The organism is Ligilactobacillus sp. 110_WCHN, assembly GCF_030518115.1.
GTDB classification, from domain to species: Bacteria; Bacillota; Bacilli; order Lactobacillales; family Lactobacillaceae; genus Ligilactobacillus; species Ligilactobacillus aviarius_C.
Genome location: NZ_JAULLI010000006.1, coordinates 1 through 56,685 on the forward strand (window position 1 = coordinate 1; position 56,685 = coordinate 56,685).

The 56,685-nt window shown below is 40.7% G+C and carries 70 protein-coding genes (1 of these 70 only partly in view); 60 read left to right on the plus strand and 10 right to left on the minus strand.

Annotated features, from left to right (window positions below):
• The coding region (locus Q3C15_RS03165; protein ID WP_289554869.1) for a TMEM175 family protein at positions 1–214 on the minus strand (214 nt) is incomplete at its 3' end.
• 297 nt (positions 215–511) lie between these two features.
• Here Q3C15_RS03165 and Q3C15_RS03170 point away from each other — a divergent pair.
• Both Q3C15_RS03170 and rpoC read left to right on the plus strand, forming a co-directional pair.
• Positions 512–4,120: a DNA-directed RNA polymerase subunit beta gene (locus tag Q3C15_RS03170; RefSeq protein WP_086427370.1), complete on the plus strand. Its 3,609-nt coding sequence runs from the start codon at positions 512–514 to the stop codon at positions 4,118–4,120.
• A gap of 50 nt (positions 4,121–4,170) precedes the next feature.
• A complete protein-coding gene (gene rpoC, locus Q3C15_RS03175; protein WP_057826622.1) occupies positions 4,171–7,839 on the plus strand; it encodes a DNA-directed RNA polymerase subunit beta' in 3,669 nt (1,222 codons plus the stop codon).
• Between the two features lie 60 nt (positions 7,840–7,899).
• On the opposite strand, the gene Q3C15_RS03180 is transcribed toward rpoC, so the two are convergent.
• Entirely contained in the window at positions 7,900–8,583 is a 684-nt protein-coding gene (locus Q3C15_RS03180; RefSeq protein WP_289554870.1) for an A24 family peptidase, read from the minus strand.
• A gap of 208 nt (positions 8,584–8,791) precedes the next feature.
• On the opposite strand from Q3C15_RS03180, the gene rpsL reads away from it, so the two are divergent.
• From rpsL to Q3C15_RS03390, 42 genes are all read left to right on the plus strand, one after another.
• A complete protein-coding gene (rpsL, locus tag Q3C15_RS03185) occupies positions 8,792–9,208 on the plus strand; it encodes a 30S ribosomal protein S12 (protein WP_057826624.1) in 417 nt (138 codons plus the stop codon).
• A gap of 28 nt (positions 9,209–9,236) precedes the next feature.
• Positions 9,237–9,707 carry a 30S ribosomal protein S7 gene (rpsG, locus tag Q3C15_RS03190; protein ID WP_057826625.1) on the plus strand — a complete coding sequence of 157 codons (471 nt, stop codon included), beginning with the start codon at positions 9,237–9,239 and terminating at the stop codon, positions 9,705–9,707.
• A 97-nt stretch (positions 9,708–9,804) separates the two neighbouring features.
• A complete protein-coding gene (gene fusA / locus Q3C15_RS03195; protein WP_057826626.1) occupies positions 9,805–11,898 on the plus strand; it encodes an elongation factor G in 2,094 nt (697 codons plus the stop codon).
• Positions 11,899–12,182: 284 nt separating this feature from the next.
• Positions 12,183–12,491, plus strand: coding sequence for a 30S ribosomal protein S10 (gene rpsJ / locus Q3C15_RS03200; protein ID WP_057826627.1), 309 nt, complete (start codon positions 12,183–12,185; stop codon positions 12,489–12,491).
• A 30-nt stretch (positions 12,492–12,521) separates the two neighbouring features.
• On the plus strand, positions 12,522–13,145 hold the full coding sequence (rplC, locus tag Q3C15_RS03205; protein WP_057826628.1) for a 50S ribosomal protein L3: 624 nt from the start codon (positions 12,522–12,524) through the stop codon (positions 13,143–13,145).
• 23 nt (positions 13,146–13,168) lie between these two features.
• The gene (gene rplD, locus Q3C15_RS03210) at positions 13,169–13,792 is read left to right on the plus strand and encodes a 50S ribosomal protein L4 (protein WP_057826629.1); all 624 of its coding nucleotides are present in this window, start codon (positions 13,169–13,171) and stop codon (positions 13,790–13,792) included.
• Positions 13,792–14,079, plus strand: a complete 288-nt coding sequence (rplW, locus tag Q3C15_RS03215) for a 50S ribosomal protein L23 (protein WP_057826630.1) — start codon at positions 13,792–13,794, stop codon at positions 14,077–14,079. The genes rplD and rplW overlap by 1 nt, the downstream gene beginning before the upstream one ends.
• A gap of 28 nt (positions 14,080–14,107) precedes the next feature.
• The gene (gene rplB / locus Q3C15_RS03220) at positions 14,108–14,941 is read left to right on the plus strand and encodes a 50S ribosomal protein L2 (protein WP_204779355.1); all 834 of its coding nucleotides are present in this window, start codon (positions 14,108–14,110) and stop codon (positions 14,939–14,941) included.
• A gap of 37 nt (positions 14,942–14,978) precedes the next feature.
• Positions 14,979–15,260 carry a 30S ribosomal protein S19 gene (gene rpsS, locus Q3C15_RS03225; RefSeq protein ID WP_057826632.1) on the plus strand — a complete coding sequence of 94 codons (282 nt, stop codon included), beginning with the start codon at positions 14,979–14,981 and terminating at the stop codon, positions 15,258–15,260.
• Between the two features lie 16 nt (positions 15,261–15,276).
• Positions 15,277–15,624, plus strand: a complete 348-nt coding sequence (gene rplV, locus Q3C15_RS03230) for a 50S ribosomal protein L22 (protein WP_057826633.1) — start codon at positions 15,277–15,279, stop codon at positions 15,622–15,624.
• Positions 15,625–15,637: 13 nt separating this feature from the next.
• Entirely contained in the window at positions 15,638–16,294 is a 657-nt protein-coding gene (gene rpsC, locus Q3C15_RS03235) for a 30S ribosomal protein S3 (RefSeq protein ID WP_204779354.1), read from the plus strand.
• A 3-nt stretch (positions 16,295–16,297) separates the two neighbouring features.
• Positions 16,298–16,732 (plus strand): 50S ribosomal protein L16, encoded by a 435-nt coding sequence (gene rplP / locus Q3C15_RS03240; protein WP_057826635.1) that lies wholly within the window; start codon positions 16,298–16,300, stop codon positions 16,730–16,732.
• Positions 16,722–16,916: a 50S ribosomal protein L29 gene (gene rpmC, locus Q3C15_RS03245; RefSeq protein WP_057826636.1), complete on the plus strand. Its 195-nt coding sequence runs from the start codon at positions 16,722–16,724 to the stop codon at positions 16,914–16,916. Before rplP ends, rpmC begins: the two co-directional genes overlap by 11 nt.
• Positions 16,917–16,942: 26 nt before the next feature.
• Positions 16,943–17,209 (plus strand): 30S ribosomal protein S17, encoded by a 267-nt coding sequence (gene rpsQ, locus Q3C15_RS03250; protein WP_057826637.1) that lies wholly within the window; start codon positions 16,943–16,945, stop codon positions 17,207–17,209.
• A gap of 65 nt (positions 17,210–17,274) precedes the next feature.
• Positions 17,275–17,643, plus strand: coding sequence for a 50S ribosomal protein L14 (rplN, locus tag Q3C15_RS03255; RefSeq protein ID WP_057826638.1), 369 nt, complete (start codon positions 17,275–17,277; stop codon positions 17,641–17,643).
• Between the two features lie 35 nt (positions 17,644–17,678).
• The gene (gene rplX / locus Q3C15_RS03260) at positions 17,679–17,984 is read left to right on the plus strand and encodes a 50S ribosomal protein L24 (protein ID WP_057826639.1); all 306 of its coding nucleotides are present in this window, start codon (positions 17,679–17,681) and stop codon (positions 17,982–17,984) included.
• Between the two features lie 24 nt (positions 17,985–18,008).
• Positions 18,009–18,551 carry a 50S ribosomal protein L5 gene (gene rplE, locus Q3C15_RS03265; protein WP_204779353.1) on the plus strand — a complete coding sequence of 181 codons (543 nt, stop codon included), beginning with the start codon at positions 18,009–18,011 and terminating at the stop codon, positions 18,549–18,551.
• A 15-nt stretch (positions 18,552–18,566) separates the two neighbouring features.
• On the plus strand, positions 18,567–18,752 hold the full coding sequence (locus Q3C15_RS03270; protein ID WP_302704056.1) for a type Z 30S ribosomal protein S14: 186 nt from the start codon (positions 18,567–18,569) through the stop codon (positions 18,750–18,752).
• Positions 18,753–18,785: 33 nt separating this feature from the next.
• Positions 18,786–19,184, plus strand: coding sequence for a 30S ribosomal protein S8 (gene rpsH / locus Q3C15_RS03275; RefSeq protein ID WP_057826641.1), 399 nt, complete (start codon positions 18,786–18,788; stop codon positions 19,182–19,184).
• A 30-nt stretch (positions 19,185–19,214) separates the two neighbouring features.
• On the plus strand, positions 19,215–19,751 hold the full coding sequence (gene rplF, locus Q3C15_RS03280; RefSeq protein WP_302704057.1) for a 50S ribosomal protein L6: 537 nt from the start codon (positions 19,215–19,217) through the stop codon (positions 19,749–19,751).
• Between the two features lie 31 nt (positions 19,752–19,782).
• Positions 19,783–20,148 (plus strand): 50S ribosomal protein L18, encoded by a 366-nt coding sequence (rplR, locus tag Q3C15_RS03285; RefSeq protein WP_057826643.1) that lies wholly within the window; start codon positions 19,783–19,785, stop codon positions 20,146–20,148.
• A gap of 21 nt (positions 20,149–20,169) precedes the next feature.
• Positions 20,170–20,670, plus strand: coding sequence for a 30S ribosomal protein S5 (gene rpsE, locus Q3C15_RS03290; RefSeq protein ID WP_057826644.1), 501 nt, complete (start codon positions 20,170–20,172; stop codon positions 20,668–20,670).
• Positions 20,671–20,684: 14 nt separating this feature from the next.
• On the plus strand, positions 20,685–20,867 hold the full coding sequence (gene rpmD / locus Q3C15_RS03295) for a 50S ribosomal protein L30 (RefSeq protein WP_302704059.1): 183 nt from the start codon (positions 20,685–20,687) through the stop codon (positions 20,865–20,867).
• A gap of 33 nt (positions 20,868–20,900) precedes the next feature.
• On the plus strand, positions 20,901–21,335 hold the full coding sequence (gene rplO, locus Q3C15_RS03300) for a 50S ribosomal protein L15 (protein ID WP_064208341.1): 435 nt from the start codon (positions 20,901–20,903) through the stop codon (positions 21,333–21,335).
• Positions 21,336–21,338: 3 nt separating this feature from the next.
• Complete coding sequence (gene secY, locus Q3C15_RS03305; RefSeq protein WP_302704060.1) at positions 21,339–22,637, plus strand: preprotein translocase subunit SecY; 1,299 nt, start codon at positions 21,339–21,341, stop codon at positions 22,635–22,637.
• 144 nt (positions 22,638–22,781) lie between these two features.
• Positions 22,782–23,441 carry an adenylate kinase gene (locus tag Q3C15_RS03310; RefSeq protein WP_057826648.1) on the plus strand — a complete coding sequence of 220 codons (660 nt, stop codon included), beginning with the start codon at positions 22,782–22,784 and terminating at the stop codon, positions 23,439–23,441.
• A gap of 174 nt (positions 23,442–23,615) precedes the next feature.
• Complete coding sequence (infA, locus tag Q3C15_RS03315) at positions 23,616–23,834, plus strand: translation initiation factor IF-1 (RefSeq protein WP_003692975.1); 219 nt, start codon at positions 23,616–23,618, stop codon at positions 23,832–23,834.
• Between the two features lie 34 nt (positions 23,835–23,868).
• Positions 23,869–23,982, plus strand: a complete 114-nt coding sequence (gene rpmJ / locus Q3C15_RS03320; RefSeq protein WP_003689393.1) for a 50S ribosomal protein L36 — start codon at positions 23,869–23,871, stop codon at positions 23,980–23,982.
• Positions 23,983–24,004: 22 nt separating this feature from the next.
• Positions 24,005–24,370, plus strand: coding sequence for a 30S ribosomal protein S13 (gene rpsM / locus Q3C15_RS03325; RefSeq protein WP_057826649.1), 366 nt, complete (start codon positions 24,005–24,007; stop codon positions 24,368–24,370).
• A gap of 24 nt (positions 24,371–24,394) precedes the next feature.
• Positions 24,395–24,781, plus strand: a complete 387-nt coding sequence (gene rpsK, locus Q3C15_RS03330; RefSeq protein ID WP_057826650.1) for a 30S ribosomal protein S11 — start codon at positions 24,395–24,397, stop codon at positions 24,779–24,781.
• Between the two features lie 85 nt (positions 24,782–24,866).
• Positions 24,867–25,811 (plus strand): DNA-directed RNA polymerase subunit alpha, encoded by a 945-nt coding sequence (locus Q3C15_RS03335; protein ID WP_057826651.1) that lies wholly within the window; start codon positions 24,867–24,869, stop codon positions 25,809–25,811.
• A 26-nt stretch (positions 25,812–25,837) separates the two neighbouring features.
• A complete protein-coding gene (gene rplQ, locus Q3C15_RS03340) occupies positions 25,838–26,221 on the plus strand; it encodes a 50S ribosomal protein L17 (protein WP_057826652.1) in 384 nt (127 codons plus the stop codon).
• 246 nt (positions 26,222–26,467) lie between these two features.
• Positions 26,468–27,298 (plus strand): energy-coupling factor transporter ATPase, encoded by an 831-nt coding sequence (locus Q3C15_RS03345; protein ID WP_204779349.1) that lies wholly within the window; start codon positions 26,468–26,470, stop codon positions 27,296–27,298.
• Positions 27,274–28,125, plus strand: coding sequence for an energy-coupling factor transporter ATPase (locus Q3C15_RS03350; RefSeq protein ID WP_302704094.1), 852 nt, complete (start codon positions 27,274–27,276; stop codon positions 28,123–28,125). Before Q3C15_RS03345 ends, Q3C15_RS03350 begins: the two co-directional genes overlap by 25 nt.
• Before the next feature lie 22 nt (positions 28,126–28,147).
• Positions 28,148–28,942, plus strand: a complete 795-nt coding sequence (locus Q3C15_RS03355) for an energy-coupling factor transporter transmembrane protein EcfT (protein WP_302704096.1) — start codon at positions 28,148–28,150, stop codon at positions 28,940–28,942.
• 1 nt (position 28,943) lies between these two features.
• On the plus strand, positions 28,944–29,696 hold the full coding sequence (gene truA, locus Q3C15_RS03360; protein WP_302704098.1) for a tRNA pseudouridine(38-40) synthase TruA: 753 nt from the start codon (positions 28,944–28,946) through the stop codon (positions 29,694–29,696).
• A 133-nt stretch (positions 29,697–29,829) separates the two neighbouring features.
• Positions 29,830–30,273, plus strand: coding sequence for a 50S ribosomal protein L13 (gene rplM / locus Q3C15_RS03365; RefSeq protein ID WP_057826657.1), 444 nt, complete (start codon positions 29,830–29,832; stop codon positions 30,271–30,273).
• Between the two features lie 16 nt (positions 30,274–30,289).
• A complete protein-coding gene (rpsI, locus tag Q3C15_RS03370) occupies positions 30,290–30,682 on the plus strand; it encodes a 30S ribosomal protein S9 (RefSeq protein WP_057826658.1) in 393 nt (130 codons plus the stop codon).
• 179 nt (positions 30,683–30,861) lie between these two features.
• Positions 30,862–32,001 (plus strand): toxic anion resistance protein, encoded by a 1,140-nt coding sequence (locus Q3C15_RS03375; RefSeq protein WP_302704100.1) that lies wholly within the window; start codon positions 30,862–30,864, stop codon positions 31,999–32,001.
• A gap of 4 nt (positions 32,002–32,005) precedes the next feature.
• Complete coding sequence (locus tag Q3C15_RS03380; protein WP_283577283.1) at positions 32,006–33,202, plus strand: hypothetical protein; 1,197 nt, start codon at positions 32,006–32,008, stop codon at positions 33,200–33,202.
• Positions 33,202–33,798, plus strand: a complete 597-nt coding sequence (locus Q3C15_RS03385) for a hypothetical protein (RefSeq protein ID WP_283580413.1) — start codon at positions 33,202–33,204, stop codon at positions 33,796–33,798. The genes Q3C15_RS03380 and Q3C15_RS03385 overlap by 1 nt, the downstream gene beginning before the upstream one ends.
• The gene (locus Q3C15_RS03390; RefSeq protein WP_283601292.1) at positions 33,799–34,584 is read left to right on the plus strand and encodes a 5-bromo-4-chloroindolyl phosphate hydrolysis family protein; all 786 of its coding nucleotides are present in this window, start codon (positions 33,799–33,801) and stop codon (positions 34,582–34,584) included.
• A 154-nt stretch (positions 34,585–34,738) separates the two neighbouring features.
• Here Q3C15_RS03390 and Q3C15_RS03395 read toward each other — a convergent pair whose 3' ends face one another.
• A complete protein-coding gene (locus Q3C15_RS03395; protein ID WP_064207981.1) occupies positions 34,739–34,975 on the minus strand; it encodes a hypothetical protein in 237 nt (78 codons plus the stop codon).
• Positions 34,976–35,154: 179 nt separating this feature from the next.
• On the opposite strand from Q3C15_RS03395, the gene Q3C15_RS03400 reads away from it, so the two are divergent.
• The 3 genes from Q3C15_RS03400 to Q3C15_RS03410 all read left to right on the plus strand — a co-directional run bounded on the left by Q3C15_RS03400 (position 35,155) and on the right by Q3C15_RS03410 (position 37,903).
• A complete protein-coding gene (locus Q3C15_RS03400; RefSeq protein WP_057826665.1) occupies positions 35,155–35,874 on the plus strand; it encodes a glucosamine-6-phosphate deaminase in 720 nt (239 codons plus the stop codon).
• Positions 35,875–36,008: 134 nt separating this feature from the next.
• Positions 36,009–37,109 (plus strand): YibE/F family protein, encoded by a 1,101-nt coding sequence (locus tag Q3C15_RS03405; protein WP_302704104.1) that lies wholly within the window; start codon positions 36,009–36,011, stop codon positions 37,107–37,109.
• On the plus strand, positions 37,109–37,903 hold the full coding sequence (locus tag Q3C15_RS03410) for a YibE/F family protein (RefSeq protein ID WP_302704105.1): 795 nt from the start codon (positions 37,109–37,111) through the stop codon (positions 37,901–37,903). Before Q3C15_RS03405 ends, Q3C15_RS03410 begins: the two co-directional genes overlap by 1 nt.
• A gap of 49 nt (positions 37,904–37,952) precedes the next feature.
• On the opposite strand, the gene Q3C15_RS03415 is transcribed toward Q3C15_RS03410, so the two are convergent.
• Both Q3C15_RS03415 and Q3C15_RS03420 read right to left on the minus strand, forming a co-directional pair.
• The gene (locus Q3C15_RS03415) at positions 37,953–38,363 is read right to left on the minus strand and encodes a peptide deformylase (protein WP_302704107.1); all 411 of its coding nucleotides are present in this window, start codon (positions 38,361–38,363) and stop codon (positions 37,953–37,955) included.
• A gap of 12 nt (positions 38,364–38,375) precedes the next feature.
• Positions 38,376–39,464 carry a DHHA1 domain-containing protein gene (locus tag Q3C15_RS03420; protein WP_204779395.1) on the minus strand — a complete coding sequence of 363 codons (1,089 nt, stop codon included), beginning with the start codon at positions 39,462–39,464 and terminating at the stop codon, positions 38,376–38,378.
• A 143-nt stretch (positions 39,465–39,607) separates the two neighbouring features.
• Between Q3C15_RS03420 and Q3C15_RS03425 the strand changes: the two genes are divergently transcribed.
• Genes Q3C15_RS03425 through Q3C15_RS03445 form a run of 5 tightly spaced genes read left to right on the plus strand, consistent with a single transcriptional unit; the run spans position 39,608 to position 43,794 of the window.
• Positions 39,608–40,381 carry a 1-acyl-sn-glycerol-3-phosphate acyltransferase gene (locus tag Q3C15_RS03425; protein ID WP_283577286.1) on the plus strand — a complete coding sequence of 258 codons (774 nt, stop codon included), beginning with the start codon at positions 39,608–39,610 and terminating at the stop codon, positions 40,379–40,381.
• 10 nt (positions 40,382–40,391) lie between these two features.
• A complete protein-coding gene (locus Q3C15_RS03430; RefSeq protein WP_302704146.1) occupies positions 40,392–41,219 on the plus strand; it encodes a glycosyltransferase in 828 nt (275 codons plus the stop codon).
• Between the two features lie 14 nt (positions 41,220–41,233).
• A complete protein-coding gene (locus Q3C15_RS03435; protein ID WP_302704108.1) occupies positions 41,234–42,202 on the plus strand; it encodes a glycosyltransferase family 8 protein in 969 nt (322 codons plus the stop codon).
• Positions 42,196–43,077: a lysophospholipid acyltransferase family protein gene (locus tag Q3C15_RS03440; protein ID WP_302704110.1), complete on the plus strand. Its 882-nt coding sequence runs from the start codon at positions 42,196–42,198 to the stop codon at positions 43,075–43,077. The genes Q3C15_RS03435 and Q3C15_RS03440 overlap by 7 nt, the downstream gene beginning before the upstream one ends.
• Positions 43,078–43,092: 15 nt before the next feature.
• A complete protein-coding gene (locus Q3C15_RS03445; RefSeq protein ID WP_302704112.1) occupies positions 43,093–43,794 on the plus strand; it encodes a zinc-ribbon domain-containing protein in 702 nt (233 codons plus the stop codon).
• 60 nt (positions 43,795–43,854) lie between these two features.
• On the opposite strand, the gene Q3C15_RS03450 is transcribed toward Q3C15_RS03445, so the two are convergent.
• The 4 genes from Q3C15_RS03450 to Q3C15_RS03465 all read right to left on the minus strand — a co-directional run bounded on the left by Q3C15_RS03450 (position 43,855) and on the right by Q3C15_RS03465 (position 48,831).
• Positions 43,855–45,876, minus strand: coding sequence for a KUP/HAK/KT family potassium transporter (locus Q3C15_RS03450; RefSeq protein WP_283573396.1), 2,022 nt, complete (start codon positions 45,874–45,876; stop codon positions 43,855–43,857).
• Between the two features lie 230 nt (positions 45,877–46,106).
• A complete protein-coding gene (locus Q3C15_RS03455; RefSeq protein ID WP_283573395.1) occupies positions 46,107–46,379 on the minus strand; it encodes a DUF454 family protein in 273 nt (90 codons plus the stop codon).
• Positions 46,376–46,993 carry a DedA family protein gene (locus Q3C15_RS03460; RefSeq protein ID WP_302704122.1) on the minus strand — a complete coding sequence of 206 codons (618 nt, stop codon included), beginning with the start codon at positions 46,991–46,993 and terminating at the stop codon, positions 46,376–46,378. The genes Q3C15_RS03455 and Q3C15_RS03460 overlap by 4 nt, the downstream gene beginning before the upstream one ends.
• Positions 46,994–47,136: 143 nt before the next feature.
• Positions 47,137–48,831, minus strand: coding sequence for an oleate hydratase (locus Q3C15_RS03465; RefSeq protein ID WP_283601284.1), 1,695 nt, complete (start codon positions 48,829–48,831; stop codon positions 47,137–47,139).
• A 180-nt stretch (positions 48,832–49,011) separates the two neighbouring features.
• On the opposite strand from Q3C15_RS03465, the gene Q3C15_RS03470 reads away from it, so the two are divergent.
• The 3 genes from Q3C15_RS03470 (at position 49,012) to Q3C15_RS03480 (ending at position 51,506) form a co-directional block, all read left to right on the plus strand.
• A complete protein-coding gene (locus tag Q3C15_RS03470) occupies positions 49,012–49,440 on the plus strand; it encodes a CopY/TcrY family copper transport repressor (protein WP_283573392.1) in 429 nt (142 codons plus the stop codon).
• Positions 49,441–49,664: 224 nt separating this feature from the next.
• Positions 49,665–50,096, plus strand: coding sequence for a MarR family winged helix-turn-helix transcriptional regulator (locus tag Q3C15_RS03475; protein ID WP_064207968.1), 432 nt, complete (start codon positions 49,665–49,667; stop codon positions 50,094–50,096).
• Positions 50,097–50,171: 75 nt separating this feature from the next.
• A complete protein-coding gene (locus Q3C15_RS03480; protein WP_283573391.1) occupies positions 50,172–51,506 on the plus strand; it encodes a flavocytochrome c in 1,335 nt (444 codons plus the stop codon).
• Here Q3C15_RS03480 and Q3C15_RS03485 read toward each other — a convergent pair.
• Positions 51,503–52,381 carry a LysR family transcriptional regulator gene (locus Q3C15_RS03485; protein WP_302704130.1) on the minus strand — a complete coding sequence of 293 codons (879 nt, stop codon included), beginning with the start codon at positions 52,379–52,381 and terminating at the stop codon, positions 51,503–51,505. The two genes, Q3C15_RS03480 and Q3C15_RS03485, sit on opposite strands and share 4 nt — an antisense overlap.
• Positions 52,382–52,517: 136 nt before the next feature.
• On the opposite strand from Q3C15_RS03485, the gene Q3C15_RS03490 reads away from it, so the two are divergent.
• The 5 genes from Q3C15_RS03490 to Q3C15_RS03510 form a co-directional block, all read left to right on the plus strand.
• Entirely contained in the window at positions 52,518–54,137 is a 1,620-nt protein-coding gene (locus Q3C15_RS03490) for a malolactic enzyme (RefSeq protein ID WP_204779403.1), read from the plus strand.
• Between the two features lie 42 nt (positions 54,138–54,179).
• Positions 54,180–55,157 carry an AEC family transporter gene (locus Q3C15_RS03495; RefSeq protein ID WP_204779404.1) on the plus strand — a complete coding sequence of 326 codons (978 nt, stop codon included), beginning with the start codon at positions 54,180–54,182 and terminating at the stop codon, positions 55,155–55,157.
• 113 nt (positions 55,158–55,270) lie between these two features.
• On the plus strand, positions 55,271–55,864 hold the full coding sequence (locus Q3C15_RS03500) for an ECF transporter S component (RefSeq protein WP_302704132.1): 594 nt from the start codon (positions 55,271–55,273) through the stop codon (positions 55,862–55,864).
• 10 nt (positions 55,865–55,874) lie between these two features.
• Positions 55,875–56,495 (plus strand): glycoside hydrolase family 73 protein, encoded by a 621-nt coding sequence (locus Q3C15_RS03505; RefSeq protein WP_283596862.1) that lies wholly within the window; start codon positions 55,875–55,877, stop codon positions 56,493–56,495.
• 129 nt (positions 56,496–56,624) lie between these two features.
• A protein-coding gene (locus Q3C15_RS03510) for a 5-(carboxyamino)imidazole ribonucleotide synthase (RefSeq protein WP_302704135.1) crosses the window boundary here: on the plus strand, positions 56,625–56,685 show its 5' portion. It continues 1,073 nt past the right edge of the window; the window shows 61 of its 1,134 coding nt (coding positions 1–61); the start codon lies at positions 56,625–56,627; its stop codon lies beyond the right edge, outside the window.

The window sequence follows — 56,685 nt, forward strand, 5'->3', positions numbered from 1 at the left end:
AGCTGATCAAAAAGATCGAAATCGATTTGGTAAATGCGGGATATGCAGCCTGCGAATGCGGGGCTGGAATTTCTAACGCAAGAATTGTAATGATGATTGCAAATACCCCATCATTAAAGGCTTTAAGATGTTCCATCATCTTTTCGTGAGTTTGATTTTGAAGATGATCGATGTATGAGTGGACTTTCGCTTGATCGATTGTCTTTTTTTCCATGTTGTTCTCTCCCAAACTTAAATAATACTGTTTATTATATAACGCAAATGGCTGATTTTTAAAGGGGTAAAGGTTGACGGGCAGGTGAAATGTTAGTATACTATTAAAGTATAATTGTAGATCGAAGGTCCAGTGTGATATATTGTCCATACTGGTAGGTGAAACAAAAATAGTGTAGTTTGAAGTTTTCAACGAATCTGTTTTTGGTTTTTTTTTGCCAAAAAAACAGAAAAAGAGCATTATTTTTGAATTTGTAAACAAATTGTAATATTAACGATTTACAAAATTTTTGGAGAGGTGAACAACTTGGCAGGACACTTAGTAAAATACGGTAAGCATCGTGTACGCAGAAGTTATTCTCGAATCAAAGAAGTGCTTGATTTACCAAACTTGATCGAGATTCAAACAGATTCCTACAACTGGTTCTTAGATGAAGGTCTTCGGGAAATGTTTGAAGATATTATGCCAATCGATGACTTTGCCGGTACATTATCTTTGGAATTTGTCGATTACCAATTATTAGAACCAAAGTATACCGTTGATGAAGCGCGTGAACATGATGCAAACTATTCTGCACCATTACACGTTACTTTGCGGTTAACAAACCATGAAACTGGTGAAATTAAATCCCAAGACGTCTTCTTTGGCGACTTCCCGTTAATGACAAAACAAGGAACTTTCATTATTAATGGGGCAGAACGGGTTATTGTTTCACAACTTGTCCGTTCACCAGGGGTATATTACTCTTCAGAATTAGATAAGAACGGCCGCAACATTTATGGAACAACGGTTATTCCTAACCGGGGTGCTTGGTTAGAATATGAAACCGACTCAAAGAATGTTGCATATGTCCGGATTGACCGGACCCGGAAGATTCCAATGACTGAATTAATTCGGGCTTTGGGATACGGATCAGATTCAGAAATCATCGAAATGATGGGTGAAACTGATTCATTAATGCTGACCCTTGAAAAGGATGTCCACAAGAACACCGAAGACTCACGGGTCGAAGAATCATTAAAGGATATTTACGAACGGTTACGTCCAGGTGAACCAAAGACGGCTGATTCTTCAAGAAGCTTGTTGACAGCTCGTTTCTTTGATCCAAAACGTTATGATTTGGCACCAGTTGGCCGTTACAAGATCAACAAGAAGTTGAGCTTGAAGACGCGGTTGCTGAATACAACGGTTGCTGAAACATTGGCTGATCCTGATACAGGTGAAATCATTGTTAATAAAGGCGACGTAATTGATAAGAAGGTTATGGACAAACTTGCTCCATACTTAGACCGGGAAGACTTTAAGACGGTTACATACCAACCTTCAGAAGAAGGGGTCGTTCAAGATCCAATGACCCTTCAAGTAATTAAAGTTTACTCAGCTAATGACCCTGAAAAGGTTATTAACATGATTGGCAATGGCAACATTGACTTGAAGTACAAGCACATTACCCCAGCAGATATTATCGCTTCAATGAACTACTTCTTTAACTTACAAGAAGGTTTCGGTTCAACTGACGATATTGATCACTTGGGTAACCGGCGGATTCGTTCAGTTGGTGAATTGCTTCAAAATCAATTCCGGATTGGACTTGCACGGATGGAACGGGTTGTTCGTGAACGGATGTCGATCCAAGATACATCAACCGTTACGCCACAACAATTGATCAACATTCGGCCAGTTGTTGCTTCAATCAAGGAATTCTTTGGTAGTTCACAACTTTCACAATTCATGGACCAAACAAACCCATTAGGTAGTTTGGAACACAAGCGGCGGTTATCAGCTTTAGGACCTGGTGGTTTGACACGTGACCGTGCCGGATATGAAGTTCGTGATGTTCACTATACTCACTATGGCCGGATGTGCCCAATTGAAACTCCTGAAGGACCAAACATCGGGTTGATCAACAACCTTTCATCATACGCACGGGTCAATAAGTATGGTTTTATTGAAACACCATATCGGCGCGTTTCATGGGAAACACACAAGGTTACAGACAAGATCGATTACTTGGCTGCCGATGAAGAAGATAACTACGTTGTAGCACAAGCTAACTCACCATTAAATGATGATGGCTCATTTGTAGATGACGTTGTTATGGCACGGCACAAAGATGACAACATTGAAGTTTCAATCGATAAGGTTGACTACATGGATGTTTCACCTAAGCAAGTTGTTGCGGTTGCGACAGCATGTATTCCATTCTTGGAAAACGATGACTCAAACCGGGCCTTGATGGGGGCTAACATGCAACGGCAAGCTGTTCCGTTGATTCAACCACACGCTCCATTAGTTGGAACCGGGATCGAATACAAGGCTGCTCACGACTCAGGTGACGCTTTGATTTGTGAACATGATGGGGTTGTTGAATACGTTGATGCTTGTGAAGTTCGCGTTCGGCGTGAAGACGGAACGCTTGATACTTATAAGTTGATGAAGTTCCACCGTTCAAATAGTGGAAAGAACTACAACCAAACACCAATCGTCCGTGTTGGCGAACACGTTAAGGCTGACGAAGTATTGGCTGACGGTCCTGCAATGGAACAAGGTGAATTAGCCTTAGGTCAAAACCCATTGATTGCCTTCATGACATGGGACGGTTACAACTTCGAAGATGCGATTGCCATCAACGAACGGTTAGTTAAGGAAGATGTTTATACTTCAATTCACATTGAAGCTCATGAATCAGAAGCGCGGGATACGAAACTTGGACCGGAAGAAATCACCCGTGAAATTCCAAACGTCGGCGAAGACGCTTTGAAAGACTTGGATGAATTCGGAATCGTTCGGGTTGGTGCCGAAGTTCATGACGGTGATATCTTGGTTGGTAAGGTAACGCCAAAGGGAGTTACTGAATTATCAGCCGAAGAACGGTTATTACACGCAATCTTTGGCGAAAAAGCACGTGAAGTTCGGGATACCTCACTTCGGGTTCCTCACGGCGGTGGCGGAATCGTTCGTGAAGTTAAGGTTTACACCCGTGAAGCTGGCGATGAATTAGCACCTGGAGTTAACCAAATGGTTCGGGTATTCATTGCTCAAAAGCGGAAATTACAAGTTGGGGATAAGATGGCTGGTCGTCACGGTAATAAAGGGACGGTTTCAGTTGTTATTCCAGAAGAAGATATGCCATTCATGCCTGATGGAACTCCAATTGACATTATGTTGTCACCAATGGGTGTGCCATCACGGATGAACATCGGACAGGTTCTTGACTTGCACTTGGGAATGGCTGCACGGAAGTTAGGAATTCATGTTGCAACGCCTGTTTTCGATGGTGCGCGTGATGAAGATATTTGGGATGCCTTTAAGGAAGCCGGTTTACCAGGCGACGGAAAGAGTATTCTTTATGATGGCCGGACAGGTGAACCATTCGACAACCGGATTGCCGTTGGGGTCATGTACTACATGAAACTGGCACACATGGTTGATGATAAGATTCACTCACGTTCAATCGGACCTTACTCATTAGTTACCCAACAACCACTTGGTGGGAAAGCTCAATTTGGGGGCCAGCGTTTCGGTGAAATGGAAGTTTGGGCCTTGGAAGCTTACGGTGCTGCTTACACATTGCAAGAAATCTTAACATATAAGTCAGACGACGTTGTTGGTCGTGTTAAGACATATGAAGCAATTGTTAAGGGTGAACCAATCCCACAACCAGGTGTTCCAGAATCATTCCGTGTTCTTGTTAAGGAACTTCAAGCTTTAGGCCTTGATATGAAGGTTCTTGATGCAGATAAGAACGAAATTGAATTGCGTGACATTGATGACGATGACGACAGCGTAATTAATGTTGATGCGGTTGCAAAGCTTAAAGAAAAAGAAGAAAACAAACAAGCTCAAGACGTAATGAAGCAGGAAGAAGATCGGAATCCTGACGAACGGAAAGACGATAATAAGTAATTATTTGTTAGTAAAAACTGAAAGAAAAAAATGAAAGGGAGGTCGGTCCTTTGATCGATGTCAATAAATTCGATAGTATGCAAATTGGATTAGCTTCATCAGACAAGATTCGGAGCTGGTCATATGGTGAAGTTAAGAAGCCGGAAACAATCAACTATCGTACATTGAAGCCTGAAAAAGACGGTCTTTTTGATGAACGGATTTTCGGACCTACAAAAGACTGGGAATGTGCCTGCGGAAAGTACAAACGGATTCGTTACAAAGGCGTCGTTTGCGACCGTTGTGGCGTTGAAGTTACACAAGCAAAGGTTCGGCGTGAACGGATGGGTCACATCGAATTAGCTGCTCCTGTAACTCACATCTGGTACTTCAAAGGAATTCCAAGTCGGATGGGCTTAGTCTTAGACATGAGTCCACGTGCTTTGGAAGAAATCATCTACTTTGCATCATATGTTGTTACTGACCCAGGTGAAACTCCACTTGAAAAGAAGCAACTTTTGACCGAAGCAGAGTACCGTGAAAAAGTAGACGAATACGGAAAAGACGCATTCAAGGCCGGAATGGGTGCTGAAGCTATCCGGACCTTATTGCGGGATGTTGATCTTCAAAAAGAATGCGACGAATTAAAGGAAGAATTGCGTGACGCAACTGGCCAAAAGCGGACCCGTGCTGTTCGGCGGTTGGATATCTTGGAAGCATTCCTTGACTCAGGAAATGAACCTGAATGGATGGTTATGGATGCAATCCCGGTTATCCCGCCTGATTTACGGCCAATGGTTCAACTTGAAGGTGGTCGGTTTGCAACGTCTGACTTGAACGATTTGTATCGCCGGGTTATCAACCGGAATAACCGGTTAAAGCGGTTATTGGACTTAAATGCTCCTGGAATCATTGTTCAAAACGAAAAGCGGATGTTACAAGAAGCCGTTGATGCTTTGATCGATAATGGTCGGCGTGGCCGTCCAGTTACTGGACCAGGGAACCGTCCGTTGAAGTCCCTTTCACACATGTTAAAGGGTAAGCAAGGTCGGTTCCGTCAGAACTTACTTGGGAAACGGGTTGACTATTCTGGTCGTTCAGTTATTGATGTTGGGCCAAAATTGAAGTTAACTCAAATGGGTATTCCGCACGAAATGGCTTTGGAATTGTTCAAACCATTTATGATGCGTGAACTTGTTAAACGTGATATGGCATCAAATATCAAGAACGCTAAGCGGAAGATCGACCGCCGCGATGAAGATATTTGGGATGTCTTAGATGACGTTATTAAGGGCCACCCAGTATTGCTTAACCGGGCCCCTACACTTCACCGTTTAGGGATTCAAGCCTTCGAACCAGTTTTGGTTGACGGAAAAGCAATGCGGTTACACCCATTAGCATGTGAAGCTTATAACGCCGATTTTGATGGGGACCAGATGGCGATCCACGTTCCATTATCTGATGAAGCCCAAGCTGAAGCACGGTTGCTGATGCTTGCTGCTCATCACATTTTGGCACCAAAAGATGGAAAGCCGATCATCTCACCATCACAGGATATGACTATCGGGAACTACTACATTACCCTTGAAGAAAAAGATCGTGAAGGCGAAGGCATGATCTTTAAGGATGTTAACGAAGCGCGGACAGCATACCAAAACAACTATGTTCACTTGCATACACGGATTGGTTTGCAAACATCATCATTAGCTGCAAAGGGTAAGCCATTTACTGATTGGCAAAAGGAACGGATTTTGGTAACGACTGTCGGAAAGGCAATCTTTAACGAAATCTTGCCAGATGACTTTGTATACTTGAATGAACCAACCCAAGAAAACTTACAAGGTCATATTCCAGACAAGTATTTCTTGGAACCAGGTGAAGATATTCACGAATTCTTGAAGAAACAAGATTTGATCGGACCGTTCAAGTCAGGTTTCTTATCAGATATCATTGCCCAAGTTTACAAGGAATACAAAGTAACAGCAGCCTCAGAATTGCTTGACCGGATGAAGGATCTTGGCTACTTCGAATCAACGAAGTCCGGATTAACGGTTGGGATTGCTGACGTTACTGTTTTGAAAGAAAAGCCAGAAATTATTGCTGAAGCACGGAAGAACGTTGAAGTTGTTAAGAAACAATTCCGGCGTGGTTTGATCACTGAAGATGAACGTTATAACCGGGTCATTGCAATTTGGAATAAGGCTAAGGATGACATCCAAATGAAGTTGGTTGAAAACATGGATCCATCAAACCCAATCCAAATGATGAGTGATTCAGGTGCGCGTGGTAACATTTCAAACTTTACGCAGTTATCAGGGATGCGTGGTTTGATGGCTGCTCCAAACGGTAAGACCATGGAATTGCCAGTTATCTCAAACTTCCGTGAAGGGCTTTCTGTTTTGGAAATGTTTATTTCTTCACACGGTGCTCGTAAAGGAATGACAGATACGGCTTTGAAGACTGCGAACTCAGGATACTTGACCCGGCGTTTGGTTGACGTTGCCCAAGATGTCATTGTTCGTGAAGAAGATTGTGGCACTGACCGTGGATTAGACGTTTACGCTATCAAGGAAGGTAACGAAATGATCGAACCATTGTACGACCGGATCTTAGGCCGGTACACAATGAAGACGGTCAAGAACCCTGAAACTGGTGAAGTAATTGTTCCAGCAAACACATTGGTTGATGAAGAAATGGCTCAAAAGGTCGTTGATGCAGGTGTTGAAAAGGTAACGATCCGGTCAGCATTTACATGCAACACTCGTCACGGGGTATGTGTTCGCTGCTATGGCCGGAACTTGGCAACCGGTGATGAGGTTGAAGTTGGGGAAGCAGTCGGAACGGTTGCTGCTCAGTCAATCGGTGAACCAGGTACGCAATTGACAATGCGGAACTTCCACCAAGGTGGGGTTGCTGGCGACGGTGATATTACTCAAGGGCTTCCTCGTGTTCAAGAATTGTTTGAAGCACGGAATCCTAAAGGACGCGCAATCATCAGTGAAGTTACTGGGGTTGTTGATACGGTTGAAGAAAACCCAGCTGAAAGAACGAAGGTTGTTACGGTTGCGGGTGAAACTGATACTCGGACATATGATTTGCCATTTACTTCAGTATTGAAGGTTAAGGAAGGCGACTCAGTCCACCGTGGTGATCCGTTGACAGTTGGTTCAATCGATCCAAAGGAATTGATCAAGGTTCGCGACGTCTTATCAACTGAAAACTACATCTTACACGAAATCCAAAAGGTTTACCGGATGCAAGGGGTAGATATTTCAGATAAGCACGTTGAAATCATGACCCGGCAAATGCTTCAAAAAGTTCGCATCATGGATCCTGGTGACACATCAATGCTTCCAGGAACATTAATGGATACAAGCGAATTTATGGATCGCAACGTTGAAACCCTTGTAAAGGGTGGAATTCCTGCAACATCACGGCCAGTTCTTCTCGGAATCACAAAGGCTGCTTTGGAAACAAACAGTTTCTTATCAGCTGCATCATTCCAAGAAACAACTCGGGTATTGACGGACGCAGCAATTCGCGGCAAGAACGACCCATTAATCGGTTTGAAAGAAAATGTTATTATTGGGAAGACAATTCCAGCTGGTACCGGAATGAAGAAGTACCACGATATTCAGCCTGAAGAAACTGGACTTGCAACCGACAATGTCTACTCAATTTCAGATGTTGCTAAGCAAATCGGGGTTGAAGAAAGTACAAAGTTGCCAGACCAAAAATAATGAATAATTTAAAATGGTAATCTCGTTGGAGATTACCATTTTTTTATTTAGTAAGACTGATCAGGTTGTTAAATGCAAAAGTAAAGTTACAATGATTCCAATTAAAAGCCATGGAATAAAAGGAAGCGTGGTTTGATTTGAAAACTTCAATGTAATGAAGGCACCGCAAGAAGCAATTAAAATGATCACCGCAAGGGTAATTGGTGGAAATAAAATTCCAAATAAACTTATCAGACAGGTATCAGCCCATCCAAAGTAATTGTTAAGCGATAAAATTGCGAGACTTCCACTGATGATGATCCAGAACTCGATTTGAATTAACGGAATATTGAAAATTCGATTGCCAAAGATTAAGAGAACACTGCATGTGCCACCAAGCAAAAGGTTAAGCGAGACCGTCCGGGTGAAGAAATCTTCAAGTGCTAAAATTAAAAGCCAAGTTAATAAGAAACCAAATTGAATTGCAGCTAAGCCGGAAAAAGTTGAAAATAAGCAAATGAAGAATCCTCCGCCGAGAAATTCACCGATGGGGTAAGCAACCGTGATTGGAAAATGGCAATTAACACACTTTCCGCCCTGAAGCAGGTATCCAAAAATTGGAATCAACTGCCACCATTTAAGTCGCTGATGGCAATGATCACAAATCGACCAGCTGCAGTTTTGAATTTGCTCAACATACCGCCGTGCTTGGCACATTCCAAATGAAACACATACGGTTCCGAGAATAAAAAAGATAATTAACATAAAGTCCCTCCTAAAGATAATTACGAAATTTAAAATTATTTTTGAAATTGAATTGACATCAAAAATGCTCTGTGATAAATTAAAAAAGGTGCTTTATGAGAACTGTTTAGCACAGTAATATCTCACACCGAGTTTTTTTATAATTAAAAAAGAAACTCCTGGGTGTGTGTACTAGAAAAATGACAATTAAGGAAGGAGGAAGCTTTAGATGCCTACAATTAACCAATTAGTTCGTAAAGGTCGTAAGTCTAAAGGTTCAAAATCTAATTCCCCAGCTTTAAACTTTGGGTACAACAGTTACAAAAAAGTTCAAACAAACACTCCAGCTCCACAAAAGCGTGGGGTTGCAACTCGTGTTGGTACAATGACACCAAAGAAGCCTAACTCAGCTTTGCGGAAGTACGCACGTGTGCGTTTGTCAAACTTGATCGAAGTCACAGCTTACATTCCAGGTATTGGTCACAACTTGCAAGAACACAGTGTTGTTTTAATTCGTGGTGGCCGTGTAAAAGACTTGCCTGGTGTTCGTTACCATGTTATTCGTGGTGCTTTGGATACAGCTGGTGTTGAAGGCCGGATGCAAAGCCGTTCAAAATATGGTGCAAAGAAGCCTAAGAAGAAATAATCAATACTCATTTTAGGAGGTAGAGCATATGCCAAGAAAAGGTCCTGCAGCAAAACGCGAAGTACCTGAAGATCCAATTTATCATTCACAATTGGTTACAAGTTTAATTAACCACCTTATGTTAGATGGTAAGCGTGGTACAGCTTCAAAAATTTTATACGAAGCATTTGATATGATCAAAGAAAAGACTGGCAAGGATCCATTGGAAGTCTTTGAACAAGCAATGGAAAACGTTATGCCTGTTTTGGAAGTTAAGGCCCGCCGGATTGGTGGTTCTAACTACCAAGTTCCGATCGAAGTACGTCCAGACCGTCGTCGTACATTAGGTTTACGTTGGATCGTAAACTACGCTCGTCTTCGTGGTGAACACACAATGTCTGAACGTTTAGCAAAAGAAATTATGGATGCAGCTAACAATACTGGTGCTTCTGTTAAGAAACGTGAAGATACACACAAGATGGCTGATGCAAACCGTGCATTCGCACACTATCGTTGGTAATATTTTGTGGAATGGCTGTTATAGATTCTTTTATCCTATAATAGTCATTTTTTTGAAAATTCGATTGATTTAATAATTGGAAGGAGAGAATATTTCCATGGCTAATAAACGTGAATTCCCTTTGGAAAAAACACGTAATATCGGGATCGTAGCTCACATCGATGCTGGTAAAACAACTACAACAGAACGTATTCTTTATTATACAGGTAAAATTCACAAAATTGGTGAAACACACGATGGTGCTTCACAAATGGACTGGATGGAACAAGAACAAGAACGTGGGATCACAATCACATCAGCTGCTACAACAGCTCAATGGAAAGATCACCGAATCAACATTATTGATACCCCAGGGCACGTTGACTTCACAATCGAAGTTGAACGTTCACTTCGTGTTTTAGATGGGGCCGTTGTTGTTTTGGATGCCCAATCAGGGGTAGAACCACAAACTGAAAACGTATGGCGTCAAGCAAGTACATACGGGGTTCCACGGATCGTTTTTGTTAACAAGATGGATAAGATTGGTGCTAACTTTGATTACTCAGTTGATACAATTCGGGATCGTCTTCAAGCAAACCCATTGCCAGTTCAAATGCCAATTGGTGCCGAAGATGAATTCGAAGGGGTTATCGACTTAATCGAAATGAAGGCTGACCTTTATGACGAAGATAAGTTAGGTTCAAAGTGGGATACAGTTGATATTCCAGAAGAATACCGTGAAGAAGCTGAAAAGCGTCGTGAAGAAATGATTGAACAAATCGCCGATGTTGACGATGAAATCATGGAAAAATACCTTGGCGGTGAAGAAATTTCAAACGATGAACTTCGGGCAGCAATTCGTCGCGGAACATTAACATTAGACCTCTTCCCAGTATTTGCTGGTTCAGCATTCAAGAACAAAGGTGTTCAAATGATGCTTGATGGGGTTAACGACTACTTGCCATCACCATTAGATGTTAAGCCATATACAGCTACAGATCCTGACACAGGTGAAGAAGTTGACTTAATTGCTGATGACTCAAAGCCATTTGCTGGTTTAGCATTTAAGATCGCAACAGACCCATTCGTTGGTCGTTTAACATACTTACGGGTTTACACAGGTACTTTGGAAGCTGGTTCATACGTATTGAACGCTACAAAGGGCAAGCGTGAACGTGTTGGTCGTTTGTTGCAAATGCACTCAAACCACCGGAAAGAAATCCCAGAGGTATTCTCAGGTGATATTGCAGCCGCAATCGGTTTGAAGGATACAACAACTGGGGATTCATTAACAGACCCAGATCACCCATTGATTCTTGAATCAATGGAATTCCCAGATCCAGTTATCCAAGTTTCAGTTGAACCGAAGTCAAAAGCTGACCAAGATAAGATGGATGTTGCTTTACAAAAGCTTGCTGAAGAAGACCCATCATTCAAGGCTGAAACAAACCAAGAAACTGGTGAAACATTGATCGCCGGGATGGGTGAATTGCACTTGGATATCATTGTTGACCGGATGAAGCGTGAATTCCACGTTGAAGCTAAAGTTGGTGAACCACAAGTTGCTTACCGTGAAACATTTACAAAGCAAGTATCTGCTCAAGGTAAATTCGTTCGTCAATCAGGTGGTAAAGGTCAATATGGTGATGTTTGGATCGAATTCACACCAAACGAAGAAGGTAAAGGCTTCGAATTCGAAGATGCTATCGTTGGTGGGGTTGTTCCTCGTGAATACATTCCTTCAGTTGAACAAGGTTTGAAGGAAGCCATGCAAAACGGTGTCTTGGCTGGTTATCCATTGATCGACGTTAAGGCTAAGTTATATGATGGTAGTTACCACGAAGTCGACTCAAGTGAAGCAGCCTTCAAAGTTGCTGCATCATTAGCTTTGAAGAATGCTGCAGCTAAAGCTGGCGCAGTTATCCTTGAACCAATCATGAAAGTTGAAATCGTATGTCCTGAAGACAACTTAGGTGATGTTATGGGACACGTTACAGCTCGTCGTGGTCGGGTTGACGGAATGGAAGCCCGTGGCGGTTCACAAGTTGTTAATGCTTATGTACCATTGGCTGAAATGTTTGGTTACGCAACAACATTGCGTTCAGCAACTCAAGGTCGTGGGACATTCACAATGACAATGGATCACTACGAACCAGTTCCGAAGTCAATTCAAGAAGAAATTATTAAGAAGAACGGCGGTAACGCTGGTTAATAATTAAATGATAAAAAGTCATGCGCGAGCATGGCTTTTTATTTTTGCCTTATAATGGGTAAAATAATTCTTATAGTAGGCTTGAAATCAGAAAAGTCCTTGCTTTTTCGTATTTATTGTAATAAACTATTAGAGTACTTGCGATTTTGTAAGTATTTTGTTCTGTGTTTATAAATAAGCTAAGATGTGAAAGGTTGCGACACACCCGGCCGCTTTGCCACGAGTGAATCGGTAATTTTCACGGAGCTAGTCTTATTTTAAAAATAGACGAAGGAGGGAACATCATGGCAAAACAAAAAATTCGTATTCGTTTAAAAGCATACGAACATCGTATTTTAGATCAATCTGCTGATAAGATTGTTGAAACAGCAAAGAGAACAGGTGCTCAAATTTCAGGTCCAATTCCTTTGCCAACAGAACGGACATTATATACAGTTATCCGTTCACCACACAAAGATAAGGATTCTCGTGAACAATTCGAAATGCGCACACACAAGCGTTTAATCGACATTGTAAATCCTACACCAAAGACAGTTGATTCATTGATGAAACTTGATTTACCATCAGGTGTAGATATCGAAATCAAATTATAATTCTAAATTAATTAAATTGGAGGTGTACTCATGACCACAAAAGGAATCTTAGGGAAAAAAGTAGGTATGACACAAGTCTTTACTGAAGATGGTGAGTTAGTACCTGTAACAGTTGTTGAAGTTGGCTCAAACGTTGTTATGCAAGTTAAGACAATGGAAAATGACGGTTACGAAGCTATTCAATTAGGTTTTGATGACCAACGTGAAGTTAAGACTAACAAACCTGCTAAAGGTCATGCAGCAAAAGCTAAAACTGCTCCTAAGCGCTTCGTTCGTGAAATTCGCGGTGTAGAGCTTGGAGAATATAACGTTGGTGACGAAATCAAAGCTGATATTTTCGAAGCTGGCGAATTTGTAGATGTAACAGGTACTTCAAAGGGACACGGTTTCCAAGGTAACATCAAGCGTTGGGGCCAAAGTCGTGGACCAATGGCACACGGTTCTCGTTATCACCGTCGTCCAGGTTCAATGGGTTCAATCATTAACCGTGTATTCCCTGGCAAGGTATTACCTGGTCGCATGGGTGGCAAACGAGTTACAATCCAAAACTTGGAAATCGTTAAGGCTGATACAGAAAATGGCGTACTTTTAATCAAGGGTAACATTCCAGGCGCAAATAAGTCATTTGTTACTATTAAAAGTACAGTGAAATAATTAGATGAAGGGAGGAAACTTACATGCCAAAGGTTACATTATTCAACCAAGATGGTAGCAAGAACGGTGAAGTTTCATTAAACGACACAGTTTTTGGTATCGAACCAAACGACAGCGTAATTTTTGATGCAGTATTGATGCAACGTGCTTCAATGCGTCAAGGTACACACGCTGTAAAGAACAGAAGTGCCGTACGTGGCGGTGGTAAGAAGCCATGGCGTCAAAAGGGTACAGGTCGTGCTCGTCAAGGTTCAATCCGTTCACCACAATGGGTAGGCGGTGGTACCGTATTCGGACCAACACCTCGTTCATATGCTTACAAGCTTCCACGCAAAGTTCGTCGCTTAGCTATTAAGTCAGTACTTTCACAAAAAGTATTAGATGAAGGCTTAGTTGTTGTTAACGAATTGAAATTCGAACAACCAAGAACAAAAGCATTTGCAGAAGTTTTAAGCAACTTAGATGTTAATTCAAAGGTATTAGTAGTTCTTGAAGATGACAATGCAAACGCTGCTTTAGCTGCTCGGAACTTAAAGAATGTTACTGTTATCCCAGCTAAAGGTTTGAACGTCTTAGATGTTATCAACAACGATAAGATGGTCATCACTAAAGGAGCTCTTTCTCAAGTAGAGGAGGTTCTTGCATAATGGAATCACGCAATGTAATTTTACGTCCAGTTATCACAGAAGCTTCAATGGCTAATATGGACGATAAACGCTATACATTTGATGTTGATACACGTGCTACAAAGACACAAGTCAAGAGTGCGGTTGAAGACATCTTTGATGTTAAGGTTGCTAAGGTTAACATTATGAATGTTAAGGGTAAAAAGAAGCGCATGGGTCGTTATGAAGGCTACACAAAGAAGCGCCGGAAAGCAATCGTTACATTAACATCAGATTCAAAAGAAATTAAATTATTCGATGAAGAATAATAATATTAAGTAATAGGAGGAAAACACAGTGGGGATCAAGAAATATAAACCAACTTCTAACGGTCGCCGGAATATGACTGGTTCAGACTTTGTTGAAATTACAAAGACAACACCAGAAAAGTCATTACTTGTTTCAAAGAGCAAGACAGCTGGCCGGAACTCATATGGTCACATTACAGTTCGTCACCGTGGTGGCGGTCACAAACGCAAGTACCGTGTGATTGATTTCAAGCGGAACAAAGATAATGTTCCTGCAACAGTAAAAGCAATTGAATATGATCCAAACCGTTCAGCAAACATTGCATTGTTAGTTTATGCTGATGGTACAAAATCATATATCCTTGCTCCTAAAGGTCTTGAAGTAGGCCAAAAAGTTCAATCAGGTAAGGATGCAGATATTAAGGTTGGTAACGCACTTCCATTGGAAAACATTCCTGTTGGTACAGTTATCCACAATATCGAATTAAAGCCAGGTAAGGGTGGACAATTAGTTCGTTCAGCTGGTACATCAGCACAATTACTTGGTAAGGAAGGCAAGTATGCCATTGTTCGTTTGACATCAGGCGAAACACGGATGATTTTAATTTCATGCCGGGCAACAATCGGTGCCGTAGGTAACGAACAACATGAATTGATCAATATTGGTAAAGCCGGACGTTCACGTTGGATGGGCAAGCGGCCACAATCACGTGGTTCTGTAATGAACCCTAACGATCACCCTCATGGTGGTGGTGAAGGTAAGGCTCCAGTTGGTCGTCCATCACCATTATCACCATGGGGTAAGAAGACAACTGGTCTTAAGACTCGTTCAAAGAAGGCAAAATCAAACAAATTTATCGTTCGTTCACGTCATAAGAAATAATTGCCTGTAAGGTGATTATCCGAAAGGAGGACAAACATTGAGTCGGAGTTTGAAAAAAGGACCTTTCGTCGATGAACATTTGATGAAAAAGGTTGAAGCACAAGCTGATCAAGATAAAAAATCAGTAATTAAGACATGGTCACGCCGTTCAACAATCTTCCCTAGCTTTATCGGCTACACGATTGCTGTATATGATGGCCGCAAGCACGTGCCAGTTTACATTCAAGAAGACATGGTTGGACACAAATTAGGTGAATTTGTTCCAACACGGACATTCCATGGTCACGGCGGAGACGACAAGAAGACAGGCGTAAGATAATAAGGGAGGATAAAGCATGGCTGAACAAGTTACATCAGCAAAGGCAACCGCTCGTATGGTCCGTATCCCTGCACGTAAAGCACGTCTTGTGATCGACCTTATCCGTGGCAAAAAAGTTGCTGACGCATTAGGCATCTTGAAATTTACACCAAGAAAAGGTGCTTACTTAATTGAAAAAGTTCTTAATTCTGCAATTGCAAATGCAGAAAACAATTTTGATTTAGATGTTGAAGATTTATATGTAAGCGAAGCTTATGTTAACGAAGGACCAACTTTGAAACGGTTCCGTCCTCGTGCTAAAGGTTCTGCTTCTCCAATCAACAAACGTACAAGCCACATTACAATTGTGGTATCTGCTAAATAAGGAGGGATAACGCGTGGGTCAAAAAGTTAATCCAACCGGATTACGTGTCGGTATCATTCGTGACTGGGATGCAAAATGGTACGCTGAAAAAGATTTTGCAACAGATTTACACGAAGACTTACGAATCCGTAAATTCATCGAAAATAAATTAACCAACGCTTCTGTCTCAACTATTGAAATTGAACGTGCTGCAAAGCGTGTTAACATTTCAATTCATACTGCTAAACCAGGAATGGTTATCGGTAAAGGTGGATCAGAAGTTGAAAAGTTACGTCAAGAATTAAACAAGTTAACTGGTAAACGCGTACACATTAACATTGTTGAAATCAAGAAACCAGACTTAGATGCTAAGTTAGTTGGCGAAAACATTGCACAACAATTGGAAAACCGGATTGCATTCCGGCGTGCAATGAAGCAAGCAATGCAACGTACAATGCGTGCAGGTGCAAAGGGTATCAAAGTTCAAGTTGCAGGTCGTTTAAACGGGGCAGATATGTCACGGGTTGAACACTTCTCAGACGGAACAGTTCCTTTGCATACATTACGCGCTGACATTGACTATGCATGGGTAGAAGCTTCTACAACGTACGGTCAATTAGGTGTTAAGGTATGGATTTACCGTGGTGAAGTATTACCAACAAAGAAAAACAACAGCAAAGGAGGGAAATAATCTATGTTAGTACCAAAACGTGTAAAGCACCGTCGTGAATTCCGTGGTCACATGCGTGGCGAAGCTAAGGGTGGCAAGACAGTTACATTTGGTGAATTTGGTTTACAAGCAACTGAATCACACTGGATCACAAACCGTCAAATCGAAGCTGCTCGTATTGCGATGACTCGTTATATGAAGCGTGGCGGAAAAGTTTGGATTAAGATTTTCCCTCACAAATCATATACTGCTAAAGCTATTGGTGTTCGTATGGGTTCTGGGAAAGGTACACCAGAAGGCTGGGTAGCTCCAGTAAAGCGCGGCAAGGTTATGTTTGAAATTGCCGGCGTTCCTGAAGAAGTTGCTCGTGAAGCTTTCCGTTTAGCTTCCCACAAGCTCCCAGTGAAGACTAAGTTTGTAAAACGTGAGGAAGTAGGTGGCGAATCAAATGAAGGCTAAAGAAATTAATGAATTAACCACTGCTGAAATGCTTGAAAAAGAAAAGCAATATAAAGAAGAATTATTTAACTTACGCTTCCAATTAGCTACCGGTCAATTGGAAAACACTGCTCGGTTAAAAGCAGTTCGTAAGAACATTGCACGTATTAAAACTGCATTACGTCAAGCAGAATTAAACAAATAAGAATACGAAAAGGAGGCTAATTTCGCATGAGTGAAACTCGTAATCACCGTAAAGTTTATCAAGGACGCGTTGTCTCAGATAAAATGGATAAAACAATCACGGTTGCTGTTGAAACTTATGTTAACCACAAGGTTTACGGTAAGCGTGTTAAATACACAAAGAAATTCAAAGCTCACGACGAAAACAACGAAGCAAAAGTTGGCGATATCGTAAAGATTATGGAAACACGTCCATTGTCAGCTACAAAACGTTTCCGTTTATTAGAAATTGTTGAAAAAGCAGTTATTCTTTAATGAATAACCCAAAGAACTAATTCGTATTCTACTAATTATCTAATAGCGAAAGGAGGACACTTACTGTGATCCAACAAGAAAGTCGTTTAAAAGTCGCTGATAACTCAGGAGCACGTGAACTCTTAGTAATCAAGATCTTAGGTGGTTCTCGTGTTAAGACTGCTAACATCGGTGACATCATTGTTGCTACTGTTAAACAAGCAACACCAGGTGGCGTTGTCAAAAAAGGCGATGTTGTAAAAGCTGTTGTTGTTCGTACAAAGTCTGGCGTACACCGTGCTGATGGCTCATACATCAAATTTGATGAAAATGCTGCAGTAATCATTAGTGATGATAAGTCACCTAAAGGTACACGTATTTTCGGACCAATCGCCCGTGAATTACGTGATGGAAACTTCATGAAGATCGTTTCCTTAGCACCTGAAGTATTATAATGAACCATTAGTTGATAAGGAGGTGCACAAGCAATATGTTCATCAAAAAGAATGATAAAGTTAAAGTAATCGCCGGTAAAGATAAAGGCAAAGAAGGTACAGTTGAAAAAGTATTTCCTTCAAAAGAACGTGTAATCGTTAAAGGCGTAAACATCGTTAAGAAGCACCAAAAACCAACTAACGCAAATCCAAATGGTGGAATTGTTGAAGTTGAAGCACCGATTCATGTTTCTAACGTTATGCTTATCGATCCTTCAAACAATGAACCAACACGGGTTGGCTTCAAGATTGAAGATGGCAAGAAAGTACGTGTTTCTAAAAAAACAGGTAAAACATTGTAATAAAGGAAGGAGGATACTTTCTTCATGGAAAATCGCTTAAAAGAAAAGTATGATAAAGAAATCGTTCCATCAATGATGGAAAAATTCAATTATACATCAGTAATGCAAACACCAAAGATTGATAAAATCGTTATCAACATGGGTGTTGGTGATGCTGTAAGTAACGCTAAAAACTTAGACGAAGCAGTTGAAGAATTAACTTTGATTGCTGGTCAAAAACCAGTTATCACACGTGCTAAGAAATCAATCGCTGGTTTCCGTTTACGTGAAGGTAACGCAATTGGTTGCAAAGTTACATTACGTGGTCAACGGATGTACGAATTCTTAGACAAGTTGATCTCAGTTTCATTACCACGTGTTCGTGACTTCCATGGAATCAGCAAACGTGCATTTGATGGTCGTGGGAACTACACACTTGGAATCAAGGAACAATTGATCTTCCCAGAAATTGACTTCGATAACGTTAACAAGGTTCGTGGAATGGACATTGTAATCGTAACAACTGCTAACACAGACGAAGAATCAAAAGAATTATTAACTCAATTAGGAATGCCATTCGCTAAGTAGTAAGGGGGTTTCACATTGGCTAAAAAGTCACAAATTGTAAAGAATAAACGTGCTGCTAAGTTCTCAACACAAGAATATACTCGTTGCGAACGTTGTGGTCGTCCACATTCTGTATATCGTAAATTTAAGTTATGTCGTATCTGCCTTCGTGAACTTGCTCATAAGGGTCAAATCCCTGGCATGAAAAAGGCTAGCTGGTAATCCATAATAAAGTAAGTAAGGAGGCAAAATAATATGGCAATGACTGATCCAATTGCAGACTTCTTAACACGCATTCGCAATGCTAACATGGCAAAGCACGAATCATTAGAAGTACCTGCATCAAAAATTAAGCGGAGTATTGCTGAAATTCTTAAGAACGAAGGTTTCATTCGCGATTATGAATTTATCGAAGATAACAAACAAGGCATTATCCGTGTATTCTTGAAATATGGTAAAAATGGTGAACGCGTAATCTCAGGGATTCGTCGGATCTCAAAACCTGGTTTACGTTCATACGTTAAAGCTGATGCTGTGCCAAAGGTTCTTAACGGCTTAGGAATCGCTATTTTGTCAACATCTGAAGGTGTTATGACAGATAAAGATGCCCGTGCTAAGAAAATCGGTGGCGAAGTAATCGCTTATATCTGGTAATATTTTAAAGAGTAAGGAGGTGTCTGGCTCGTGAGTCGTATTGGATATAAAGTTGTTGAATTACCTGCAGGCGTTGAAGTAAAACAAGACGGTAACATGGTTACTGTTAAGGGCCCAAAGGGTGAATTAACACGTGAATTTTCTGATAAAATTTCAATGAAGATCGAAGGAACAACTGTTTCTTTTGACCGTTCATCAGATGATAACAAGACAAAAGCACTTCACGGAACAACACGTGCAAACTTCAATAACATGGTTGTTGGGGTTACAGAAGGCTTCAAGAAGGAACTTGAACTTCGTGGGGTTGGTTACCGTGCACAAATGAAGGGTAACACACTTGTATTAAGTGTTGGTTACTCACACCCTGTTGAATTTGAACAAACAGATGATGTTAAGTTTGAAACTCCTTCAGCAACATCAATTGTTGTTTCAGGAATCAACAAGGAAGTTGTTGGTGACATGGCTGCACGGATCCGTGCTGTCCGTGCTCCAGAACCTTACAAAGGTAAAGGTATTCGTTACGTTGACGAATATGTACGCCGTAAGGAAGGTAAGACTGGTAAATAATGCAGCATAGGCTGTTAAATAAAATTAAGAGGTGAAAATCGTGATTTCTAAACCAGATAAAAACAAAACACGCCAAAGACGTCATATGCGTGTTCGCAATAAAATCTCTGGTACTGCTGAGTGCCCACGCTTAAATGTTTATCGTTCAAACAAAAACATCTACGCTCAAGTAATTGATGACGTAGCGGGTGTGACGCTAGTTAGTGCCTCTACATTAGACAGCGAAGTAAGTGGCAACACAAAGACTGAACAAGCCGCTTCAGTTGGTGAAGTCGTTGCTAAACGTGCTGTAGAAAAAGGTATCAAAGAAGTTGTATTTGACCGTGGTGGATACCTCTACCATGGACGTGTTGAAGCTTTAGCAGAAGCTGCTCGCGAAAATGGCTTAGACTTTTAATAGAAGGAGGAAATAACGTTTATGGCTTTTATTGATCCAGCTCAATTAGATTTAGAAGATCGTGTCGTTGCTATTAACCGGATTACTAAAGTTGTAAAAGGTGGACGTCGTTTACGTTTCGCTGCTTTAGTAATCGTTGGCGATCACAATGGTCATGTAGGTTTTGGAACTGGTAAGGCTCAAGAAGTCCCAGAAGCAATCCGCAAGGCTGTTGACGCTGCTCGTAAGAACTTAATCGAAGTTCCTGTTGTTGGAACAACTATTCCTCATGAAGTTCTCGGTCAATACAGCGGTAGCCGCATTATGTTGAAGCCAGCTGAAGCTGGTTCTGGGGTTGCTGCAGGTGGTGCGGTTCGTGCCGTTATGGAACTTGCAGGTATTGATGATATTACAAGTAAGTCATTAGGTTCTAACACACCAATCAACGTTGTTCGTGCAGCAATGGATGGTTTATCACAATTGAAGAGTGCTGAACAAGTTGCTTCATTACGTGGAGTTTCAGTTCAACACTTAGCAGAATAAGGAGGACTTAGATTATGGCTCAATTGAAAGTTACTTTAGTTCGTTCAGTCATTGGACGTCCTCAAAAACAACGTGAAATCGTTAAAGGCTTAGGCCTTGGTCGTATTCATAGTTCTGTTATTGTTCCTGATAATGTTGCAATGCGGGGAGCAATTCGGAAAATCAATCATTTAGTGGACGTTGAATTGGCTAAATAGTCAATATTTAGTTAGAGGGAGGTGCCGAACCTAATGAAGTTAAATGAATTAAAACCAGCAGAAGGTTCACGTCAAGTAAGAAATCGGGTTGGCCGTGGAACTTCTTCAGGTAACGGAAAGACTGCAGGTCGTGGTCAAAAAGGTCAAAAAGCACGTGGTAAAGTTCGTTTAGGATTTGAAGGTGGCCAAATGCCATTATTCCGGCGGATGCCAAAACGTGGTTTTAAAAACATCAACCGCGTTGAATATGCAGTTGTAAACATTGAAAAATTAAACAAATTTGAAGACGGTACAGAAGTTACACCAACATTGTTGGTTGAATCAGGTATCGTTAAGAACGAAAAAGATGGTATCAAGATCTTAGGCAATGGTGAATTAAAGAAGAAGTTAACTGTTAAGGCTAACAAGTTCTCAGCATCAGCTAAGAGTGCCATCGAAGCAGCAGGCGGTCAAGCCGAGGTGATGTAATAGATGCTTAAGACAATGAAGAACGCCCTTGCTGATAAAGAAATTCGAAAGAAAATCTTATTCACGTTGGGTGTCTTGATTGTATTTCGCTTAGGCACATACATTACTGTCCCTGGGATCAACGCAAAAGCATTAGCGAGTGTTGCATCTTCAGGGTTAATTAGTATGTTAAATACTTTCAGTGGTGGCGGTCTGACCAACTATTCAATTTTAGCGATGGGGGTTTCACCATACATTACCGCCCAAATTGTTGTTCAACTTTTGCAAATGGATATTGTTCCGAAATTTGTAGAGTGGAGTAAGCAAGGTGAAGTTGGACGGCGTAAATTGAATCAGGTTACCCGTTATTTAACAATTGTGCTTGCGTTTGTACAATCAATCGGGATTACAGCTGGTTTCAACGCTTTGAGTAGTCTTCACTTAGTTCAAAACCCAAGTATTCAAACTTACGTATGTATTGGTGTGATTTTAACAGCTGGTACAATGTTTGCTACTTGGTTAGGTGATATGATTACTGATCGGGGAATCGGCAATGGGATTTCAATCATTATTATGGCCGGAATCCTTGCGCGGGTCCCAGTTGGAATCAAGCAAATTTATCAAGAAGAGTTTGCTCATGTAAGTAAATCGCAACTCTGGCATTCAGTATTGTATTGTGTCGTTCTTTTGTTAGTTATCCTTGTGATCGTGACATTTGTTACATATGTTCAACAAGCTAACTACAAGATTCCGATTCAATATACAAGACGGGTTGCAGGTTCTTCAGAAAACTCATACTTACCATTAAAAGTTAACGTTGCTGGAGTTATTCCTGTTATCTTTGCCAGTTCATTTATTGCAACGATTCAAACGATCTTGATGGCCTTCACAAGAACTCATTCAGGTGATGGATGGTATCAAACATTGTCGAATATTTTCAATATGCAGACAGTGCCAGGAATGATTTTGTACACAGTCTTAATTATTCTGTTTACATTCTTCTATGCTTTCGTTCAAGTTAACCCTGAAAAGTTATCAGAAAACTTGCAAAAGCAAGGAAGTTACATTCCATCTGTATGGCCCGGAAAAGAAACTGAAAAGTATGTATCTCGTTTATTGATGAGATTAAGTACTGTTGGTTCACTTTTCTTAGGATTCGTTTCATTGATTCCTTTAGTCGCATCAAGCGTTTGGGGATTGAATGAATCAATCGGTTTAGGTGGTACTAGTTTGCTGATTGTTGTAGGGGTAACCCTTGAAACAATGCGGCAAATTGAAGGTATGATGATGAAACGCGAATATGTTGGATTTATTCGTGAGTAGTTAAGTTATTATTCGTGAGTAGTTAAGTTAGTTATTAAAAGGACTCGTAAGAAATTACGGGTTCTTTTTGTTTTTGATAAACTTTTATCTTTAAAAAAATTGGGTTATAATACGTTAGTGAATTTATTTAAAGGAGAAATTTAAATGGCATTGAATTTAATGTTAATGGGTCTTCCTGGCGCAGGAAAGGGTACTCAAGCAGAAAAAATTATTGATGAATATCACATTCCACACATTTCAACGGGTGATATTTTCCGGGCTGCAATGCAAAACGGAACTGAAATGGGCCTTGAAGCTAAGAAATACATCGATAAGGGTGAATTGGTTCCAGATGAAGTTACAAATGGAATCGTCAAGGATCGTTTAAGTGAAGACGATGTGAATGATGGTTACATGTTAGACGGTTTCCCACGGAACATGGCTCAGGCAGAAGCATTAGACAAGTTTGGCGCTGAATTAGGCAAACCACTTAACTGCGTAATCAACATCAAAGTTGATCCAGATTCATTAATGGAACGGTTAACAGCCCGTTACATTTGCAAGAACTGCGGTGCAACTTATAACAAATTATTTAACCCAACGAAGGTTGAAGGCACTTGTGATCGTTGCGGCGGCCACGAATTCTTTCAACGGGACGATGATAAGCCAGAAACCGTTAAGAACCGGTTAGACGTTAACATCAAGATGAACACTCCATTGTTAGATTTCTACCGTGAAAAGGGAATTTTACATGAAGTAAATGGAAACCAAGCAATTGATGATGTGTTCGCTGACATCAAGAAAGTTTTAGACTCAATTAAATAATCGCGAGAAAACCTGGATTATAAGCCATAACGTATTGCATTTTAGATTTGCGTGTGGTATCATAATTCAGGTTTATCTTTTCAATAGGTCTAGTTTGCCGCAAAAGCTACTGGATCAGCGAAAATAACTGTTTTCGTTTAAAGTTTTCAAACCATATTAAGGAGGTACTTTTGCGTGGCGAAAGATGATGTGATTGAAATTGAAGGTACGATCAAAGAAACGTTGCCAAATGCGATGTTCAAAGTTGAACTCGAAAATGGACACGAAATTTTAGCTCACGTTTCCGGTAAGATTCGGATGCATTATATTCGTATTTTACCTGGGGATCGGGTTACCGTTGAAATGTCCCCTTACGATTTGACTAAGGGTCGCATTACCTATCGCTTTAAATAGATTGTACTTCAGTAATTTATAGGAGGTATGATTCATGAAAGTAAGACCATCAGTTAAACCAATGTGCGAACACTGCAAAGTTATCAAACGTAAAGGTCGCGTTATGGTTATTTGCAGCAATCCAAAGCACAAACAACGTCAAGGTTAATTTTTAAGGAGGTGTAATTGTAATGGCTCGTATTGCAGGTATCGATTTACCACGTGACAAGCGTATCGTAATCGGATTAACTTACATTTATGGAATCGGTAATACAACAGCAAAGAAGATTCTTGCTGCTGCTGGTGTTTCAGAAGACGTTCGTGTACGTGACTTAACTCCTGACCAAGAAGATAAGATCCGTGCCGAAGTTGATAACTACAAGGTTGAAGGTGACCTTCGCCGTGAAGTATCAATGAACATTAAGCGTCTTTCAGAAATCGGCTCTTACCGTGGCATGCGTCACCGTCGCCACTTGCCTGTTCGTGGTCAAAACACCAAGAACAACGCGCGGACACGCAAAGGCCCAGCAATTTCAATTGCAGGGAAAAAGAAATAATAATTAGAAGGAGGGAAAACGTTCATGGCTGTTAAGAAATCACGTAAGCGTCGTGTAAAGAAGAATATTGAAACGGGTGTTGCTCACATTCACTCAACATTCAACAATACACTTGTTATGATTACTGATGTTCACGGAAATGCCGTTGCATGGTCATCAGCAGGTGCATTAGGTTTCAAAGGCTCACGGAAGTCAACCCCATTTGCTGCTCAAATGGCTTCAGAAGCTGCAGCTAAGGGTGCAATGGATCACGGAATGAAGACTGTTGAAGTTTCAGTTAAGGGTCCTGGTTCAGGTCGTGAAGCAGCAATTCGTGCTCTTCAAACAACTGGTTTGGAAGTTACATCAATTAAGGATGTTACACCAGTTCCTCATAACGGATGCCGTCCTCCAAAACGTCGTCGTGTTTAATGTGGATTCGTATTCATTTTGAGGGTAACTTCATTTTGTTTTTGCCAGATTACACGTTACGTTTTGAAAGGGGTAGACAAATAGCATGATCGAATTCGAAAAACCAAAGATTCACACAATTGAAGAAAACAATGACTACGGTAAATTTGTTGTCGAACCGTTGGAACGTGGTTATGGTACTACGTTAGGAAATTCTTTACGGAGAATTTTACTTTCATCATTACCAGGTGCAGCGATTACTGATGTTCAAATTGATGGTGTTTTGCATGAATTTTCAACTGTTGAAGGTGTCATGGAAGACGTTACAACCATTATCTTGAACTTAAAGAAGGTTGCTTTAAAGATGGACACTGAAGAACCTCAAATTCTCGAGATTGATGTTACAGGTGCCAAAGAAGTTAAAGCAGGCGATATTCACTGCGGTGCTGATGTTGAAGTTTTGAATCCAGAATTGTACATTTGTACAGTTGCTGAAGGAGCTTCATTCCATGTTCGAATGACTGCTAATAAAGGTCGTGGATATGTTTCTGCTACAGAAAACAAAGCTAAAGCAGATGATATGCCGATTGGTGTTTTAGCAATCGACTCAATTTATACCCCAATTGAACGTGTAAACTACCAAGTAGAAAAGACACGTGTTGGTCAAAAAAATGATTATGATAAATTGACATTGGATGTTTGGACAAACGGTTCAATTACTCCAAGTGAGGCAATCAGTTTATCAGCTAAGATTTTAACAGAGCATTTGTCAATCTTCGTTAACTTGACTGATGAAGCAAAGAATGCTGAAGTCATGGTTGAAAAGGAAGAAACCCATAAAGAAAAGATGCTCGAAATGACAATTGAAGACTTAGACTTATCAGTTCGTTCATACAACTGCTTGAAGCGTGCTGGAATCAATACGGTTCAAGAATTAACTGACAAGACTGAAGCTGACATGATGAAGGTTCGGAATTTGGGCCGGAAGTCACTTGAAGAAGTTAAGTCAAAACTTGCTGATTTAGGTCTTTCATTACGTCATGATGACTAATTAGAATTAAAGGAGGGAAACTATTCATGGCTTACCGGAAATTAGGTCGTACAAGCGGACACCGTAAATCAATGTTACGGAACTTAACAACAGATGTAATCGTTAACGGCAAGATCGTTACAACTGAACAACGTGCTAAAGAAGTTCGTCGTCAAGTTGAAAAGATGATCACTTTAGGTAAAAAAGGTGATTTGACATCACGCCGCCGTGCAGCAGCTTACTTAATGGATGTTGTTGCAGACGTTAAGGAAGATGGCGATGACATCGTTGTTCAAACAGCTTTACAAAAGTTGTTTGATGAAGTCGCTCCACGGTTCAAGGATCGGAATGGTGGTTACACACGAATCATCAAGATGCAAGAACGCCGTGGCGATGCTGCTAAGATGGCAGTTCTTGAATTAGTAGACTAATTTAATTGCTAATACTAAAATAAATTATATTTTGTGTCACTTTTATAACGACAACGGGCGTTACGATGGTGGGAAACCTAGTCTAGTCCTAAGTAGTACGGTTGTACGAAAATCGTTATAAAAAGTGATTTTTTTGTTAGATATTGTTTTCAAATGATTGTGAATTAGAAGGATTGGATGAATGTCCAATCCTTTTTTGCTTTTCATGATATAATACAGGTAATTATTTTCGGAGGACAATGGGAAATGCCGTTAATTCAAATTCAAGATCTAACATATGAATATGATGACTTCAAACTCGGACCGCTGAACCTTGAGCTTGATAAAGACCAATGGATCTCAATTGTTGGACGGAATGGAAGCGGGAAAAGTACGCTTGCACGGTTGATTGACGGGTTGATTGAAGCTCAATCAGGAACAATTACCGTTAATGGACTTGAGGTTAATGAACAGAATGTATGGCAAATTCGCTCTCAAATCGGTGTTGTTTTTCAAAATCCCGATAATCAATTTGTGGGCGCAAACGTGGAAGATGATGTGGCTTTCGGTTTAGAAAACCGTCAAATCAGCCATGAAGAAATGGTCAAACGGGTCAACGAATCCCTTGAAGCGGTTGGAATGGCAGAGTTTGCGAAGCATGAGCCTTCCAAACTTTCAGGCGGGCAAAAGCAACGGGTCGCAATTGCCGGAATTTTAGCAATTCGTCCGCAAATCATCATTTTAGATGAGGCCACCAGTATGCTTGATCCTGAAGGACGACGAGATTTGATTCAATTGATTCGGCATCTTAAAGATCGATTCCATTTTACGGTCATTGCGATTACGCATGATATTGATGAGACGGTTTTCTCCGATCAGGTCATTGTTCTTGACCAAGGTAAAATTCGGATGCAAGGGTGCCCAGTTGAAGTTTACCATAATCGTGACCAGTTAATAGATTTAGGATTGGATTTACCGTTTGTTGAAAAGTTGAAGCTTAAACTTCAGGAAAATGGATTAGCCGGATTAACAGATGATGAAACATTAGACGAAAAAGAAATGGTAGCAAAATTATGGCAATTGAATTCAAACATGTAAGTTATACTTATCAGGCAGGAACGCCATTTGAACAGCAGGCCCTTGATGATATTTCAGTTAAGATCAAAGATGGAAGTTTTACGGCCCTGGTTGGCCATACTGGAAGCGGGAAATCAACGTTTATTCAGCATTTAAACGGCCTGCTTAAACCAACGGCAGGCGAGATTCATATTAATGGTCAATTGATCACGCCGCAAACGAAAAATAAAGAACTTGATGATTTACGTCACCAGGTCGGGATTCTTTTTCAATTTTCTGAAAACCAGCTATTTGAAGAAACGGTTTTGAAAGACATTGCGTTTGCCCCGAAAAATTTTGGAAAAAGTGAATCCGAAGCTGAAGATCTTGCACGGGCAAAAGCAAAACTGGTTGGAATTGACGATCAGTTGCTTGAACGTTCACCATTTGAACTTTCGGGCGGGCAGATGCGCCGGGTTGCCCTTGCCGGAATTTTAGCAATGGAGCCGCAAATTTTAGTACTAGATGAACCGTTGATTGGGTTAGATCCGGTTGGAAAACGGGAAACAATGCGGATTTTTAAACAATTGCATGAAGATGAGCAAATGACGATTCTCATTGTAACCCATAATATGGATGACGTTGCCGATTACGCTGATCAGGTAATTGCCCTTGAACGGGGGAAGTTGATCGCTGCTCAAAGCAAACAAGAATTTTTCAGTGATCCGCAATGGCTTTATCAGCATCACCTTGGATTGCCCCGAGCAGCCGAATTTGCAGCGCAGTTAATGCAAAAAGGGATGCAGTGGGATGGCTTGCCATTAAATGTTGATGAATTGGCACGCCAATTGGTAACAAAGTTGAAGTAATGTGATCAGGTAGGAGCGAAAGATGAGTAATATTATTCTCGGAAGGTATATTGACGGTGGTTCGATAATTCACCGGATGGATTCACGGGCAAAATTAATTCTCAGTTTATACTTTATTGTGATCGTTTTTCTATGCAATAACTGGCAAACATACGCTTTATTGGGAATTTTTACCCTTGCTTGCGTGTTGCTTTCCAAAATCAAAATGAGTTTTTTTATTAAAGGTGTCCGGCCATTGATCGGCTTAATTTTGATCACGGTTTTGTTGCAGCTTTTCTTCACAAGCGGAGGAACCGTTTATTGGCAATGGGGACCATTCAAGCTGACGAGTTTTGGAATTATTAATTCAATTTATATTTTTTGCCGAATCGTTTTGATCGTGTTGATGTCAACGTTACTAACGGTTACGACGACTCCGTTGGAAATTGCTGATGGCCTTGAATCCTTGATGGCACCGTTACGGAAAATCAAAGTGCCGGTCGATGAAATTGCCTTGATGATTTCAATTGCATTAAGGTTTGTTCCGACCTTAATGGATGAAATGCAAAAGATTATCAATGCTCAACGTGCGCGGGGAGTCAATTTTGGTGAAGGAAACTTATTTAAGCAGGCCAAAATGCTGATTCCGATTTTAATTCCGTTATTTGTCAATTCAATCAAACGCGCTGAAGATTTGGCAGTGGCAATGGAAGCCCGCGGTTATCAAGGCGGGCCGAACCGAACGAAGTACCGGCAACAGCATTGGCATTTGGTTGATACGGTCGGAATCGTTGTGTTTTTAGCGTTAACCGGCGGACTAATGTTACTGAGAGGTTAAGATGACAAAGAGATATAAAATTACAATTGCATATGACGGAACGAATTTTGCTGGGTTTCAATCGCAACCTCATCAACGAACAGTGCAATCCGTTCTTGAACGAGCTGTGAATAAGATGAGCAAAAAGGACGAATTCATCCCGATTTTCGGTTCTGGCCGAACTGATTCAGGAGTTCATGCGCTGGGGCAAGTTGTTCATTTTGACTTTCCGCATGAAATGAGTGCCGATAGCATGCTGAAGGCGTTGAACAGTATGCTGCCGTTGGACTGTGTGGTGGTCGATTGTGAAATTGTGCCGGACGATTTTCATGCCCGGTTCACGACCCATGGCAAACGGTATATGTATCGGGTTAGTCAAAGCTATTTTGTTGATCCGTTTAAACGAAATTATACGGGGCATTACAAATATCCGGTCAACCTTGAAAAGATCAAGGCCGCGTTGCCGGATGTGATTGGGACCCATGATTTTACGAGCTTTTGTGCATCGGGCAGCAATGTTAAAAGTCATGTCCGAACGGTTTATGATGCAACTGTTCGGCGGGACGAAGCTCAAAATGAATTGATCTTTGAATTTGCGGGAAATGGCTTTTTATATAATCAAGTCCGGATTATGGTTGCCACGTTGCTTGAGATTGGACGGGGCAAACGCCCAGTTCACGACTTCTTAAGGTTATATGAAGTCAAAGATCGGAATGAAGCGCGGGAAACGGCCCCGGCTTCAGGATTATATTTGAAAGAGGTCTATTACGATTAGAAGATAAAATTTCTTTGAAATATTGACTAATATAGGGATTAATCGTAATATAGTACTTGGTATTGTTTGCCCCACAATAGCCCCGTTAAAACTATTGTATGTCAAACAAGCATAAAAGATGGAGGAATTAACCGTGCGTACAACATATATTGCAAAACCAGGTGAAGTAGAACGTAAATGGTATGTCGTAGATGCTACAGATGTTCCTTTGGGACGTTTATCTACAGTCGTTGCTTCAGTTTTACGTGGTAAGAACAAACCACAGTTTACACCAAACGTTGATACAGGTGACTTTGTGATTGTTATCAATGCTGATAAGGTAGCATTAACAGGTAAGAAAGCCGAAAAGAAAGTATACTACCACCACACATTGCATCCAGGTGGATTGAAGGCACGCACAGCTGGTGATTACCGTGAAAAAGATCCAGAAAAATTAATCGAATTATCAGTTCGCGGCATGCTTCCAAAGGGTACTTTAGGTAAGCAACAACTTAAGAAGTTGCATGTATACCGTGGTGCAGAACACAAGCATGAAGCACAACAACCAGAAGTATTAGACATCACAAACTTAATCTAGTAGGAGGAATTTTAAATTGGCTCAAGTACAATATCAAGGCACAGGCCGTCGTAAAAATTCCGTTGCTCGTGTTCGTTTAGTTCCTGGTTCAGGAAAAATCACGATGAACGGTAAACCAGCAGAAGAATACATTCCATTTGCAAACTTACGTGAAGTTATGATCGCTCCATTTAAGGTTACTGAAACAGAAGGTCAATACGATGTTTTAGTTAACGTTAATGGTGGTGGCTTCTCAGGTCAAGCTGGTGCAACTCGTCACGGAATTGCACGTGCTTTACTTCAAGTTGACCCAGACTTCCGTCCTGCATTAAAGAAGAGCGGTTTATTAACACGTGACGCTCGGATGAAGGAACGTCGGAAACCAGGTCTTAAGAAAGCTCGTAAGGCTTCACAATTCTCAAAGCGTTAATATTACTTCATATTATCGAACAAAGGTCATGGATTTTATCCATGGCTTTTTTGTTTTCCGTTAATATTTTTGATCAATAAGCTTTAACTTAATATTGAAATCCGGATTTGAGTTAAGATATAATCTTTATTAGTTAATTTTATGAATTTTTAATGAAGAATCTAGAGGGAGATATTTCGATGAATAATGAAAACGAACCATTAACGGTCACAAATGGTCAAAGTTTACCAACCGAAGTAGCGGTTAAAGATGAAGACCTATTAAAGATCAAATCAAAATTAACGCCGGAACAGTTAGTTCAAGCGCAAAACTATGCTGTGGCGTTAAAAGATTCACGTCAAAATGCAATTACCGATTACGGTAAGGAAATTCAAGATCAAATGTCGCAATTTACTGACGAGGTGATTGGCAATGTCAAAAGCAAGGAAGTCGGTGAAATTGGCGATACCCTTCAAAGTTTAGTTACCAGTTTAAACAGTGCGGACCCTGAAAAACTTTCGGGTGACAAGAAACCGAAAATTTTCCGGCTATTCAAGAAAATTAAGGATTCCGTTTTTGAAATGACAGCAAAGTATCAGGAAGTCAGTGCGCAAATCGGCAAAATCGCAACCAAACTTGAAAATCAGGAAAATGATTTATTGAAAAATAACGATATGCTGGATGAAATGTACACTGCTAACCAAAAATACTTCCAGCAATTGAATACTTTGATCGTCGGCGGTCAAATTCGGCGGGATGAATTGAATAAGGAAATGGCTGCGCTTCAAGCAGATGTGGATGCTGGTAAGGCAGATCAAATGGATGTTCAAAACCTTCAAGATATGAAGGCTCAAGCTGACCGCTTAGATCACCGGTTATCAGATTTAATGCTGACGCGGGAAATTACGATTCAGCAGGCTCCTCAGATCCGGTTGATTCAAAATAATAACTCAGTTTTAAGTGAAAAGATCCAGTCATCGATCACAACGGCAATTCCATTGTGGAAAAATCAAGTCGCAATTGCATTGTCATTGTTAAGTCAAAAGGATGCGGTTAAGGCACAGGATGCAGTTGCAAATACTACGAACGAATTATTGAAGAAGAATAGTGAAATGCTGCATGAATCAACGGTTGATGTTGCCAAAGCTTCCCAACGTGGATTAGTTGATGTTGATACGTTGAAAGAAACTCAAGAAAACTTGATTTCGACAATTCAAGAAGTAATGCAGATTCAAAGTGAAGGAACCCAAAAGCGGCAAGCAATTGAAGGCGAATTAGCGCAAATGGAAGACCATCTGAAAACGGCTTTGATTCCTTCTGATTCAAAGACGGAGCAATAAGTCGATGAAAAGAGAGTATCAAAGTGCGGTTCATTTTAAAAAGGAAAGTAAGACTGATTTGTGCCTTGGAACTGCAGTTTTCGTTTTTATTTTGGGAATATTATCGGTAACGTTTGAATTACAATATCAGTCCGCAGGCGGTTCCCTTAATTGGTTTGGCCATTGTATTAGCGCAAGCGCAATCATCCTTGGATGCTTGGTAGTTTTTGGTTTAATTCATTCATATAAGAATTACGGACAAGTTGCATTCGCAATTGATAGCAATGATCAAGGACTTTGGATTAATTCTGGACGGAAATTACAGATGATTTATATTCCATTTTCCATGGTAGAAATCACATGCAACCAAGGTATTTTGACAATTAAATATCAAAATGCCTTTTGTTATACTTCAAAAGGAAAATTACGGATGCTTTCTTCAGGAAAAGAACGATTCCGAATTAAGACGGTTGATAAGAATGAGTTTCAAGAATTTGTTACTCGGTTAAATCAATTAGCACGGAAATCAAATGAAATTAAATTAAGTGAACAGGATCTGCAAGTTTCCTCTTTTAAGTGGGAATCTTTATTGGGTGGAATATTACTGTTTTGTGGACTGGCTTGTACATTGGGGTTTAATCCGGGAATCGATGCGTTTGTAAGTCAATTTATCGGACAAAAGACAAACTCGACTACATCGTCAGATAATTTTAACGCAGAACCCGATAACTCTCAATACTTTAAATGGAAAGATTTGAAATATAATCAGGCATACGTCGCTAAAAAAATTAACTTGACGGTTAATAAAGCATATCGTGGACAAACGAAGTCTGGGAAAAATGTTGTAATTTTCAATGTAACTCTTTTATCCAAAAGTTCAGATTCAGAAGTTGGAAATTTCTATATGACAACGGATAAGAATATCCTTTCCGACGGGGACGAATATGCTCAAAGTCCGTTAAATGCGACGATTCTTTCAGTAGGAGGAAAGAACTCACCAGTTGTCAATCAATTGGATGATGAGGATGATTATTGTAATCCGATGACTGAAGGCACAGGTAAAAAGTTAACTTTTAATGTTGTATTTAGTCTTTCAAATGAAAAAAAGACCGGTTACTTAATTTACACTGATTTTGATTTACAAGGTAAACCGGATGAATTTAATAATCAACCAGCTTATATTTTAAAGTTTGATCCTCAGAAATTGGAGGTTCTTCAGTAATGAAAAAAGTTGTTTATTTTTTGATTACACTATTAATGATATTTTTTAATAGTGAAGTTGTAAATGCTGCCAATTCAAGCCAATTGAATAGCAGCAATCTTTATGCTTTTTGCCCAGTTAATAAAACTGGTTTTGATAGCAATAGTGTTGAATATAAGGTTTTAGGGTACCAAATTCTTAAAGATCCGCGACCTTCAGCAAACAGTAATGCACGTTATTTGTTGGTAAAATGTCAGGTTAATACTGATGATTTGGATCAAGATGAAGCAAAGTATACAAGTGTTGATAGTGATTTCGTAAAAGTCTATGATAATGGGAGCGAAGCCCAAAGCATTACTGATTTAGCTTCTAAAAAAAGACTTGAACAACCGCCATTTGATCATGTTCGTAATTCGTTAAATCACGTTAAAATAAGTAAAACTTACGAATTTGATAAATGTTTTGTAGTTTATCCATATGATGATCTTAAATTACAATTTGCTCCGGATAACGGTGATAGTGGAATTAAAATCGATATCCATCAAGTTCAAAGTTCAAATGGAGTGACAATGGATACGCAAGATCCACTTGCAAATTACGAACAGGAGGATAATTAAATGCGGCAGGCAATTGATAACTTCCATCCTGTGAGGATTGGAATTGCGTTGATTCTTTTAGTCCTTTCGATTGTATTTGGGGTGAAGGGTGAAATTTTTCCGATTTATATGACGGCAGTTCTTGGAAGTTTATTCTTTTTTGATATTTTTAATTCATATATGGTGATTGGCCCAGGGTTGACAATTATCAGTACGTTGATTATTTTTGGTCGGCGGCTGATGAGTGATGGATTTTTTTTAATATTTTTTATGTTGATGGTAATGCTATTCATTATTGGAGTTATTATTGGAGGAATTCATCGAGGAGTAATGCTTCGACAATTGCAGAAATACCCCGAAATCGTCAACAGTCTTTCTGATGATAAATTGCACTTTAATGAAGAGAAGCTGCGTGAATCCAAACTTTCAAATGAAGAGCTATCCTTCTTTAAGAGTGAAATGCGGAAATACTATAAAAGTTATCAGTATCTTCAATCAGTTAAAGATTTGATGGAACATAAAGTTGATTCGTATGATAAAGATTTGACGATGATCCACGCCATTTTTAACGAACTGATCGATTCGCCGCGGATGTTGTTGAAAATGAATGACTTTTTGTATTCACATTTGAAAGACTATGTGGATAAAGTCAAAGCAATTGTGGATTTAGATGACAACGTGGTGGAATCGGATGAGGATAAACAGCTCGTTGAAAATGCTAAAGATCAATTGGCAACGATTTCGCATCAGTTCCGCGATGATTTTATTCAGGTAACGGAAGATGAACGGGATGCGTTAAAGGAATAAAAATGATGATGAGCTTTCACTTGGGTGGAAGCTCATTTTTTGCTAAAAGTTCTAAAAAGTTCTAAAACGAAATCAAAGTTCTAAAAACTTCTAAAACAAAAATCAAGATAATCAAAAAACCCGGCCGTGATTTTCATCACCGCCGGGTTGATTTTTAATCGTCAATCCGTTTAACAACTTTATATTGTTTAGCGTTTTGTTCTTCTTGGTGTTCCTCTTCAATGGCCGCTTCTTCATTGAAAACGATGAATGGCTTATTGTCTTCTTCTTTAACAACGAGCACGGGCTTTTTTACTTTTTCATGGTAAATCTGAGCAGCGACATAGGCTTTATTATAATCAAAGTCGCTTGAAATTGATTGCCCAGGGTTAAAAAATACATCTTCACTCATGTTGATTTCTCCCTTCATTAAATAAATCAGGATTCTTTTGTCTTTATCATACCATACTGCGAAAACGATCACAAAGCTGATATATCAATCAGAATAAATTCGAAAAGGGGTTGAAAAAAGGTATAGTCCATCTTATAATTGGACTATACCAAATAGATGAACGAAAGGGAGTTATTTTGATGAAAGTTATTATTGTTAAGGATCAAAATGAAGGCGGAAAAGAAGCTCTCAAATTATACGAAAACGAAATGAAGAACGGAGCCAAGGTATTTGGTTTAGCAACTGGCAGTACACCGATCACAACCTATGAAGATATCGTTGCAAGTGATTTAGATTTTTCTGATTGCGTTTCAGTAAACTTGGATGAATATGTTGGCTTAACTCCAGATAATGATCAAAGTTACCACTATTTTATGAATGAACACCTTTTCAAGTACAAGAAGTTCAAACACTCATATGTTCCGGACGGGACGAACATGGATGCGGCAGCTGAAACAGCGCGGTATGATAAAATTATTGAAGAAAATCCAATTGATTTACAACTTTTAGGATTGGGACGGAATGGCCACATTGGGTTTAATGAACCTGGCACGCCATTTGACTCAACAACCCACAAGATCAAGTTGACCCAATCAACGATCGATGCCAACTCACGGTTCTTTGAACGTGAAGAAGATGTTCCGAAAGAAGCATATTCAATGGGAATCGGTTCGATCATGACAGCTAAACATATTTTGCTTGAAGCATACGGTGACAAGAAGGCTGAAGCAATTCAAAAGATGATCCAGGGACCAGTTACAACGGATGTCCCGGCTAGCGTTTTGCAAAAGCATCCAAACGTGACGGTAATCATTGATGAAGCAGCCGCAGCTTTGCTTGATCGGAGTAAATTAAACTAATACAAGGTTTTGAAAATTTGAAGAAGAATCCGGTTCACGGATTCTTCTTTTTTGTGTTCGAAATTTAACATGAATATCACTTTTATTTTATTTAAATGAATGCTATCTTAGAGGTTGTCATCGAGGTGATATTTATGAGTAAAAAAAGAACATTGATTGAGGTAATTGTTCTTTTGTTAAGTGGATTAGTACTTTACTTCTTCACTTCGCATGATGCGTTTTTGTACAAACAAGATATTGGACGGGTCATTAAGGTTGAAAATGCCAAGCCGGTTCAAACCGAAGACGCATACGAAAATAAAGACGAAACAACCGAGCAGTCATTAACGCTTAAAATCATTAATGGTTCGCGCAAAGGCGAAATCATCCACTTGAAGAATCAATTCTCCAAGTCAGGCGCTTATGATCAGGAATACTTTAAGGGACAACAGGTCTTCTTGAAGCTGCACCATGATGGCGGTAAACTGACCGCGGTCATTTCGCACTATAAGCGGGATACATATCTAGTAATGATGCTTTGGTTAGTCGTTGGATTACTTTACCTCACAATGCATGCAAAAGGATTAAGGGCATTGTTAAGTGTGGCAATTAACTTTGTGATCTTCTTAATTTTCGTTCAGATGGACGTTGATTTTGACTTTACGAATTTCTTCTGGTTGTTTGCAATCAGTGCGGTATTATTTACAGGGTTATCACTGATTCTTGTTATCGGGTGGAATAAGCAAACGCTGGTTTCATTCCTGTCAATTGTAATTGGAACGACGATGGCAATGGCGATCGGAGTCGGGATTCTGAATTTAACAGGAAATAATGGAATCCATTATGAAGCGCTTGATTACGCGACCCAGCAACCAGAACAGCTTTTCTTGTCGGCAACGATCATTGGACTGTTAGGGGCAGTTTTGGATGCATCGACCGATATTGTTTCAACATTGTTTGAGCTCAAACGGACGCAACCGGAAATTTCAGCCAAGCAGTTGTTTAAATCAGGACAAGGAGTTGGCCATGCAATCATGGGACCGCTTATCAACGTTCTGTTAATGATCTTCTTTGCTGAAACATTTGCAATTGCTGTTCTCTACTTCAGAACAGGAAATACTTACGGGTATACCTTCGCGTGGGCAATGGGCCTTGGGGTTGCTCAAGCACTGATCAGTGGGATTGGAATTACATTAGTGATTCCGACTGCAAGTTTCCTCTGTTCGCGTTTCTTAAGCGGAAGGAGGGCTGACTAATGCCGTCAATTTTAGCATTAACGATCGTCTTAGCTGTTTTGATGATGATTTTTGGCGGAAAGCAGGGAACGTCATCGTTCTTTAGCGTTTTGCTGAACTTCGGAATTTTATTCGTAACCGTTATTTTAATTTCAAGCGGCTTTCCCCCGTTGTTAGTTTCGTTGTTTGCGGGAATCTGCATTTTAGCAACGACCATTTATATGGGAAACAGCGATGATCGCTCAACCAACATTGCGTTTGAAGCCACGATCATTATTTTGGTCGTCATGATCATCATGATCGTTCCAATGGATCACTGGGCGCAGATCAAAGGCTTTTCAACGGAACAGTCAGATGAAATCGAAGCGTTCAACTTGTTGATTGGAATCAACTTTGAAAAGTTGGCGATCTCAACGGCGATTTTAAGTACGCTGGGCGCAATTTCAGAAGCGGCGATCGCCATTTCAAGCGGGTTGCAAGAAATTATCGATCAAAACCCTGATATTACCAAGAAAAAGCTTTATCAAAGCGGAAGCAACATCGGCTCGCAAATCATGGGGATGACCTTTAATACGTTGTTCTTCGGAATGTTTGGAAGTGACTTGGCGTTATTTGTTCTGCTGGCGAAGGTCCATGCTGGAATTGGATACTGCATCAACGCCAAAATTTTTGTTTCCGAATGTATGCTCGTGCTGTATTCAGCCGTTGCGGTCATTTGTGTCATCATGATCACCACGTTCTTGATGGCTCACCGGCTTGAAAAACAGCAAAAAGCGGAAGCAACAAATAAAGTGAAGGAAAAAACAGAAGATTAATCTAAGATAAGAAATAGGCTGCGGTCCTTGAAGGGCTGCAGCCTATTTCTTAAATCAAAATTCCATTACAATGATCGATCTCATGCTGAATAACTTCAGCGATCAAATCGGTGAAATCTTGGGTTTGCCATTGGAACTGTTCATTTTGAAATTTAACCGTGATGTGCTTGAATCGTTGCGTTGGTCGAACGCCATCAAGCGATAAACATCCTTCAGTTGTTTGATACGGGGTATTTTGCGCAACGATTTCGGGATTGATCATCATTACGGGAAGCTTTCCAAGGCCGAACACAATAATCCGTTTATGGATGCCAATCATATTGGCAGCTAACCCGGCAGCCCGGTCAGAATTGGTAATAAACGTTGCTTTTAAGTCTCGAACTGCTTGGATGTCAGCTGAAGTTGCCGGCGTTGATTTTTGTGATAAAAAATGAACGTCATGGATAATTTCTTTGATCATGCTATTTTCCTCTTATTTATCTTTGAAAAGGGCAGCAAGTTTAGCGGCCGCTTCTTCGGAAATTGAATCGGCGAGGTTGCCGAGATTTTCGTCAGCCTGAGTTTGCGTTTCAGCATTGACTTGTGCTTGTTGTTTGACGGCTTCCACGATTTTCTTTTCGGCTTCTTCGATTGGATTAAGCGGTAAAACGCCGCCTGCTGAATCAGCATGGCCGCCGCCGTTAAAGTATTCAGCAGCAAATTCAGCAACATCCAGTTGACCGTTGCTTCGAAGCGAAACGCTGTGCGCGTCGATCACCAATGCTGCTTCGACATCGTGCCGTTGAAGCAGGGCGTGGGCAATTTCAGATTTGAAATCACTGGCATAAACAACGCCGAATGAGTGACCGTCGACGGTGAACTCAACAACATTTTTAAGGTGCTTGTCAAGGTAGCGTTGCCGCCGGCCGTTTAACGTATTGATCAATAACGTATTTTGGTCATGGTATTGTTTCCATCCTGTTTGATAAACTTTCGTTACAAAGGATTCAGATTGGCTTAATGGATAAAACCAAAAAAGCTGGTTTAATTCGTCAGCTGCTTTGCGTTCCTCGTTACTCATGTTTGGGTCATTTTGCCAGTCCCAGGTGTCGTATGCGCGAATTAGCTCGACGATTTCTTGCAGTTCTTGTTGGCGGGCAGTCGGAACGTTGGCAAAGTTAACCTGCCTGCTGACCCAGTCCCAAACAAGACTCACAGCACTGGGATTGATTTCTGGGTTGGCGGGTGAAATGCAATTGGCCGCGTACTTTTGGCGCAGTTCTTCTTCGCTTTCATGGTGATCAAAAATCAGCCAGTGGTTTGCAAAATGTTGTTCAAGTTGTTGGAATGAATAGTCGCTGTCAGGCGTCATATCCATAATGTAGATGTCGCTGTACTTTTGAACATCGGGTTGGCGGAAGAAACGTTCAAGTTCCTGGTCAAGCCGGCCAGCCGAACACGTTGTTAAATCAAACGTCACGTTACTGAATAACTCAGGTTGTAAGGCCTCCAAAAGAAGGGGAGCGCCAAAACCGTCTAAGTCGTTATGTGAAATTAATTTAATGTACTGTTGTTTTTTCAATCTTGTTCCTCGTATTTCTAATTTTCTGAATCTAAAATCAAGCTAATTATAGCATATCAAAGCCCGTCAGTTTGACGATGATTGCTAATTTGGGTATCATACTTAAAAGAGGAATAGTCTGAAATTAAGGACGGGATCGGATTTTGGCAAAAAACAAGATTCAATATTTTACTAGGTTTGATGAAGACTTGGTTGAAACTGCCGACCAGAACTATCAGCTTAAAGACAACTTTAAGTGGATTCGAACTGATTGGCAATTTAATTTTTTAGCGACCGTGATATCAGCCGGGGCCAAGGCCTTTGGATACGGCTTTAACAAGCTGGTTTTAAGGCAACGGTTTGCGAACTTGGATGTTCTCAAACCATATTGCGGCCAGGGATATTTTATTTATGCCAACCATACGCAGCCGGTGGGGGATGTTTTTTTGCCAATGCTTGCAGGAGGAGCCCGTAAGTACTATGTAATTTGTGCCCAAGCTAATTTGGGGATGCCAATCATCGGACCGTTGCTTCCTTATGGCGGGGCAATGCCGATTCCGTCAGATATTCATCGATTGCCTTCTTTAATTAAGGCGGTTGATTATCATATTAAACACGGCGATTTTGTAACGGTCTATCCCGAAGCCCATGTGTGGCCGTATTACACGGGAGTTCGGCCGTTTTCAGAAGCTGCTTTCCATTTTCCGATCACAACGAATGCGCCGGCTTTTGTAATGACAAACACTTATCAAAAGGCTAAATGGGGAAAACGCCCGCAAATGGTTACGTATTTTGATGGTCCGTTTTATCCTGATTCGACGCTTCCCCGAAAGAAACGGCAGCAAAAATTAATGCAAGATGTTAAGGAACAAATGGAGAGGCGGGCAGCATTAAGCAACGTTGAATATATCAAGTATGTCAAACGAAAGGAAAAGTGAAATTAACGGCATGAATCTTCTATATTGCGGTGATCAAAATATTCAAGATGGATTACTGATTTCAATTTTATCACTGCTGAAACATGGATCAGATGAACTTCATATTTATGTTATGACGATGGAGCTTCATACTGCCCAAAAAGACTATCATGCCATTCCTGATCAGACGATTTCATTTTTGAATCAATTGGTGCAACGGACTAACCGAAATAGTTTTGTGAAAAAGTATGATTGTACCGCCTTGTTTAAGCGCCAAATTCCCCAAAAGAATATGGGGACGCGTTTTACCCCCTACGCGATGCTGCGACTTTTTGCCGATCAGCTTCCTGATTTACCCGCAAAGTTACTTTATCTTGATAGTGATGTGGTCTGTCGTCAAGATCCGCGTGAATTTTATCATCAAGATATTACTGACGTTGAACTTGTCGGGGTGTTAGATTATTATGGCCGCTGGTTTTTCCATCATAGTTTAACGCACTTGGATTACATCAATTCCGGGGTGCTCTTGTTAAATATGGAAAAAATCAAACAAACCAAATTGTTTGAGCGGGCGCGGGAAAGGTGTGTGAAGCGCTGGATGTTTATGCCGGATCAGTCAGCTCTCAATAAGCTCGCCCAGGCGAAACGGATCGTCCCACGAAAGTATAACGAACAGCACCAATTATATGACGATACCGTTTTTCAGCACTTTACAACGAGTTTTAAGTTTTTCCCGCTATTCAAGATCCAAACGATCAAACCGTGGGAAGTTCAGCAAGTTCATGATGTTCTTGGAATTCATGAATATGATGATATTTTAAATGAGTACCAACAATTAGTCCCGAATTTGGCAAAATAAGAAGGCGAATAAAAATGAAGAATGAAGTTATTCCGGTATTTTTAACCATTGATGATGGGTTTGCGAAGTATACGAGTGTAATGATCCGGTCGATCATTGAAAATGCAGCGCCCCAAGACCATTATAAAATCTGGATCATTCATCGCGGTTTAAGTGATGAAAATCAGCAAAAGCTTAAAGAAATGGCGACTGCTAACGTTGAGGTTGAAACGCATTTCTTAAAGGCCGATCTGAGTCGCATTGCTAACCGCGAAGAAAATTATTTACGGCTTGATTTCTTTACATTATCGATTTTTTATCGTCTGTTCTTAGCCGATGAATTTCCGGAATATGATAAGGCAATTTACCTTGACTGTGATGCGGTCGTTCCCGGTAATTTGGCTGATTTATATCGGATCGACCTTGGAAATAATTTGATTGGGGCTGCGCCGGATCATTCAATTTGGCATGTTCCGGGAATGATCAAATACATTGAAGGCGCCCTTGGAATTCCGTATAAGACGTATATTAATTCTGGGGTTTTGCTGCTCAATATGAAAACCTTTCGCGAAGAACACTTTACGGAACACTTTCTCAATGTAATGAATAAGCACTATTTTGCCTGCATTGCACCCGATCAGGATTACTTGAATATGATATGTCGCGACCGCATTTTATATCTTGATGAAACTTGGAATGCAATGCCAAAAGATCATCAATATGATGCTGAAAAACTGACAGCTCCCCAATTGGTCCACTATAATTTGTTTTATAAACCATGGCATTTTGATAATGTAATGTATGAAAATTATTTCTGGGAATATGCGGATGCAACGCCTTACGCCCAAGAAATCCATGCTGAAAAGGACAACTTTACGGACGAACAACGGCGCGGTGAAGTTGAAAAACTTGATAAGCTGATGGAACGGGCAGCGGCATTGCCGGCAACGGAAGGGACATTTAAAAAGGTTATTGCACAAGGAGAACGAATTAAGTTATGTTAATTTTTCCGAATCGAGATCAAGTGATCGCGAATATTAAGCAGAATATTAAGGATGGAAACTTCAATAAAAAGGTTGAAGTTGACGATCCGCAGTTATCAAATAAGGAGCGGTTGGAGCTGATCAGTCAGTACTTTGACCGCCGCAAAACTTTATTTGGGAAAGCAGAAAATGTTGTTGCACGAACAATTTACCGGGCAGTTACCTGGGCAGAAAATACAAAAACAGAGATTGTCGGCTGGGAAAACCTCAAGGGCTTAGATCCTCATAAAGGAGCGGTGATCACCAGTAACCACTTTAATCCGCTGGAAAATACGATTATCCGCAAAATGACGGAAAAGCTTCATAAGCGGTTATATATCGTTAGTCAGGATACTAATTTTGGAATGAAAGGACTTGTTGGATTCCTTTTAAATAACGTTGATATCATTCCGTTAAATACCAGTATCGAATATTTGGGCCGAACCTTTCCGAAATTGATCAAACAAACGATTGATGCTGGAAACTACATTTTGATCTATCCTGAAGAAGAAATGTGGTTTAATTACCGGAAACCGCGACCGTTTAAGCGGGGAACATATTATTATGCGGCCCAAGCTGGCGCGCCGATCATCTCATGCTTCGTTGAGCTGCATGATCTTGAAAGTTTTGAACCCAACGCGAAGGGGCAAATTCACCGCGTCAAAGCGACGTTACACATTTTGCCGATAATTTACCCTGATCCGCATAAATCAGCCCGCGAGAACAGTATGTGGATGATGGAAAAGGACTATGAGCAAAAGAAAACAGCGTATGAAGCGGCATACGGAAAGAAATTGACGTATGATTTTCATCCGGAAGATATCGCCGGATGGGTTGGACCTCAAGATAAAAAATAAAGGAGTATTGGATCAATGAAAAAATGTCCGCAGTGTGGATTTGAAAATCAACCGCATAATCAGTTTTGCAAACAGTGCGGGGCAAAGTTAACAGCTGATGAAAATCAACCGATGACACGGGAGGCCGCTAAGGAGAAGAATAGTAAACGAAAGCGCAAAGTAATTTATCTTGTGATTGCAATTATTTTAATTTTAATTCTTGTGCTTTTTGGAATTGCTCAAGCGACGGGAAAGCATTCATCTAAGTCGCCGGCTTCAACTTCGCCTAAGACGGAGAAAAGGGCTTCTTCAGTTGCTAAAAAAGCCCCGGCAACAACGGCTACTTCTTCGACAGCTGCAAGTGCTAGTTCAGGGAGACAAACGGCAATTCAAATCATGCCGGATGTCAATACCAAGAATTTGACGACCCAACAAGTTAATAAGTGGGTGTATGCAAATATCATGGCGGACTGGAATAAAAATAATACGGATGAACCGCCGTTGACGCCGGCAGATCAGGACGCATTTATTTTTAATCAAAGTACCGATGATCAGGGATGCGTTGAGATTCAAGTTCAAGAAAATCACCAAAGTGCATTCATGAAGAGTATTCATGCTTATCCGGAATCCACGCCGACAATTGGGTGGTATCGAATCAACGCTCAAGGATACTTGCAACAGGGAACTCCTGGAAGCGACAATTGGAATACGATTGCACAAAATTATCAGGAACCGTAATTTTAGTAATCAAAAAAAGCTTGCCATATTGGCAAGCTTTTTTATTATTCATTTAAACAATTATTCTTCAGATTCATCTGGAAGTTCGGCATTAATGATCTTTTGCTGGTTAACAAACGGCATTTGCCGCTTCTTTAAGTAAAGCGGAACCCGTTCGACCTTCACGTCACTAAATTCAAGCCCAAACCATTGAACCGGACTGGTTGAATGGTTCTGTAACCAGATCCGTGATGAAATCAAGAATCGTTTCCATGGTGAAAGGTTGGTGTTCGGTGAAAGTAATTCCCGAATCAAGACAAAGACAAAGTCGCCGACTTTCCGTCCAGGGGTGGTGGTGTATTCTTGCGGTTGTTCATCAATGACTCCTTGATCCATCAAGTCATTAACGATTTGCCGTAAGTAAAGGTTCAAACTGTGATTTGACTTGAACCCAAGGTAAAGCTGCAAGTTAACAACGTTCCGGGTTCCCATCATATCAACGGTGTAGTAGTTTGTATACGGTTCGTTGGTCGTGTTGACGGTTACGAACCAGTAAACCTTCGCCCGTTTAGGCTGTTTATCCAAAATTGAATATAGAATTTCCCGTTTAACTTTGTGGTTAGGTTTAACCTTGGCTAACATGACCAAGTTGCTCATGTACAATGGAATACTTTCGTCTTGTGAAAGGGCAACTAATTGGTCAACGTAATCGTCCAAGCAAACTTCTTCGGTGGCGTCCATTAAATCGTCCCGAACGCGATTACCGTAGTACCAAATTACCATGATAAAGATCAAAACAGCGGTAATTAATGCTGTAACGTAACCACCATGAACGAACTTAACTAAACTTGAAATGAAGAAGATCGTTTCAATCGTGCCAAAGAACAGCAGACACGTTAGCGCAAGTGGCGTTGACCACCGGCCGCGAATGTATTCGAATAGCAGGAATGTCGTCATCAGCATTGTCAACGTGATTGCCAGTCCATAAGCGGCTTCCATGTGTCCAGATGTTCTGAAGAAGAAGACAACGCTTAAAGTGATCGCACACAGAATCCAGTTAACAACTCCGATGTAGATCTGACCCTTTAACACGTTTGGATGGTAAACCTTTAATCGTGGTAAGATCTTCAATCCGATTGCTTCTTCAACTAAGGTGTATGACCCGGTGATCAAAGCTTGAGAAGCGATGATCGCAGCCAAAGTTGCAATGATGACGCCGATAAGGTAAACCGAGTGCGGAAGCATATCGTAAAACGGATTGATGTTTGACGTTACGGTTTGGTGTTTGATTTGGTGAATGATCCAAGCCCCTTGACCAAAGTAGTTCAAAATCAATGACAGGTAAACGAATGGCCAGGTAATGTAGATGTTTCGCCGGCCAACGTGTCCCATGTCAGAATACAAGGCTTCAGCCCCAGTCGTTGCCAGGAAAATACTGCCTAAAATAAAGATTCCCATTTTGTTATGCGGACTGAAAAGAACTTGCAAGCCGTAAATTGGATTCAATGCGCGTAAAACGGTTAAGTCTTTGCACATGTTGGCAAACCCGAAAACGGCCAAAAAGCCGAACCAAAAGACCATGACGACCCCGAAAGTTTTCCCAATCGAGCTGGTCCCTAGTCGCTGGACAAGGAACAGGACCAGCAAGATGGCAATCGTGATGAAGACGACGTCATTTTGATTCGAAACCGGAATGAGATTGCCAAACTTGAATCCCTTTAACCCTTCAATTGCCGTTGTGACCGTAACAGCGGGGGTCAATGTTCCGTCTGCAAGAATTGCCGCCCCACCGATCAACGCCGGAATGATCAACCATTTTGCTCGCTTTTTAACCAATGCGTAAAGGGCAAAAATTCCGCCTTCGCCGTGGTTATCAGCGCGCATGGCAATTACAACGTATTTGATCGTCGTGATGATCATTAATGTCCAAAAAATTAATGACAAACAGCCAATAATATAGTTAGGAGTTACCCGGGAAACACCGCCCTGATCACCAATCAAAGCGTTCATAACATATAACGGGGAAGTTCCGATATCGCCATAAACGATTCCTAAGGTAATAATCGCTCCTAAGAAGTATTCTTTGCCATATTTCTTTAACAAAGTTGTTTTCCTCCTTATGGGTAAAAGAATAATTGCATTAATTACTTATATTTAAATTAATTAAACAAAAGGTATTATAACGAATATAATACCATTTTTGAAAACTATTTCGGTGTTTTTTACGAATTGTCATTTTCTTGTAATGTAAAAAATAATTCGCAAATTAATCATGGTTAAATAATGCAAAAAGATTGCGACCGATGTCACAATCTTAGTTGAAGTTAAAGCGATTAATGATGAAAATGGCGCGCAATTCGTTGTAAAAAAGGGTGCTGCACCGCCACTTGAGTGCATTTACGTTCAAACTTTAAAACGTATTTCCGATAAAAATTCCGGGTCCGAATCCAATGATGAACTTTCGGCGCGCCTTTTGATAAACAGAAAAAGGCGATGATCAAAAATGGAATTTGCGGAATGACTGGTAGGATAATTCCAATAACTCCTAAAATAAAGAAGAAAATGGCTCCAATTAACCAGCAGGTTTTCTTTGCGTATGTTGTCATTTCGTGCTCCTTTTCATTTTTATGCGATAGATCAAATATCCGCTTCCGCCGATTAGAATTACAACGGCAAGAAGAACAAAACTATATTTTTCAATTAAAACGGAGAAACGTTCCCAGGATGCTCCGGCCAAGCGACCGACGACGATCAGAACGGCGTTCCAGATCAACGAACCGCCGGCAGTAAAAATTAAAAAGCGTTTAATTGGAAATTCAGCCATTCCAGCAGGAACAGAGATTAAGCTGCGAACAACGGGAAGAAACCTTCCCCAAAAAGCAGTGGAACTTCCGTGCCGTTCGAAGAACCGCTGGGCTTTTTCAAGGTGCTCCATTTTAAAGTGAAGAATTTTCCCCCATTTACCCGTGATCAAACGTTCAAGTTTTTCAAACGAGATCAGCTTGCCTAAAAGGTAAAGGGCGATTGCACCTACTAACGCTCCGATTGTTGATGCAATGATCAGTCCGCCCACATTCAGATGAGCTGAAAGGGATAAAAATCCACTGAAAGTTAAAATAATTTCAGATGGAATCGGCGGAAAAATATTTTCAACGGCAATTAAAATTGCGACAGCTAGATAGCCATAATTGCTAATAAAATCAATAATTGTTGTGTTCATAAAAATCCTTTCGCGATTTAAGTAATGACAGTTTACCTGAATTGACGGTAAAAAGCGAGGGGAATGATTGGACTTAATAAAAAAGTAAAAAATCGGCTGCGTCCCATTTGGCGCAGCCGATTTTTACATAATCAGATTTTCAATTAATCAAACATTCGCTTTGCAGCCTTCATCAAAGTTACCGGATCATGGTCATACCGTGGAGTCTTAACAAGTTTCGAGTCCGGAACACCGGCAAAGTGGAAGGCGGCAATTTCACCAGACCGAACGGCACTTTCTTCGGTGAAAATCATTTGATATGGTTGTTCAACAAACTCACCGGTAAATGCCAGGTTCGTTGAAAAGTCTGGAATTACCTTTGGCCGGTCAGCCTTTGCCCGGTTGTTGAAGAGGGCGGAAGCGTATGGCATGTATACTGGGATACAATTGATAACACTTCCGAGAATTTGATCCTTCTTCTTCATGATGTTTGTTGGACCAGGATCGACTTTTGAAAGTTGACCAAGTAATTCTTCAAGCATTTCCTTCCCGGTCATCTTGATGTATTGCTTGTGAACGAATTCACCTTCGCGCCGTGGGTACAAGAAGTAACCCCAAATAACCGTTTCATTTGGCTTTTGCGTCGTGAAGTGCGGTTGGTGGTGCACAACGATCGACATGTTAACGTCTTTTTGACCTAATGGCGTAATTGGTTCAGTTGAAATAAATGAATTCAACGCATTTCCAGGAACCTGGTTCGTGATCCGGTTAATTTCGTTGATCAACGTGTGGTCTTTAGTTGTTAATGTAAAACTTACCCATTCGGATGCATCCCGGTCAGCAAAGAATTTATCTGGATTCCCAAGGTTATAGAAGTGTTCAGTTGCTTGTTTCCAAAGCGATGAAGCGGCACCGTAATCTGGGTTTTCAGGGGCAGGTGTATTATAGTCGCCCAACGTTGCGGAATCAGTAATTGAACCGTTGGTAAAGAAGACGGCCGTTTCATCATCAATGGCAACGTGTTCTTCAAGGCCGCTGTCAGTATTTAACATCTTCAATCCGGTAACCGTAATTTCATCTTGCATTTTGGTGTCCTTAAATTCAAAGGCCGTTACCCGCCGGTTCATTACGAATTTGCATCCTGCACCTTCAAGGTATTTGATCAATGGAAGCATGATACTTTCAAACTGGTTGTACCGTGTCCGGTTGACCCCTACGAGGTGTTCGATTTGGGTAAATTCGTAAATCATTTGGTGCATATAACGCCGTAATTCTTGAGCAGATGATTGGGTCCGGAATGCAAAGGTTGTTTCCCACATGTACCAGAAGTTGGTTTGGAAAATGTGAGGATCATCCTTGAAGTATTCTGCAATTGAAACGTTATCGAGTTTCGTTTCTTCATCATCGCGCATCAAGATCAATTTGGTCAGTAATAACCGGTCAGTATTGTTCAATCCTAATTTGTGACCATCAACGATGCCTTTGCCGCCTTGAAGAAGCCGAGCAACATCGTATGTCCGGTGCTTAGCATCAAAGTCACGGGTATCTTCAGCGGCAGTCATTCCGGGTTCCGTAACTGATGGAATCCGGTCAAGCAGATCCATCAAATCGACGTATGTCCGGTAGTTTAACATCCGACCGCCCCGTGCAATAAATCCTTTCGTGTTTTCCATTGGATGGTTTTTATTCCAATATTCAGTTGCGGCTTCTGATGCGGTTGAACCGTCATTTGAACCGTGTTTATCGAGTGCGTAGAACGTAATGTCTTCTGGGTTCCAGTGGCCTTCTTGAATTAAGTAGACTGCTGCAGCCATATTGGCAATTCCAGCACCGATCATTACAGCTTTGCTTTTGATCATATTAATCCCTCCCAAAAATGTTGTTAACGATTACATTTATATTATACTATGTTAGATCAATTTTGGTTGATTTTAAGCCTTAAGAATCTTTAAAATTGGCGAACGTTATCGTTTACAAACCGTTGACTTATATTGTAAAATTTAAGATAAAAAAGCTAGGACAAAGAAGGGTAGTTAAGCATGCCAGCGAAAGTTGAAATTAGTAATGCTGAATGGGAGATTATGCGACTATTATGGACGTTAAAAAGTGCAACTAGCCGCCAATTGACCGAATTGCTTTCTGCAAAATTTCAGTGGAAGCCAGCAACCGTTAAAACTTTGCTGCGCCGGCTTGCAGATAAAAAGATTGTCCGGATTGAAAAGAATGGACGAGCATTCACGTATTATCCGAATGTCCCTGAGCAGGAGACAATCGAACATCAATTGATGGATTCTGTGGGGAAGATCTGTCAGATGCACGTGGGTAGGACCCTTGATGAAGTGATTAAGGAGGTTCCGCTGACACAAGATGACATTTTGCGTTTGCAGGAAACACTAAAAATGAAGTTAAGGAATGCACCAACTAAATTGGAGTGTAATTGTTTATCATGTTCCCAGTGGAAGGAATAAGTGAAAGGAAGCGAGTAGTTAGTTAACGGCAAGGTTGATGATGTCAAGGGTTAGGGTTGGCTGTCATGAATTTTGCAGTTAGGTTTATTGAGTTAAGCAAAACGTTTCATAGACTTAAGTAACTTTGATCAATCTCGGCAGGGAGTCGCTGTTTACAAAGGACGAGGCCTCGAAGTATAATGGTTACTTAAGAGAGAATAAGAATAGGTGGGAAGTGTTAAATTATGTTATCAATGCAAAAGACAATGATCGATCTGTTGCAAAAGGTTCAACTTCATAATCACTTAAACCAATACAAAGAGTTTGAAAAGTTGGGCGCAATTGATATGTACTACCTTGAAGCCATCAATCAAGCCAATAACACGACGATTGGCGCAGTTTCAAGGATGTTGAATCAGTCAACTCCCAATACAAACTACCACATTAAGAAATTAATGCGGCTTGGCTTGATCGAAAAGAAGGTTGACCAACAAGATCGGCGAGTATATCACCTTACAGTTACAAAGAAGTATGTCGAAATGATGGATAACAATACTGAATTTTGGCAACGGCTGCAAGATGGCCTTGAAAAGAAGGTTTCACCTTCAGATTTGGCGATTTTTAAACGGGTGCTTGAACGCGCACTTGATGTGATCGACGAAAATAATGAAAATTAAGATAACGGCAATGGAGCTGTCTTAGTGACAGTTCTATTGCCGTTTTGTTTTATTTAATTTTGAGGAGGAATTGAAATGGAAAATCAGGTTGAAACGATCGTAATTGGCGCCGGCTGTGCCGGTTTGACTGCCGCATTGCAAGCTCATGAAATTGGCAAAAAGGTAATGATTTTGGAGAAAATGCCACGAATTGGCGGTAATTCAATGCGGGCATCATCGGGAATGAACGCAACGGAAACTGATTTGCAACTTAAAAATGGAATCATTGATAGTTCAGAAAAGTTTTATAATGAAACGTTCCAGGCTGGCGGCAAAATGAATGATCCCCAGTTATTGCAATATTTTACAACGCATACCAACGGAGCAATCGAATGGCTTAAACAATATGATGTTGATCTGGGCGATTTGACGACTTTAGGCGGAATGAGTTTAGCGCGGACTCACCGGCCAACGGATACTTCACCAATTGGGGCTTATCTTGTAAAGAAACTCGCCACGGCGGTTGAAAATGCTGGAATTGAAATTCGGACGGATTGTAAGGTTACGGATTTACAACGAACCGCAACGGGATTTCAATTAACGGTTATTCAAAATGAGACTCAAATTCATCTTGAATGCCGCAAAGTAATTCTCGCCACCGGGGGATTCGGGGCTTCCAAAGAATTGATCAAGCGGTATGCGCCGCAATACGCGGACTTTAAAACAACGAATCAGGAAGGCGCTACGGGAGACGGCTTAAGGCTGGTCCAAAGTCTTGGTGCGCAGTTGATTCAGCTTAATTTGGTTCAAATTCATCCAACCGTTCAACAAGATAATCCGCACACATATCTGATTGGAGAAACGGTGCGCGGTGAAGGCGCAATTTTAGTAAATAATGCCGGTAAGCGATTTGTTAACGAACTTGATACGCGGAAAAAGGTTTCAAATGCCATTATTGCCCAACCGACCGGCCATGCGTACTTGATTCTGGATCAGAAAGTTTTCCAACGAGTTAAAGCCCTTGGATTCTATCAAAGTGTTGGATTGGTTGAACAGGCCGATACGCTTGCTGAATTGGCTAGTCAAATCAACCTTGATCAGCAACATCTTAGTGAAACGGTTACTGAATGGAATGCCGCGGTTAAAAAACAAAATGACGCCCAATTTGGACGTCATACAGGAATGCGCACGCTTGATACGGCACCATTTTATGCAATTCATGTTGCTCCGGCAGTTCACTATACAATGGGCGGCATTCACATTGATAAGGAAACCCATGTTTTAGATGAAAATGGTAATATTATTCCAGGATTATTTGCTGCCGGGGAAGTTGCTGGCGGGTTACACGGAAATAATCGGGTCGGCGGAAATTCGATTGCCGAAACAATTGTCTTTGGTCGCCAAGCAGGAATTCAATCAAGCAAGGATTAAATTGATTTTCGTAAAATATCAAGTACTTTTTGCTGTTTATCAGTTAAGTAGTGGCGTGCATGATAAGCAATCGACATGTTAAAGGTTGGAAAATCTTCCGCTTCAATATCGATTGCGTGCAAATGATCGTCCGGATTAATGGAGATGGCTGTTTGAAGACTGATGCCGATATTTTCGGCAACAAGAGCTTTTAAAATGTTAACGTTATCTGTTTGACAAACAATATTCAATCGAAAATGGCCGAGCCGGGCCATTTTTTTTAATGCGCGGTGTTGAACGAAACTTTCGTTTTGCGAAATAAAACGTTGACCACGAAGTTCTTCAATACTGACAGATTGCCGATTAGCCCATGGATGATCATAGCCAACGATGATCTTATACGGCGAACGGGCAAAAGTTTCAGTAATTAAGTTGGGTTCCTTTAACGGATAGTTTGATCCGAGCAACGCAATATCAAGGTCACCATTTAAAAGCATTTTACGGCAGAAACTCGATCCGCGACTGATGATTGTAAGATCATCAAGCAGACCGTTGCGGAGCAGCTCAGGCGTAACTGGCGGAAAGTAATATGTTCCGATAATTGGCGGAAGGCCGAAAACGATTTTTTGTTCATCGGCGTCCCGGATTTCTTTGGAAGCCACTTTAAGTTCTTGCATAATTTGCTTACTGTGTTCATAAAACTGTTTTCCGGAATCAGTTACGATCAATTCTTTATGCGATTTATTGCGAATAAAGAATTTGGTGTTAAATTCCTCTTCCAAGCGTTTGATCGCCATCGTAATTGTTGGTTGGCTGACATTAAAATTTTGGGCAACAATTGAAAAATTTTTGGTTGTCATCAATTCGTTAAAATATTCAATGTCTTTGATGTTCACGTTAATCACCTGATGTATCAATGATTTATTTCTTCATATAAATATAGTTTATAATAGCACATAAATTTGACTATAAATATTAAGAAAAACTAAAATGCAGGTGTAAATATTAAAGGAAAAGAAGAGGCGTTAAGATATGAAACGTGGAATTGACGTTTTAAGAGATCCTTTCTTAAATAAAGGAACTGCATTTACAAACGAAGAACGGAAAGAATATGGTTTGGTCGGAATGTTGCCAATCGGTGTTCAATCAATTGAAGATCAAGCAAAGCAAACATATGAACACTACCAATCAAAGCCAAACAACTTTGAAAAGCGGAAGTTCTTAATGGAAATCTTCAACACAAACCGGACATTGTTCTACTACTTAATGAGCAAGCACTTAGTTGAATTTATGCCAATCGTTTACGATCCGGTAATCGCAGACTCAATTGAAAATTACAGTCACGTCTTTGTTCAACCACAAGATGCTGCATTTATTTCAATCGATGCTCAAGATGACATTGAAGATACATTGAAGAATGCTGCAGAAGGTCGCGACATCAAGTTGATCGTTGTTTCAGATGCTGAAGCGATCCTTGGAATCGGTGACTGGGGTACTCAAGGAGCAGATATTTCAATCGGTAAGTTAATGGTTTACACAGCTGCTTCAGGAATTGACCCCCGCAATGTATTGCCAGTTTCATTAGATGCCGGTACAGATAATGAAGAATTATTAAACGACCCACTGTACTTAGGTAACCACCACAAGCGGATCTACGGCGACAAGTACTATGAAATGGTTGACAAGTTCGTTGAATCAGCTCGGAAGTTATTCCCAGACGTTTTGATCCACTTTGAAGACTTTGGCCGTTCAAACGCTGACGTTATCTTACAAAAGTATCAAAATGAAATTCCGGTATTTAACGATGATATTCAAGGAACCGGAATTATCTGCTTAGCAGGTATTCTTGGTGCTTTGAACATTTCAAAGGAAAAGCTTGAAGATCAAACATTCTTGACATTTGGTGCCGGAACTGCCGGATGCGGAATTGCCCAAATGATGTGCGACGAATTAGTTCGCAACGGAATGAGCGAAGAAGAAGCAAAGAAGCACTTCTACTTGGTTGACAAGCAAGGATTATTATTCGAAGACACAGAAGGCTTGACTCAAGCTCAAAAGCCGTTTGTTCGTCAACGCAGTGAATTTGATAATGCTGACGAATTAACAAACCTTGAAGCCATTGTAAAGGCTGTTCACCCAACCGTTATGATCGGAACTTCAAAACAACCGGGTGCCTTCACTGAATCAATCGTTAAGGAAATGGCTGCCCACACAGAACGGCCAATCATCTTCCCAATTTCAAACCCAACGAAGTTATTGGAAGCTAAGGCTGAAGACTTGATCAAGTGGACAGACGGTCGGGCATTGGTTGCAACCGGAATTCCTTCAGATCCTGTTGAATACAACGGTGTCACATACACGATCGGTCAAGCAAACAACGCTTTGGTATACCCAGGGGTTGGCTTCGGTTCAATCGCTGCCAAGGCAAAGGTTGTAAACGAAAAGATGCTTGCCGCTGCTGCTCACGCATTAGGCGGAATTGTCGATGCAAGCCAACCAGGTGCTCCAGTATTGCCACCAGTTGCTAAGTTGACCGAATTTACCCAAACAGTTGCTGAAACAGTTGCTCAAAGTGCAATTGATCAAGGAATTGCTGGCGTATCAGATGCTCACAAGGCAGTTGCTGATATGAAGTGGGAACCAAAATATTAATAAAAAGATAAGTAAGCGAATTTATAGAGGAGCGTAAGAGGGATGGCTGTATTTTTAACATCAGTATCAAGTATTGTCGTAATCGTTTTGATTATGGCACTTGGATTTTTACTTCGGAAATTTAGATGGTTTGGCGATGATTTCGCAAAGAGTATTTCAGGTTTAATTACGAAGATCGCTTTGCCAGCTTCAATTTTCGTATCTGTTCAAAAACACTTGACCCGGTCAAGTTTAGTAGGTTTAGGTAAGGGATTGATTTTCCCAGCCTTAGGTGTAATTATTGGATACTTAATTGCATGGTTAGTTGTTAAGGTCTTAAAGGTTCGTCCAGGCCGGCGCGGAATTATGATGAACGCGATCGTCAACGCCAACACGATCTTTATCGGAATGCCATTAAACATGGCTTTATTCGGAACAAAGTCAATGGCTGACTTCTTGATCTACTACGTAATCAATACGGTTTCAACATGGGCCTTTGGGGTCTTCTTGATCTACAATGATGATCCAACGGCTGATAAAGACAGCAAGAAGAAGCACAAGATCAGTTTGCAAAAGCTTTTACCAATGCCACTTGTTGGATTCGTTGTTGCAATCATTTGGTTACTTCTTGGTTTACCAAGCAGCAAACCAGACTTCCTGTTCCAAACACTTGGTTATGTAGGTAACTTGGTAACGCCGTTATCATTGATCTACATCGGGGTTGTTTTATGCGATGCCGGTTTGAAGAACTTCAAGTTTGACCGTGATTCGATCATTGCCTTACTTGGCCGGTTCGTATTATCACCACTTGTATTGATTCTTTTGATCAAGTTCGGGGCACCGATCCTTCACTTTGATTTACCACGCTTGATGCAACAAACATTGATCGTTCAATCAGCAACTCCAATGTTAGCCGTATTGCCGGTATTGGCTGGCGAAGCCCACGGCGATGTTGAATATGCAACCAACGTCGTTGTTATGAGTACGGTATTGTTCATTGTTGTTGTTCCAGTATTGATGGGAATCTTACAATTTATCTAGTTTATTACTTTATTACGGGTTTAAGATGAGAAAGAGTTTGAAAAGGCTGTGCAATTGCACGGCTTTTTCTTTTAAGTTATAATCAGCGGTAATAATTATCAGGGAGTGATCGCGTGCTTGATCCGCGTCAAAAATTACGGCGAAATACATTATTAGCGCTTTTTGGAACGATCGTGATCGTCCAAAATTTGGTTCCAATTTTGGGAAACATTCCAATTGGACCGTTAAGTATTACGCTGATCCATATTACGGTAATTGTTGCAGCAATTGTTTTAGGCCCCGTTCAAGGAATGATCGTTGGCGGAATTTGGGGAATGATCACCTTTATTCGGGCGTTTATTTGGCCGACAAGTCCGCTGGCAGTTATTTGCTTTACGAATCCGCTGATTTCGGTTCTTCCGCGAATCTTAGTCGGGGCGGTTGCCGGTTATGGTTTTTTATGGATGAAAAAACACGTCTCAGAGCAGAAGTCAATGGTGATTGCGACCATGGCAGGAAGTATGACCAATACCTTGCTGGTTCTTGGCCAGATTTATCTTTTTTATCACAATCAGGCACCGCGATTGTATGCGGTCGATGTTCGTCAACTGCTTCCGTATTTGCTGGGGGTCGTGGGAACGAACGGAATTCCGGAAATGCTATTAGCAGCGGTAACAGTTCCGTTAATTGCCACCGCGTTATTAAAGGTTTTGAAGAAGCATGCTTGAGGGTTGAAAAATGAAAAGAAAATTAAACCTTTTTTTAAGACAACGGCATTTAAAAATCACCGACGTCGTTTTGATCGTTATTCTTGGATTGATGATGTCGATTCAGGTGATTCGGTGGAGCGGACGCGAAATTCGGCAAAGTCAGGCAGCAATTCCGCAAAGCGAACAGGTCAAACTAAACTTTATTCAAAAAGTTGCGCCGATTGCGGAAAGCGAACAACAACAAAGTCATGTGCTTGCAAGCATTACGATTGCACAAGCCGCATTAGAATCGGATTGGGGTCAGAGTGAACTTTCTCAAAAGTATAATAATCTTTTTGGAGTCAAGGGAATCGGAACGAACAGCGCGATGATGACGACCAAAGAGTATGTAAACGGTCAATGGATCACGGTTAAAGCCAGCTTTGCGGTTTATCCGTCGTGGGCGGCTTCGATTGCGGCGCATACTAAGTTGCTGGTTGATGGGCTTGAAGGCGATCAAAATCACTATGAGCAAGTCGTGAATGCAACGAATTACGAAACTGCCGCGGAAGCCTTGCAAGCCAACGGGTATGCGACTGACCCCAACTATGCCCAAAAGCTGATCGCAATTATTCAAAAATATAAGTTATATCAGTACGATAATGGTTAAAATCTAAAGGAAATTTATAATATTCAAAGTTGCAATTATGGTATCATTAAAAATGATATGATTAGTTATTGATAAACTAATAATTGGAAATCGAAATTATATAGGTTTGAATGGAAAGTAGTGAGGAAAATGACAAAAACGCTTTTTCCTGGAAGTACATTGGGAATCATTGGCGATAGTCCAAATGGAA

Bases quoted from the DNA above. Each gene is read 5' to 3' on its own strand.
- Q3C15_RS03410 (WP_302704105.1), top strand. From the start codon at position 37,109: ATGCCGTCAATTTTAGCATTAACGATCGTCTTAGCTGTTTTGATGATG.
- rplE (WP_204779353.1), top strand. From the start codon at position 18,009: ATGGAAAATCGCTTAAAAGAAAAGTATGATAAAGAAATCGTTCCATCA.
- Q3C15_RS03435 (WP_302704108.1), top strand. From the start codon at position 41,234: ATGAAGAATGAAGTTATTCCGGTATTTTTAACCATTGATGATGGGTTT.
- Q3C15_RS03430 (WP_302704146.1), top strand. From the start codon at position 40,392: ATGAATCTTCTATATTGCGGTGATCAAAATATTCAAGATGGATTACTG.
- Q3C15_RS03350 (WP_302704094.1), top strand. From the start codon at position 27,274: ATGGCAATTGAATTCAAACATGTAAGTTATACTTATCAGGCAGGAACG.
- Q3C15_RS03415 (WP_302704107.1), bottom strand. From the start codon at position 38,363: ATGATCAAAGAAATTATCCATGACGTTCATTTTTTATCACAAAAATCA.
- Q3C15_RS03455 (WP_283573395.1), bottom strand. From the start codon at position 46,379: ATGACAACATACGCAAAGAAAACCTGCTGGTTAATTGGAGCCATTTTC.
- Q3C15_RS03385 (WP_283580413.1), top strand. From the start codon at position 33,202: ATGAAAAAAGTTGTTTATTTTTTGATTACACTATTAATGATATTTTTT.
- rpsQ (WP_057826637.1), top strand. From the start codon at position 16,943: ATGAGTGAAACTCGTAATCACCGTAAAGTTTATCAAGGACGCGTTGTC.
- fusA (WP_057826626.1), top strand. From the start codon at position 9,805: ATGGCTAATAAACGTGAATTCCCTTTGGAAAAAACACGTAATATCGGG.
- rplQ (WP_057826652.1), top strand. From the start codon at position 25,838: ATGGCTTACCGGAAATTAGGTCGTACAAGCGGACACCGTAAATCAATG.
- rpmD (WP_302704059.1), top strand. From the start codon at position 20,685: ATGGCTCAATTGAAAGTTACTTTAGTTCGTTCAGTCATTGGACGTCCT.
- Q3C15_RS03445 (WP_302704112.1), top strand. From the start codon at position 43,093: ATGAAAAAATGTCCGCAGTGTGGATTTGAAAATCAACCGCATAATCAG.
- Q3C15_RS03490 (WP_204779403.1), top strand. From the start codon at position 52,518: ATGAAACGTGGAATTGACGTTTTAAGAGATCCTTTCTTAAATAAAGGA.
- Q3C15_RS03345 (WP_204779349.1), top strand. From the start codon at position 26,468: ATGCCGTTAATTCAAATTCAAGATCTAACATATGAATATGATGACTTC.
- Q3C15_RS03395 (WP_064207981.1), bottom strand. From the start codon at position 34,975: ATGAGTGAAGATGTATTTTTTAACCCTGGGCAATCAATTTCAAGCGAC.
- Q3C15_RS03400 (WP_057826665.1), top strand. From the start codon at position 35,155: ATGAAAGTTATTATTGTTAAGGATCAAAATGAAGGCGGAAAAGAAGCT.
- Q3C15_RS03505 (WP_283596862.1), top strand. From the start codon at position 55,875: ATGAAAAGAAAATTAAACCTTTTTTTAAGACAACGGCATTTAAAAATC.
- rpmC (WP_057826636.1), top strand. From the start codon at position 16,722: ATGAAGGCTAAAGAAATTAATGAATTAACCACTGCTGAAATGCTTGAA.
- Q3C15_RS03495 (WP_204779404.1), top strand. From the start codon at position 54,180: ATGGCTGTATTTTTAACATCAGTATCAAGTATTGTCGTAATCGTTTTG.
- rpsL (WP_057826624.1), top strand. From the start codon at position 8,792: ATGCCTACAATTAACCAATTAGTTCGTAAAGGTCGTAAGTCTAAAGGT.
- Q3C15_RS03480 (WP_283573391.1), top strand. From the start codon at position 50,172: ATGGAAAATCAGGTTGAAACGATCGTAATTGGCGCCGGCTGTGCCGGT.
- rpsM (WP_057826649.1), top strand. From the start codon at position 24,005: ATGGCTCGTATTGCAGGTATCGATTTACCACGTGACAAGCGTATCGTA.
- Q3C15_RS03475 (WP_064207968.1), top strand. From the start codon at position 49,665: ATGTTATCAATGCAAAAGACAATGATCGATCTGTTGCAAAAGGTTCAA.
- rplW (WP_057826630.1), top strand. From the start codon at position 13,792: ATGGAATCACGCAATGTAATTTTACGTCCAGTTATCACAGAAGCTTCA.
- rplC (WP_057826628.1), top strand. From the start codon at position 12,522: ATGACCACAAAAGGAATCTTAGGGAAAAAAGTAGGTATGACACAAGTC.
- truA (WP_302704098.1), top strand. From the start codon at position 28,944: ATGACAAAGAGATATAAAATTACAATTGCATATGACGGAACGAATTTT.
- rpsG (WP_057826625.1), top strand. From the start codon at position 9,237: ATGCCAAGAAAAGGTCCTGCAGCAAAACGCGAAGTACCTGAAGATCCA.
- Q3C15_RS03440 (WP_302704110.1), top strand. From the start codon at position 42,196: ATGTTAATTTTTCCGAATCGAGATCAAGTGATCGCGAATATTAAGCAG.
- rplO (WP_064208341.1), top strand. From the start codon at position 20,901: ATGAAGTTAAATGAATTAAAACCAGCAGAAGGTTCACGTCAAGTAAGA.
- Q3C15_RS03310 (WP_057826648.1), top strand. From the start codon at position 22,782: ATGGCATTGAATTTAATGTTAATGGGTCTTCCTGGCGCAGGAAAGGGT.
- Q3C15_RS03375 (WP_302704100.1), top strand. From the start codon at position 30,862: ATGAATAATGAAAACGAACCATTAACGGTCACAAATGGTCAAAGTTTA.
- Q3C15_RS03460 (WP_302704122.1), bottom strand. From the start codon at position 46,993: ATGAACACAACAATTATTGATTTTATTAGCAATTATGGCTATCTAGCT.
- rpsH (WP_057826641.1), top strand. From the start codon at position 18,786: ATGGCAATGACTGATCCAATTGCAGACTTCTTAACACGCATTCGCAAT.
- Q3C15_RS03355 (WP_302704096.1), top strand. From the start codon at position 28,148: ATGAGTAATATTATTCTCGGAAGGTATATTGACGGTGGTTCGATAATT.
- rplP (WP_057826635.1), top strand. From the start codon at position 16,298: ATGTTAGTACCAAAACGTGTAAAGCACCGTCGTGAATTCCGTGGTCAC.
- Q3C15_RS03390 (WP_283601292.1), top strand. From the start codon at position 33,799: ATGCGGCAGGCAATTGATAACTTCCATCCTGTGAGGATTGGAATTGCG.
- secY (WP_302704060.1), top strand. From the start codon at position 21,339: ATGCTTAAGACAATGAAGAACGCCCTTGCTGATAAAGAAATTCGAAAG.
- Q3C15_RS03405 (WP_302704104.1), top strand. From the start codon at position 36,009: ATGAGTAAAAAAAGAACATTGATTGAGGTAATTGTTCTTTTGTTAAGT.
- Q3C15_RS03470 (WP_283573392.1), top strand. From the start codon at position 49,012: ATGCCAGCGAAAGTTGAAATTAGTAATGCTGAATGGGAGATTATGCGA.
- rplX (WP_057826639.1), top strand. From the start codon at position 17,679: ATGTTCATCAAAAAGAATGATAAAGTTAAAGTAATCGCCGGTAAAGAT.
- rpsE (WP_057826644.1), top strand. From the start codon at position 20,170: ATGGCTTTTATTGATCCAGCTCAATTAGATTTAGAAGATCGTGTCGTT.
- Q3C15_RS03335 (WP_057826651.1), top strand. From the start codon at position 24,867: ATGATCGAATTCGAAAAACCAAAGATTCACACAATTGAAGAAAACAAT.
- rpmJ (WP_003689393.1), top strand. From the start codon at position 23,869: ATGAAAGTAAGACCATCAGTTAAACCAATGTGCGAACACTGCAAAGTT.
- Q3C15_RS03465 (WP_283601284.1), bottom strand. From the start codon at position 48,831: ATGATCAAAAGCAAAGCTGTAATGATCGGTGCTGGAATTGCCAATATG.
- rpsK (WP_057826650.1), top strand. From the start codon at position 24,395: ATGGCTGTTAAGAAATCACGTAAGCGTCGTGTAAAGAAGAATATTGAA.
- rpsJ (WP_057826627.1), top strand. From the start codon at position 12,183: ATGGCAAAACAAAAAATTCGTATTCGTTTAAAAGCATACGAACATCGT.
- rplD (WP_057826629.1), top strand. From the start codon at position 13,169: ATGCCAAAGGTTACATTATTCAACCAAGATGGTAGCAAGAACGGTGAA.
- rplV (WP_057826633.1), top strand. From the start codon at position 15,277: ATGGCTGAACAAGTTACATCAGCAAAGGCAACCGCTCGTATGGTCCGT.
- Q3C15_RS03180 (WP_289554870.1), bottom strand. From the start codon at position 8,583: ATGTTAATTATCTTTTTTATTCTCGGAACCGTATGTGTTTCATTTGGA.
- Q3C15_RS03380 (WP_283577283.1), top strand. From the start codon at position 32,006: ATGAAAAGAGAGTATCAAAGTGCGGTTCATTTTAAAAAGGAAAGTAAG.